We start from the raw sequence: 53,086 nt of genomic DNA on the forward strand, positions 1-53,086 counted from the left end.
ACCGCACCGACGCCCAGAACCTCACCACCGCCGCACCCTGGACCTCACCCTGGCTACCCCAGAGTTACGGGAAACAGTTCCTGCCAGGGGCTTAGGCCTTCGCGGGAGACGGCCCGTTCGCGTTTCACAGGAACGACGGGCGGCGGTGACCGGGCGGGCCGAGTTCCGCGCCCGTACGGACCTTTGGTTCCCGGACACGACGGACGCGTGGCTACGTTCGATCTGACTCGCAGCATGGGCGGAGCAAGGAGGATGATGAGATGGTGAGCACCGAAGTCGCGTTCTTCGACGTGCACGAGGACCGAGCGGACGAATTCATCGAGGTGTTCACCGGTAAGGCGGTCCCCCTGCTGCACAAGAGCGGCGCCACCGATGTTGTGATCTACCAGAACCAGCGGAAGCCTGGCGGCTTCGTGTTCATCTGCGGGTGGCCGACGCCGACGGCGCGTACCGACGAGTTCGAGAAATCCGAGCACTATCCGGAGTTCATCTCCGTGCTGGGCGAGTTCGTCTCCAGCCCTCCGACGATCGGCGACTTCCGTACCGTTCACGTCGACCGTTGAGGGAGTCGGTCAGCCCGCCACGAACGTGTCCGTCGTGTGCGGGTACTACATTCAGAGATCCTTTGGTGGTGGGTCGCCTCGGCGTCGGTAGTGGCTGATTTTGGCTCTGGTCTGGAGGGCGCGGCGCCAGTTGTCGATCGGCGTCGCCTGGTCGGCGTTACCCTGCGTGTCGAACTCCTGCATGCTGACCTTGCAGCCCAGGTTCGCCGCGTTGAACTTCTTCACGGCCATCTTCGACCCGTTCAGCGACGGCAGCACCGCGCCCGCGTTCGCACCCGTGAAGGCACCGAAGATTGCGATCTTGCCGCCGCACGCTGCGGCCGCAGTGTCGCCGCCGCCGCTGCCCGAATCCTGACACCCGGCCGCCGCGAGATTGTTGCGGCAAGCCCCACGGCTGCCAGGGCCCTCACGTAGTTGCGCCTCAAAGCATGTTCCCTTTCCTCTGTGCAGGACGCGGATGGCGTTGCCATGCGCTGGCGTGATCGGTTGACCGTCCTTGCACTGCGCACTGAACGGCAGTACGTACGGCCGAGTTCATGCCGTGCAGGTGCATCGACCTTTGGGGCAATCACCTAGGTCTGGGGTCGCTTCGCAGGCGGCTGTAGACGACCATGTCGTGCCAGGTGCCCTTGCGGAACTGGGCGTGCCGGGCGATGCCCTCGCGCTGGAAACCGGCCTTCTCCAGAGCGCGCTGCTCGGCGATGTTGCCGACGTCGGTCTCCGCCTGCAACCGCTCAAATGTCGTAGTGCCGAACAGGTAGTCCGCGAGTAGTGCCTGTGCGGGGCCGCCCAGGCCACGGCCACGGAAGGCGGGACGGAGCCGGATGCCGATGTTCAACGCGAGCGACGGCGGGTTCGGTCCGTGCGGCACCGGGAGCCACGAGACCTTGCCGGCCACTACGCCGTCGGAGTCTTCGACGACCAGTGTCCCGCGGTCGTAGCCGATGAGCCCGTCGGCGGCGAAGGCCCGTTCCCACGCGTTCGTGGCGACGAAACCGAAGGTGTCGATCGGGTCGGCCGCGGCATCGACGACCAGCAGTGGCAGGTCTTCGCGCAGGGCGGCGCGGAGTTTGACTTTAGACATGAGTTGATCATGCAGGTCTGGAGGCCGCGGACGCCTGGCGTCGAGCGAAAGGTCAAGGAATCGAGCGCCTTCGTCCGCGTGGGTCGCCGGTCACGCAGGAGATCGGTAAAGATCGCTGCTTCAGCCACGCGCCTCATCCCGTTGCTCACTCATTGTCGCGCCCAGCGGTGCCGTCGGCCGTACGTCAGCGACCCGCATTCAGCACATCGTCGTCGCTCGCACCAGGAAGGTCCATATCCGGCCCGGGCGCTTCGCTCGTGTTGGCCGGCAAAGGCTCCCGAAAGGTGAACCCTCGTACGCTCAACGCGTCCTGCAAAGCTCGGAGCGCGTAGAACGTTCTCGATTTGACGGTCCCTTTGGGCACATTGAGAAGTTCCGCCGCCTCGGCAGTCGAGCGCTCCAGGAAGTAGATTACTACCAGTACGGTCCGGAGCCGTTCCGGCAACGACGACAGCGCCGCGCGCACCTCCTCGGCGTCAAGCGCGCGGTCGAGGCTGTCGTCGGTGGCCGGGAACCAGTCGATGTCGTCGATGATGTATTCCGGTGGCCGAGCTACGGCGGCGCGCACGTGATCGATGGTGATTCGGCGGGCGACCCTGAAGAGCCACGACCGGTTCCACCGCCCTTCCGCGTTACGTGCCTTGGGGTTCTTCCATGCCTTGACAATGGTTTCCTGGAGGATGTCCTCGGCCCAGTGCACGTCGCCTTTGGTCAGCCGGGTGACGTAGGCCAGAAGAACCGGCCGATGCACTCTGTGGAGCTGCTCCATCGCCTCGGTCTCGGAGGCTGCGGTCAACGTGCCGGTCGGCTCCCGGCAGAGCTGTGGTGAATTGCTCAGCATGGGCGATCCGTTCCGGATGGTCCTCAAACGGGAAGCCACCGGGGTGGCGGCGGCATCCGAGCCTGATCGGTCATGGAACGCCGCCGTATATGTCCGGTTTCTTCAGCAAACCGGCGGCGGCGCCCCTGAGTGTTGAAGTCGCGGGTGACCAGCTTCGCCGACTTCAGCCGGGAGATGTCGCTCGAAATCTGGCTGACGTCGGCGCGGCATATCGGCGCCAGCATCGGCCGAACCTCCTCGACCGTGTTCGGGGAACCGGCCAGCATCGCGACCAGTTCCCCTCTCGGCCGAAACCCGCGAGCCGCGCTCGACGCGACGCGACGCGACGCGACGCGACGCGTGGAGCGTTCCCAGGGGCAATGGGAGGCGGCTTCTAGCGGGCCGTCGCCTCGATGATCGAGAACGGTGACGGGCGGTCGAGGATCCGGTCGAGCCGGTACCCGCCTGCCGCCAGCAGCTCCGCGAACTCGTCAGCGGTTCGTTCCCAGCCCCGGGTGATTCCCAGCATGGTCAGATCGATCAGCTTCATCGGGTGCGGCGCGTCGTCGGCCGGGACCACGCCCTCCACGATCACCAGCCGGGCGGCATCGGCGGACCTTCGGATGGTGTGCAGTAGTTTCACTGCGGAATCGTCGTCCCAGTCGTGAAGAATCATGCTGAGCAGATAAACGTCTGCCGCTGGCACTTCCTGGAAGAAGTCACCACCGATAACCTTGACCTGATCGGCCATCCGGCGGACCGTCATCGCTTCCGTCGCGACTGGTACGACGGCGGGTTGATCGAATACGATGCCGCGACGCTCCGGCCGGTTTCCGATGAGTTCCGCGAGAACGCTGCCGTCGGAACCGCCGATGTCGGCCACGAGTTCGCCCGCCGGGAGTTCGTAGCCGTCGAACAGGCCTTTGCGCATACTTCCCGTGACATCGGTCATCGCCTGGGCGAACTGCGCGGTACGGCCCTCGTCCTCGCCTATCCAGTCGAACAGCGATTGACCGAAGAAACGCTGTGCCGCCGGCTCGCCGGTCCGCACTGTGTGCAACAGCTCCCCGAAGGGCGCATAGTGAGTCTCCATCCACATCTCGGCCACGTTGCAGAGCGTCTCGGGGTGGTTGCGCGACAATGTCGCACCCAGCGGCGTCGTCTCGACCAGGTCGCCCTCACTCCGGAACAGCCCGAGCATGCTCAGCGTACGGATGATCCGGCTCAGCGGCCGTACCTGCGCGCCGCTCAATTCGGCCAGCTTGGCCGTCGTCTGGGGACCGTCGTCGAGCATCGTGCAGATGTCGAGTTTGGCGACCACATATAAGGCTTGCGACACTTGAAATCCAGCGAGCATCTGCGTCATGACCGCGGTGATCGGCGGCGCTGGCTGTGGCGAATATTCAGACAAGGCGCTTCCTTCTACTGCTGGGACGACCGCCCGATACGGACATCATTAAATGACTTGCGCGTACGGCAATTCGCCCCGCGCCGATCCGGCCAGAATAATTTTTCCGGTCGGCGCCTGAAACCCGTTTGACCGGAAGCGCAGACTCCTCTGCCCGACGCTACGTAGCCGGAAGTCCCGGAGGAAGCCCGTGCAGATCGCCACGCGGCCGGCGGGTCACGGCTCTTGCCCAGCCGACCGCGATGAAGGCCAGCGCCGCCGCGTAGGTCGCCATCACCAGAATGTCGTGTGCGGGCACCCGCAGGCCGGCCTTTCCGAAGCCGATCAGCAGGTCGGAGGCGAGAAACAGGACGCCTCCGGTGGCAACCCGGTAACCGTTGCCGGTGGCCGCGCAGGCCATCGCGATCAGCGCCAAGCTGTAGACCAGCATCGGGATGCGCAGGTCGCCGAGCTGCCCCCACAAGAGAGCGTTGACGGCGAGCCAGAGCAGACCTCCGATCAGGATCGTCGGCCACCTTGGTCGTGACCGACGCCGGAAAGCAACGATCAGGCACAGTTGGTTGCCGAAGAAGAACAACATTCCGATCAGAAACATCACCTGGCCGGAGCCCAGCAACGCCACATCGCCGGCGAAGGCGAACAGCAGCGCGACGGGCACCAGATCACGCACGCCGGCGCGGAGAAGGAACGCGATCAGGAGCGGTGCGAGCACTGGCTTGGCGATCCATTCGAGCACGGTGAGGCCCATCGCCACGGCGATCAGGTCGAGGATCGTGACCACGGCGAAGAGGCCGAGCAGAAGGCTCGGCCGGGTGACGTCGAATCGACGGTCGTTCGGTGACATGGCGGCTCCGGCATGTTGATCGAATCCCGACCTTCGCCGACCTCCATGGTCGCCGACCGGGGTTCCGACCTAAAGGGAACGATTCCGTGCCTGCATTCCGTCGTCCACCGGCAGTTGCCGCCACGAGCACCCGGACCGGTCGATGTACATCGCGTCCCCGATGTGCCGGAAAGGATGCTTCGGGACCCGCCCCGGCTGCCGTGCCGAAGCCGGCTACCCCGTTGCGGGCGATCGGCTGGGGGCTCACCCAGTTCAGGGTATCCATCGCGCCGGACGACAGTTCAGTAACCGCGGAGACTTTTCGCGCGACTGCTGTCCGGACCGAGTTTGCGGGCCGCGGCTTGGCGGATCGGGATGGTGATGAGGATGGTGGCGGCGGTGGTGATCACGACGCCGGCGACGATGTACGGCAGTGCGACGCCCGCGCTGCCCGCCAGGAGGCCGGCCATCGACGACAGCACGGCCGCCCAGACCGCGACGTTGAACAGCGAGGGACGCTCCGTCGCGTCGGGCGGCCGGATCGCGTACACGTCGGGCCGGAGGGCCCACCGCAACCACTCGTCGGGCAGAGGCAGGGTCTCGGACGACAGCGATTCCTGTTCGGGGGCCTCCCGGAAAGGGACGCCACGGCCGAAGCGTACGGTCGCGTCGGCCGCGAGCACGGGGTCGAACCGGCTTCCCGCCAGGTGCCGATACGCGACGATGTGGCCGTGTCGCACGATGCCGACATAGTGCGTCCGGTGCGTGCCCGCGCCACGACGGTTCTGAGCTCGGAAGTACACCATCACGTCGACGGCTGACCACGGCACGAAGAGCTCGGGCCGGTTGGCGTCGTCCCGCCCGAGGTGAATCCCCCGAGAGTCGATGACGAGAAGACGTGCCCGCCGGGCAATCCCGCGGATCCGGTGGAAGAGGGCGAAGCCAATTATGACGAGGCACACCGCGCCGATGTATAGGGCGTTGCGGTACGCCGGCCATTGCCACACGCCGATGGCGATGACGACGACGGGCAGGCCGAAGTACTGCAGGGTCCGTACGGCCGAGAGCGCGTCGAAGTGCGCCTCGTACGAACCAGGCTCGTCCGAACTGGACATGAGTGCTCACCTTGTCTTTTAACCGTTGCAATCGGCCTGGCGGATCGCGAACACCTACCGCGTGCCTAGAACCGACCGTCGGACCGCCCGCCGAATCTCTCACCCGGCAGTAGCGTCCGAGCCGGGGCGGCGTCACCCGGCGGCGCCGCGATCCGCGAAGCTGAACGTGGCGGGGGTGCCGCCGGCCCGGGTCAGGAAAAGGTCGCCGTCGTGGTCGGTGCCGTCAGCGACGATCGGTCCCTCGTAGGTGGCGCTGAGGTCGCGGCCGGCCGGCACCAGGTGAATGGTGACCTTCCGCCGGCCCGCCAGGATCGCAGCCAGCTTCGGGTCGGGACTGGCGGTCGCGAGCGCGCTCGGAGAGGCTGAGGCGGACGGCGCCGGGGCGACCGGTACCTCAGCCGGAGGGTTCGTACCGCATCCCTGCACCACCGAGAGGACCGCGGCCAGGACGACACCCTGCCGGTTGTGCTTCCGGAGCACTGCTCATCTCCACATCTGCGCGGCAACGAAGACGAGCAACTGTCGCGTATTTCTCGAACGGTGACCATGCCGAGTGGCGAAACGGGCACCTCGACGACGTGCGTACGAGCAAGCGGCCGGGCGGTCAATGAAGGCTCAGGCGAGCCGCCCCATCCGGCTTATGACCGGCCGTGCAGGGTTGTGTGCGCCTCCGCACAAAGGCGGTCCGCACCGTTCACCGGGAAGCCAGGATCCGGCACCAGACAGTTCTCGACGCGAGGATGTGTGATGGACGGACTTGAGGTGCTGCCGGTCCGCGGCATCGGCGACATCTCGGCCGGCGACGACCTGGCCGACATCATCGTCGAGGCCGCGCCCTGGCTGGCCGACGGTGATGTGCTGGTGGTGACCAGCAAGATCGTGTCGAAGGCGGAAGGTCGTCTGGTCGAGGTGCCGTCCGACGGACCGGAACGGGACGAGGCCCGGGCCCGGATGCTGGCCGCCGAGACCGCCGAGGTGGTGGCGCGTCGTGGCACGATCACCATCGTGCGCACCCATCACGGTTTCACCATGCTCGGCGCCGGCATCGACGCGTCCAATGTGGATAAGGCCAGACTGGTCCTGCTTCCGCTCAGCCCCGACGCGTCCGCGGCCGCTCTGCGGAAGGCTTTCCGGGCGAAGGGATTGAACGTCGGGGTGATCGTCTCTGACACGTCGGGGCGGCCGTGGCGTATCGGACTGACGGACCTTGCCTTGGGGTCCGCGGGCGTCCGGCCGCTGCGTGATCACCGTGGCGAGGTCGATCCGTACGGGAACGAGCTGCAGTTCGCCCGGATGGCGGTCGTCGACGAGCTCGCCGCCGCCGCCGAACTGGTGAAGGGCAAACGTGATCAGGTGCCGGTGGCGGTCATCCGCGGATTTCCGGCGGGCGACCTCGGCGAGTACGAAGGCGTGAGCGCCCTGTTGCGGGATCCGGCCGACGACATGTTCTCGATGGGCGTCGCGGACACCCTTCGCGGCGCGGCGCGGATGGCCGACGCCGCGCCCGCGATGATCGTGGACGCGGCGGCCGTGCTGCGGGCGCTCGACACGGTCGGCGGGCACCTCGACGCCGGCACCCGCGTTCGGGTCGAACTCCTCGAGAGCAGGCTGATCCTCACCACGGAGACACCGACCCCGGACGCCTTCATCAGGCTGGGAATCGACGCCCACCGGCTGCGGGTCGCGCTGGCCGCCGAGAAGGTCGGTTCCCGCCTGAAGCTGCGCGACCACAGCCTGATTCTGGAACTTTGAGCAGGTGGAAAGGAGCCGTCCCGCCGTACGCCGTCATGGCGACACCGGCTTCACCGGCAGATGGCCAAACCCGCTCGCCGCGTTGTGCGGAACTCCGGCTGTCGTTCCATCGTTGCCGTACCCTGCGGACGTATGCCGGATGATCTGCAAAGAGTGGTGGATGGTGTCGGACCGCGTCTGCGCGCCCTCCGTAATCGGCACAACCGGACCTTGGAGCAGCTCGCCGAGGTGACGGGCATGTCGGTCAGTACCCTCTCCCGGCTGGAGTCGGGGCAGCGCCGGCCCACCCTGGACGTTCTTCTCCAGCTGTCCAGGGCGTACGGAGTGCCGCTCGACGAGCTGGTGGGCGCACCGGCGATCGGCGACCCCCGGATCCGGCCGCGCCCGGTGAATCGGAACGGAGTGGTCTGGGTGCCGCTGTCCGGGCCGGCCGGAGGCCCACGCGCGTTCAAGCAGGTTCTGCCCGTGACGGCCGGCAACAAGGACCAGCTCGACCTTCAGACCCACGAGGGTCATGAGTGGTTGTACGTCCTTTCGGGATTGGTGCGCCTGGCGGTCGGTGACAAGGATTTCGAGCTTTCGACCGGCGAAGCGGCCGAATTCGACACCAGGGTCCCGCATGCGGTCGCCAATGCGGGAACGGTGCCGGCCGAGTTGCTGATCCTCTTCGGCCCGCAGGGCGAACGCGTTCACCTGAAGGCTCGCACCATCTGATCTTCGGGCCCTCGATCGAACGTATGCGAGTTCGCGCATCTCGCAAGTTTTCTCGCCTCCCGTGGTGGGCGTCCGCAGGATGCAGACATGAGCGAGATTTTCAAGCGCGATCCCGTGGATGTCGTTGTCGTGGGCGGCGGCCTGTCCGGCCTCGGGGCCGCCCTCACACTGGTCCGGGCCCGCCGTTCGGTCGTGGTCATCGACGCGGGCAGCCCCCGCAACGCCCCCGCGGCCCACTCCCATGGCTATCTCACCCGCGACGGCGCCCCACCGCTCGAACTGTTACGCCTGGGACGCGAAGAGATTCGTGGGTACGGCGGTGAGATCGTCAGTGGCGCCGTCGAATCCGTGGCACGGGCCGGCGAGCGCCTGTTCCGGGTCACCACGGCCGAGGGCGACCGATACGCCGGACGTCGCCTGCTGATCACCACCGGCCTCGTCGACGTCTTCCCCGACATCCCGGGGTTGCACGAGCGGTGGGGCAACGACGTTGTGCACTGCCCCTTCTGCTTCGGCTGGGAGCTCCGCGATCAGGCGCTCGGCGTGCTGGCCACCGGCCCGCAAGCGACCATGCAAGCGCTGATGTGGCGGCAGTGGAGCTCGGACGTCACCCTGTTCCTGCACACCGCTCCTGAGCCCACGGATGAACAGCGGCAGCAGCTCGCGGCCCGGGGAGTGCGCGTCGTCGGCGGCGAGGTCACCCGGGTCGAGGTCGAGGACAACAAGATCACCGGCGTACGCCTCAGCCACGGCGAGGTCGTCCCCAGGCAGGCGATCATCGTCGGACCGCAGTTCCAGGCGCGGCACCGGTTGCTCGATGGACTCGGTGTCGAGGTGGTCGATCATCCGATGGGCATCGGGCGTCAGGTCAAGGCCGAGCCGAGCGGATTCACCGGCGTACCCGGCGTTTGGGTCGCCGGCAACGTGGCCGATGTGACCGCCGGCGTCATGCAGTCGGCCGCCTCCGGGGTGACGGCGGCGGCCACCCTCAACGCCGACCTGACCCAGGAGGACGTCGCCGTGGCGGTCGAATCCATGCGTACCGCCGTATCCGCCGGACTGTGATCGGAGCCTTTCATGTCCTCGACAGCAGCGGAAACAACAACCCCCGTCCTTGATCCACACCGATGGCTGGCCCTGGCTGTCATCGCCACCTCGACGTTGATGGTCGTGCTGGACTCCTCGATCGTCACTATCGCGCTGCCGGACGCACAATCCGAGCTTGGGATCTCCGACACCGACCGGCAGTGGATCGTGACCGCCTACGGACTCGCCTTCGGCGGGCTCCTTCTGGTCGGCGGGAAGATCGCGGACCACTTCGGCCGCAAGCGGATGTTCCTCGTCGGGCTGGCCGGATTCGCGGCGGCGTCCGCTCTCGGGGGTGCGGCCGACGGCCAGCAGATGCTGATCGTGGCCCGTGCTCTGCAGGGCGCCTTCGCCGCCGTCCTCGCCCCGGCCGCGCTCTCGATGCTGGTGGTCACGTTCACCGACGAACGCGAACGAGCGAAGGCATTCGGCGTGTACGGAGCCGTGCAGGGCGCCGGCGGTGCGTTGGGCCTGGTGGCCGGCGGCTTGCTGACCGAGTACGTCGACTGGCGCTGGTGCCTGTACGTCAACGTACCGATCGGCGTCGTGGTCGGCCTCGTCGCGATTCCCTTGCTCGCGCATAGCCGGCCGGACCGTACGCACGGCCATGACGTCCTCGGCGCTGTGCTCGCGTCCGGGGGCCTGGCCGTACTGGTGTTCGGCTTCACCCGCGCCGCCGACCCGCGGGCCGGATGGCTGGACGGATCGACCATCGCGATCCTGGCCGCCGCACTGATTCTCCTCGGAGCATTTGCCCTCGTCGAGTCCCGCGTTCGGCACCCGATGCTTCCGTTGCGCGTCATCCTCCATCGTGATCGGGGCGGCGCGCTCCTCGGACAGCTGCTGATCTTCAGCGGGATCTTCGGGCTGTTCCTCTTCCTGACCTTCTACTTCCAGGTGAACCTGGGGTACACGCCGGTGCGAGCCGGCCTGGCATTCCTGCCCTTCAGTGCGGGGATCGTCCTGACCGCGGCTCTCGCCTCGACGCTGATGAGCCGTTTCGGTGCCAAGAAGATCCTGGTGACGGGTACGGCGGTCGCCGTGGCCGGCCTGCTGTGGCTGACCCGTCTGGACACCGCCGGCGGCTTCATCGACGTCGTACTGCCCGCTGAGATCGTCATGAGCATCGGCATCGGGCTGGTCCTGGTGCCGGCCACGGCGCTGGCGCTCGCCGGCGTGCGGCCCGGCGACGCCGGCGTGGCCAGCGCTCTGGTCAACACCACTCAGCAGGTTGGCGGAGCCTTGGGTACCGCGCTGCTCAACACGTTGTATGTCGGCGCGGTCGCCCGGTACGTCAGCACGCACGGCGGCCAGACGGCGCTCGAAGCCCAGCTGCACGGCTACCGCGTGGCATTCCTCGCCGGCGCAGCCCTCCTGGCTCTGGCCCTGGGAATCTTCGCGACCCTGATCCGCCGCGACGGCGGCGCACTATCCCCGACCGGAGGATCATTGTGAGAGACACGGAGAATCTGGCCATCATCGGCTCCGGGCCGGCCGGTTACACCGCCGCCCTCTATGCGGCCCGGGCGAACCTCGAACCCCTGGTGATCGAGGGATCGCAGTCCGGCGGCGCGCTGGTCAACACCACGATGGTGGAGAACTATCCGGCCTTCCCGGACGGCGTGCTCGGACCGGACCTCATGACGGCCATGCGCGCGCAGGCCGAGCGGTTCGGTGCCCGATTCGTCAACGACGACGTCACGAGCGTCCAGCTGACCGAGCCGGTGAAGACGATCGACATCGGTGGGACGGTGCACACGGCCCGGGCGGTGATTCTGGCGACCGGCTCGGCGTGGCGTCCGCTCGGCGTACCCGGGGAGATGGAGCTTCTCGGCCGGGGTGTCTCCACCTGCGCCACGTGTGACGGCTTCTTCTTCCGCGGCCGGGAGATCGCGGTGGTCGGTGGCGGCGACTCGGCGATGGAGGAGGCCACCTTCCTCACCCGGTTCGCCGACCGGGTAACGATCGTCCACCGGCGGGATTCCTTCCGGGCCAGCAGGATCATGGCGCACCGGGCGCTCGCCGACCCGAAGATCACCGTCCGGTGGAACAGCACTGTCGAACGGATCCTCGACGACGATGGGGTGGTGACGGGCCTCGAGGTCAGGGACGTGCGTGACGGAACGTCCGATCGGCTGGGCGTCTCCGGCGTCTTCGTGGCGATCGGTCACACCGCGCGCAGCGACTTGTTCAAGGGTCAGGTGGCTCTCGACGACGACGGATACGTGCTGGTCGACCATCCGACAACCCGCACCGGCGTGGACGGAGTATTCGCGGCGGGCGATCTGGTGGACCGAGCGTACCGCCAGGCGATAACCGCGGCCGGAACCGGCGCGGCCGCCGGCCTCGACGCCGAACGCTACCTCACCTCACTTGAGCCCTGACCGCAATTTCTCTGCCGTACGCCCCTCGGTGGGCTGCTACGGCACCGATGGAAGGAATGAACAATGAGCACTGCCCCTGGAAACGACGTCGAGTCGAGGCGCGCGGCAGTCGGTGCTGTCGACGATTTCGTCGCGGGCTGGAAAGAGTGGAAGGCGGGTCGCGACGGGTTCCTCGCCCAGCCGTTCAGCTGGCTGTCGGCCGTCGACACCATCTGGCTCGACCGGGCCCCGCAGCAATACCCCGGCGTGCCGGGAGAATGGTGGCAGGGCGATGGCGTGGCCTATGTCGACACCCTCGGACAGGCGATGACGTACGAGGGTGAGGAATTCACCGGGGTCCGATCGTTCGACATGGCCGGCAACGCCGGCGAGATCCGGGTGACGGCCGGCCGGGTGCAGATCGGCATCTCCTACCGTCAGGACTACATGATCATCCTGTACGACCCGGATTCCGAGGCTCGCGCTGAATTCACCGGTGTCCCCGCCTACCAGCCCGACCCGGCCTGGGTGCTCACCGGACATTTCGAACCGGCCGCGGCGGGCTCCAAGACAAGGCTCGAAACCGTCGGCTGGCAGGACTTCGACTACGACTCGTACGGCCGGGTCCACCTGACGCTGGCAGGCAAGCAGTACTCCTTCGTCGCCATGCCGCATCCGATGGGTGGAATGACGACCGTCTTCACCGACGGCACGAGTGGGGTGACGACGTACCCCGCATGCCGCTCGCTCGATTTCCCGGCTCCTGACGACGACGGCAACGTTGTGCTGGACTTCAACCGCGCAGCGAACCTGCCGTGCGCCTTCTACGACAACCCGGTGTGCCCGATCCCGCCGCCCGAGTCCCGCCTGGAGGTGGCGGTCGAGGCGGGGGAGAAGACCCCCCAACGGCGCGCCGGGTGAGCTGAACCCGGTCACCACGATGGTCGGCCGGCCCGGCGTTCCCGGGCCGGCCTTCCCCGGCGCGGCGTTTCCCGGGCCGGTGCAGTGATTGCCTGCACGGCTCGGTGATGTGAGGCGCGGCCGGGTCGTGGCTCCGTGGGTCCTGGTTGTTGGACGGTGGATCCGTTGTCAGGTAAAGGGTTCGGGTAGCGCGGTGAGGCGTTGGAGCGTGACGACGAGCTGGTCGGTTTAGGGCCGGCGGGCAGCGACGCGCAGGGTCGTGGTCCGGGCGGTGCGGGTGAGTTTCGCGGCGGTGAGTTCGACGATCTCGGCGCCGTCGCGTGGGCTGCCGTCGCCGTCGAGCGCTGCCACCCAACCTTGCGCAATGGTGATCGCGGCCACCGACCGGCGGTCCTCCGGCTGCTGCGCCCACGGGCCACGCGGTCGGGTCCGAGGCCACAGGCCCGAACAGGCCCAAGCACTTGAACGAACCGCTGGTCAAACGATCTTGTCGGCCAAATCGGTGAGCAGGCGGTGCCGGTACGACCGACCACACCCCGAGCGCCACCAGCAACGACAACCTTCGGACGCGTACGAGTATCCTGCGCTCTGCAAGTGCCTTCCGATCTGGGACGAGTGCGACTCTAGTACTCCAGCCCGGGATCGTGATGTAGACCTTGGTCGATGGCTGAGGTGACCTCGGTGGCGGTCGTGGTCGGGCTTGTGTTGGCAGTTTGGGTACCTGGCGTGATCGTGTGTCTAAATTTGGGTTCTTGCCTGCTGGATTTGCCGCACGATGGCATGGGCGCCGTGCGCTTGGGCGATGGCGTTCGCCTCGTCGAGTGTCGCGAGCGCGTCCGCGTGGCGGTCCTGGGCGGCGGCGATGTAGGCCAGCCCGACCATGTTGGCGGCCAAGCCCGGCAGCGCTCCCACCTCTCGGCGCAGCCGTGACGACTCCTCCAGCTGCCCGCGCGCTTCGTCCAGTCGACCGGCCATGTGCGCCGCGATGCCCAGGTGCCGCAGTGCCTCGGCCTGGGTCGACTTGTCGCCGATCTGCGCCGCCATCTGGCGGGACCTTTCCAGGTGTGGAACCGCGGTCACGTTGTCGCGCCGGATAACCTGATGCAGGCAGCCGATCCAGAACAGTGTCTCGGCTTGGCCGCGCGTGTCGCCCAGCGCCTGGTACAGCTGGGTCGCATGCTCAAACAACGGCAGTTCATCCGGGTCCTCGACGGGTGACGGGCCGCTGCTGGCGCGTTCGTTGAGGAACCGTGCATGCAGGATCCGCCCACGGGCCAGCGCGGCGTCGGCCTCCACCGCGTCTAGGTCCCGCTCGGCGTCGGCCAGCACGCTGGCATCGCCGCTGAACACGGCTTGTTCATAGAGCGTCCTGGCCCGTTCGATGCGATCTTCGGCGTTCATCGCCGCCCCCGTCCTGGCATCGCCACTGCATGCTGGGTCAGCAGTTTAGTGGTCCAGCGTCGGGTGATGTGGACGGTCAGCGATGGGTGGGGGGCGAGCTCGGTCCGCGCGCCTACGGGCATGCAGACGGCCACCACGTGATCATCGGTGACTTGTGGAGACAACTTCAGATTTCGTGGCGACCGCTGGGCAGAGCGTAGCGGCCGAGGAGTGGTTGGCCGAGTTCGACTCGGGGTTCGCCCGGATCGCGGGCCGATTCGGTCGGGTCGAGCCGCGCTGGCGGGCTCGGGCGCACCTGTTCGGCTTGGTATCTGATGTGGACACACAGACGTGTTGGCAGTTGGCGGAACAGGCTGGAGAGGCCTCGCCGCACCGGATGCTGGCCCGTGCCGCCACTGCTGGCGTGCCCGCCGCCTGGGCCACCGCGGACGAGTTCTACGGCGGAGACCGTGCACTACGCCGGGACCTGCAGGCCCGGCTCATGGGCTACGTCCTGGCGGTCGCGAAGAGCCACCGCGTGACCGCCAGCCCGGCTCTCGGGCCGCAGCGCGCTGATCAGATCACCGCCGCGCTGAGCCTGCCTGCGTGGAATCGGTACAGCGCCGGTGCCGGGGCCAAGGGGCCGCACGACTACGACTGGGCATGGGTGGCGGTCACCCCGCCGGCCGACGAGCAGGTGGGGCACCACTGGTTGTTGGTACGCCGCCGCATCTGCGACGGCGAGCTGGCGTTTCTACCGCTGCTGGTCACCGACTCCGGTCGCGCTGCCTACCCTGGTCCGGGTGGCCGGCGCCCGTTGGTGCATCGAAACCGTGTTCCAGACCAGCAAGAACGCCACCGGGCTGGACGAACACCAGGCCCGCCGATGGGACTCCTGGTACCGGCACACCACCCTGGTCATGCTCGCCCATGCGATCCTCACCGTGATCGCCGCCCGTGAGCGCAGCCGCATCCAGCCGGACGACCAGAAGCTGATCCCGCTGACCGTAAACGAGATCCGCCGCCTGTTCGCCAGACTCGTCGCCACCACCCACACGATCAGCCACTGGCTGGCCTGGTCCCACTGGCGCCGCCTGCACCAAGCCCGTTCCCGGGCCAGCCACTACCGCCGCCGCGACCAGTAACCCATTCACTCGTAGTGAACAGATCCCGGGTCCGAACCAACCGCGCATCGACCGCCTTCTACATCACGATCCTGGGCTGGAGTACTAGACTAACCGTGACGCGTGGACCGGCCTCGTCTGATCGATTTTCGTTATATGGACACAATGGAACTGGCGCGGGTTCGGTTCGGGTGAGGATCTGCGGTGCGGCGAGGTGGCCGCCCGGGCGTGCCGGAAGGGCACGCCCGGGCTTTGAGGTTCCCGGAGCACGGATTCCCTGCGGGGCGATGTGTTATCGCAGGAGATTCAGGACGGGCTCACCGTAGCCGAGCGAGGGATCCTCTGCCGCGAGCCTCGCGTGGAAGACCACCACGACGTCCTTCGGGTTCACGCCCGGCGATGCGCTGAGCTTCTCGGCGAACGCCTTCATCGTGGCCAGCTTGTCGAACGCCTGACGCGGATCCGACAGCACCTGAATGATCATGAAATCGTCCGTGCGGGGCTCGCGCACGCCGAAGTTCCGGTCGTACTTGAAAGTATCGTCGTCGAGCTCCTCGAAGATGTGGAACTTGTCGCCTTCGGCGAGGTTGTACTTCTCGCGCATGGCCGAGTAGATGCTCTGCGAAACCGCCTCCAGGTATTCCGGAGACCTTCCGTTTTTCAGGGTGATGCGAACAATAGGCACAGTAATTCCTTCGGGTTCGACCGATTCATCGGCCCCTGTTTCGAGTCGAGCGGCAGCTTTCCCCTTGGGTGAGCAGCCCTGAGCTGAGGGTGTTGCGCTCAGGCGACACCAGCATGAAGCGGCGGACGGCGCGCGCACCTCTTGCCCGCGCGAGCCGGAGGCAACAGTCGCCTCGCCGCCCTCCACCTCCTAATGATGTCGTCTAACATCAAACTTATGATGATCGGCAGCATCATTGCTTGTCAAGGGCGGGACCCCATCTTTGATGTCGGCTATCATCACAACAGTCGGGACGTCACCTGCCCCGCCGAGGAGGTTTCCGAGATGCCCCGCATCACCCAGGAGCAGAAGAAGCTCAACCGCGAGAAGATCCTCCGTGCCGCTGGCGAAGGCTTCCGGCGACGCGGCGTTGACGGGGTCGGCATCGAGGAGCTGATGAAAACCGCCGGCATGACCCACGGCGGCTTCTACAACCACTTCGCCTCCAAGGAAGACCTCGCCGTCGAGGTGTTCCGCCAAGGCTTCGCCGACTCCCTCGACGCCCTGGCCGCCATCCGCGAGGCCCGCCCCCGCTCCGCCCGTGCAGCCCTGAACGACCTGATCGACGACTACTTGACGCCCGACCATCGCGACCACCCGGAAACCGGCTGCGCCTCGGCCGCCCTCGCCGCTGACGCCGGCCGCCACGGCACCACTCTCCAAGCCGAATACCGCGGCGGTCTCGGCGGCTACCTCAGCGCCATCACCGACCTGATCCTCGACCGCGCACACCAGTCCGGCGCCGACCTCACCCCGGCCCAGGCCAGGGAACAGGCCATCGCCCTGTTCTGCCAGATGGTCGGCACCCTCGTCGTCTCCCGCGCCGTCACCGACGCCGACCCAGATCTGTCCGACGAAATACTGACCGTCGGACGTGCCCGCCTCCGGCGACGCTGACGCCCATAACGATCTACGGCTGGAGTACTAGGCAAGCCAGGTCATCCCAGGTCAGAAGCGACTTTGCGTTCCAGGACCCCGCCCGCCACCCTTGATGAAGGCCCGAGGCTGGCATTCCAATTGTGCCGACGATTTTCAGGACCAGGCCATGGTGGACAGCATCTATGCGTTCAAGCGGGTCACTGGCGTAGGCTCAGAAACCGAACTTCCAATCCTGGTAATCACCGCCGCAGAGGTGCACGTCCGCCACACTCGGCGTCGTGTCGGGCGCCTGGTTATTAAGGCAGTAACCGGGCTTATTCTTGTTCTCGAAGGTCCATGTTTGGTAGACATTGTCGGGCCTGTTCCATAGTTTGCCGTCCCACCGCGTAGTGCTATTGATGCCGCATTCTTGACTGGTGGTGTAGACGGAGTCGGGCCTGTTCGTAGCAAGACACCAGCCGTTCACCCTATTTCGAATCACAGCATCATTATTCTCGACGGAGATTTCCCACAGCTGGTGGTCGTTGGTGCCCGGCACGCTACAGATATTCATGTACACCACTCCGTTATTGGTGTCCAAGCAGCGTCCAGTTTTCCAGCTCCGGAGGATGTTGGTGCCCAAAGAACCGGCAGCGCTGGCCTGGGCCGGGGCCGGTGTTAGGGTTAGTGCGGATAATGCCACGACGATCGCTGCAAACAGAAATTTCATGCGGCTGATAAACAACAGCTTACCTCTCGTTTCGTTGCGGGATTCAATTCGCGCACCTTGGCGAACTCTTTCCACTGATCACGCTTCCGGTCCACGGCCAGTCGGGCTAGGCGATCCAACTTAAAGGCATCTAATATTGCACTGGAGTACAACCGCTCAATGGGAAGAGTCAAAGCGCTGTGCTGGCTCAATCGGAGCCGGGCGCCTACGTCACTTACGCGTACGCGCGCCCAACCTCCGACTTTCGCGCGTCCAGCAGAGTGGAGGTGGGCTGGCGTAGTCGATCTTGGGCTGGAAGCCCGTCGTCGCTTGCCGGTTGAAGTCCGGTCCCCGAATTCGCCGGTGAAGGCCGTGGAAGCGGTGTAGCGCCGGGATCACAGCCGTGAAGGACTCCCCGGCGTATGAGGCGCGGCACTTTCTTACGCGTCCAGGCAGCGGCGTTGACCGAAGGGGAATCGTCCGGTGCGCGCCCGCGCCGAATCTGCCCCGCTCGATTCCGCTGGCGCCCCGGAGCGGGAATCGTTCACCACACGACACCGAGCCGGAAGGAGTGGTGAGCTGATGGCCCAGTCCCCCGAATATCCGGACCTGACATGGATGCCGCCCAAGTCATGGACCGACGCCAATCGATCGAGCGTGCAGCTGATCGTCATCCACAGCACCGAGGGCAGCAGCCACTCCAAGTCCGCGGAGGACGGCGCCGGCTATGACCAGCGGCGTACCGATGGGACGTCGGCGCACTACTTCGTGGACAGCGACTCGATCGTGCAGTGTGTCCGCACCGGGGACCAGGCTCACACCGCCCGGCCGCAGGGCAACAAGCGTGGCATTCACTACGAGCTGTGCGCCCGGGCCGCGTGGAAGTCCGAGTGGCGGGAGAGTTACGCCCAGGCCATGCTCCGCCGTGCCGCGCGCCAGGCGGCCCGGGACGCGAAGAAGTGGAGCATTCCGGTCCGGCACCTCTCCGTCACCGAAGTCCGGGACGGGGTGAAGGGATTCTGCTCGCATGCGGACATCACCCGTGCGTTCCCGGCCGACAACGGCACGCACACCGACCCGGGACCGAACTTCCCCTGGACGCAATTCCTGAACCTCGTGCGGGAAGAGCTCGCACCCGACAGTGAGGAGACCGGAGTGTCGGTCGCAGATGTGGATGCCTACTTCGCCAGTGCGGCGAAGGCGATCCGGCAGGATGGCGAGTACGGGCCTGCCGACAAGCAACGCCGGGACAACGTCGCCGCAGTGTTGCGGTTCGCGCTGGGGCTCGAGTTCGACGACCAGTCGGTGGAGAACCTGCCGTCCGGGCCGAAGGGTCAGCTCAATCAGATCAAGGCTTTCGTCGAGCAGCCGCCGCGCTGACGGTGCAGGGCTGACCGGGCCGCTCGCCGAGCCGGCCCGGTCAGTCCCTTTCTCAGCGATGACCTCTGAAGGTGCGGCGGAGATCCACGACCCACTCGTCCGGATCACGCGTCGCTTTTGCCATCCGGGCCGGGTTCATCTCAGGTGTCGCCGCGCCCTGGGCGCGTCAGACGGTCACCGACAGCTCGGCGAGTCCGTGCATCAGGATGCTCGGCCGCCACCGCGGCCGGAAGCCGTCGGTCAGTTCGAGGCCGGGGATCCGGTCCAGCAGGCCCTCGAAGACGATGCGCGCCTCCAGACGGGCGAGCGGCGCGCCGAGGCAGTGGTGGATGCCGTGCCCGAACGCGACGTGGGACGAGCCGTCCCGGGTCAGGTCGAACGAGTCGGCGTCGGGGAAGCGCTCGCCGTCGCGGTTGGCCGACAGGATCGAGATGAGCACGGTGGATCCCGCGGGAATCAGGTGCTCGCCGTACGTGACGTCCTCGGCGGCGATCCGGTGGGTGCTCAACTGCACCGGGCTGTCGTACCGGAGCATCTCCTCGATGGCGGCGGGCAGCCGCTCGGGGCACTTCCGCAGCAGCTCCCAGCGCTCGCGGTCCTCGAGCATCCGGTACGCCCCGTTGCCGATCAGCGCGGCCGTGGTGTCGTGCCCGGCGAGCAACAACAGGTAGATGGTGGAGATCACCTCGTTCTCGGTGAGCGAACCGTCATCGCCGCCCGGGGCGATCAGGAGGGAGGCCACATCGGTGGCCGGGAACTCGCGTTTGGCCGCCAGCAGGGTCCGGATGTACGCGATCAGGTTGGCCTGTGCCGCGGGCAGTTCCGCCCGGCGCGCGGCCCCGGCGACCAGGATGTGGGACCACCGCGCGAAGTCGTCACGGTCCTCCGCCGGTACGCCGAGCATCTCCGAGATGACCGCGATCGGCAGCGGGAAGGCCAGCTCGGCCATCAGGTCGTGCCGCCCCGGCCGGGCCAGATCGTCCAGCAGCCGGTCGGTGATGGCCCGGACGGCGGGCGTGAGCGCGGCGATCGCGCCCGGCGTGAACGCGGGCCGGACCGCGCGGCGCAGCCGGGAGTGGTCCGGCGGGTTGACCACCAGCATGTGGTGGCGGGTCGCCTCGTCGATGTCGGGCGGAACCACGGGACGGTAACCGACCGGGGAGAGCAGGCCGTCCTTGGTCAGGCGCGGGTCGGTCAGCGCCCGGCGGACGTCGTCGTGCCGGGTCAGCAGCCAGCCGGTGCGCCCATCCGGCAACGTCAGCGGCGCCACGGGTTGTTGTTCGCGGTAGACCGCCAGGACGTCGTAGATGTCCTCGGTGAGGAAGCCCGCGAAGGGCTCGGCGGCCGCGGCCGGGTTCACCTGGTGGTTCACGAATGCCTCCCGTTTCTCACGGCCGGCTGTCCCGCGGGCTCAGCCACAGCCGGATGACGGCTTCGCGGAACGCGGCGGTCAGCGGCGGATCGATCAGGATCGAGGGTCCGGCCGGGTCTTCGTCGTGCACCTGACCACTGTCCCGCCCCGGTGGTCGGGTCCCCGCGTGGACGACGGACCGGGCCGACATGTCTGCCTGTTCGATCAATGGTCGTTGCGGCGGCTCGCCGCGCGAACGAGTCTGTCTCCGGGCGTGCCTTCGCGGTACACGATGCATGGCGCCAGGGCCGGGGAGCTCAGGTTCCCCGGCCCTGGGCTGTCCGCAGGCCCGCGCCGACCGGTTCAGTGATGTGCGAACAGCTGCCGGTGCCGGGTCGGGGTGATGCTGGTCGCGCGGCGGAAGTGTGAGCGCAGGTTGGGTGGTGTGCCCAGGCCGACCTGGCGGGCGATCTCGTCGACCGTCAGGTCGGTGGCTTCGAGCAATTCCTTGGTACGCCCGATGCGTTGCTGGTGCAGCCAGACGAGTGGGGTCATCGAGGTGCGCTCGACGAAGCGCCGGTGAAACGTACGGGCGGACATGTGCGCCTTGGCGGCCATCTGTGCCACGGTGATCGGTTGACCGAGCGACGCCAGCATCCACTGCTGGGCCGTCGCGACCGCGTCGTCGGCCGGGGGAATCGGTGGTGCTTCGAAGAACTGGGCCTGCTGGCCGTCCCGGTGCGGGGCCATCACGATGCGCCTGGCCACCCGGTTGGCGATCGACGCGCCCAGGTCCTTGCGCAGGATGTGCAGCGACAGATCGACCCCGGCCGTGACCCCGCCGGAGGTCAGCACCGATCCGTTGTCCGCGTAGAGCAGCGCCGGATCGACGGTGGTGTGCGGATACTGCGCGGCGAGCTGGTCGCAGAGTGACCAGTGGGTGGTGACGGTCAGCCCGTCGAGCAGGCCGGCCTGTGCCAGCGCGAACGTGCCGGAACAGATGGAGACCATGCGGGTGCCGCGTTTCGCGGCCGCCCGCAGCATGCCGACCGTCATCGGGTCCAGCCGTTCGGTGGCGGCGCCTCCATAGCCGGGAACGATGACGGTGTCCGCGTCGCGGGCCAGGTGGATGTCACCGTCGGGGATGAGGCTGAGGCCCCCGGCCACGTCCACCGGTTTGCCGTCCGCGGTGGCTGTCCGCACCTCGTAGAACTCCGGCGCCTCGCGGGCGAAGATGTGCATCGGGATCGCGAAGTCGAGCGGCAGCACCTGGTTCAGGAGGATCAAACAGATCCGGTGACGAGCCATGGCAGGATCCTACCTCCAGGTGTCATTCCTGCCACTGTTCGGGCGGGAAGCTTCCGCCGAAGATTGTTGGCATGACTACAAATCAACCTTCGATCGTGCTGGTCCATGGAGCTCTCACCGACGCCTCGGTGTGGCACGGCGTCATCGGACGGCTGCTGTCCCGGGGCTATCCGGTTCTGGCACCGGCCATGCCGATGCGCGGGCTCGCCTCGGATGTCGCCTATCTCCGGAGCTTCCTGGAGACGGTGGACGGACCGGTGGTCATCGCCGGTCATTCGTACGGTGGCTCGGTCATCTCCGATCCGGCCGCCCTGACCCCAGCGGTGCGGGCCCTGGTCTTCGTGGCGGCGTTCCAGCAGGACGAGAACGAGACCGCGGGCGAGCTCAACTACAAGTTCCCGGGCAGCAAGCTGACGCCCGAGACGACGGTGACGCGTCCCTACCCGGGCGGCCAGGACATGTATCTGCGGGCGGAGAACTTCGCCGAGGTGTACGCCGCCGATCTCGACCCCGGCACCGCGGCGGTGCTGGCCGCCGCGCAGCACGCGATCGACCCGGATGCTCTCGGCGAGACCCTGTCCGGCCCGGCGACCTGGCGTTCGCTGCCGTCCTGGGCTCTGGTGAGCGCCGCCGACCACTCCATCCCGACCGAGGCACAGCGGTTCATGGCCGAGCGCGCCGGCTCCACCGTCGTCGAGATCGACACCGCGCACGCCGCGCCGGTCGCCTTCCCGGCCGAGACCGCCGACCTCATCGAGTCGGCCGTTCGCGGTAGCCGATAGTGAGTCGTACGGCATGCCGGCGGGCCGTGCTCACCGGCATGCCGTCGTCGATCGAACGGGAATCGTTCGCTGTCCACCTGTCCGGGAGCTTGCTTCTTCCGTTTCGCCCCGGCGAGCATCGGCGGTGACACGAGGCGAAATGGAGATCGGATCATGCTCGACAATCCGCCGTACACATCGGCGCGCATCCCTGAATTCGGGGCGATCACTTATGTGGACGTCTTCTTCGACGACCTCGACTGGCTCGGGATGCTGCACAACAGCCGGTTCGGCATCCTGGTCGAGCGAGCGTGGTCGATCTACTGGCGGCGGCAGAACGTGGCGGTCTCGTCGGACTGGACCCTGAAGGAAAACGGCTTCATTCTCACCAAACAGTTCTCCATCACGTACGACAACCCGGTCCCGCACCCCGGCCGCTACGCCGTCCACCTCTGGGTCGAACGACTGGGAACCAGCTCGATGACCTACGGCTTCAAGCTGCAGAGTCTGGACGGCGGGACCGTGTTCGCGCATGGGAACCGGACCCTCGTCAATCTGGATCCGGAAGCCGGGGTGCCGACGCCATGGAGCGAAGAAGGCCGATCGGTGGCGTCGAAGCTGAAGCAGTGACCCCCTGAGGACGCCCACCGACGAGCAGCTCACGACGGCGGTGGCGCGAAGGTTGTGAGCAGCGCGAGAGTCTCGGCGATTGGGGCGGATCGGGGACCGGCCGGGCCATCGTTCCGCTCGAGAGGAAGACGGCGGCCGGTCCTCATCCACCACGCGACCTTCGCAGCGACGGAAGGACCGGGCCCGGTCGCTGCCTTTGACCGAAGGGGAACGATTCGGTGCCTACAATCCGTTGCGCTTGCCGTGGCTGACGGCCGCATACGACCATCCTGGTCATGTCGAAGACGTGGTTCATCACGGGAGCCTCACGGGGCTTGGGGCGCCAATGGACTGAGGCGGCGCTGGAACGGGGAGACTCGGTCGCGGCGGCTGTGCGGGATCTCGCGTCGGTGGAGATGCTGCGGTCGCGCTACCCGGAGACCCTGCTGCCGGTCCGGCTGGACGTCACCGACCGCGACGAGGCCTACGCGGCGGTCACCACGGCCGCAGAACGGTTCGGCAAGCTCGACGTCGTGATCAACGCGGCCGGGTACGGGCACTTCGGCGTGATCGAGGAACTGACCGAGGCCGAGGTCCGCGCGCAGATGGAGGCCAACTTCTACGGCATGCTGTGGGTGACTCAGGCCGTACTGCCGCTGATGCGGGCGGCGGGATCGGGTCACATCATCCAGGTCTCCTCGTACGGCGGGGTGACGACCTTTCCGGTGGTCGGCGCGTACGCGGCGTCGAAGTGGGCGGTGGAGGGACTCAACCAGACGCTGGCGCAGGAGGTCGGCGACTTCGGCATCCGGGTGACGCTGGTCGAGCCTGGCCCGTACGCCACCGACTGGGCCGGCTCGTCGGCCCGGGCCAGTGTGGCCGACCCGGCGTACGCGGACGTCAAGAAGCGCAACGCCGAGTACTGGGCGGCCGCGTCCTTCGGGGACCCGGCCGCCACCCGCGGCGCGATCCTGAGGCTCGCCGATGCGCCACACCCGCCGTTGCGCATGTTCCTCGGGCGTGCGCCGCTGGACATCGTGTCCCGTGACTACGAGGACCGCCTGGCGACGTGGCGGAAGTGGCAGCCGGTCGCTGAGGAGGCCCACTGACCGCGGGCTCCAAGGGATAGCACCAAGGTGCCCGGGCGCCCGCCGGTCGGCGATCGGCCTTTCGCAATGACGACCTCGCCGACCCGGCGCAACCCCGATATACCGTGAGCCAGCTTCGCGACCTGCAACGCCTGGTGAGGAAAGCGGCACGCACGCTATCACCGTCGATGGAGACGCACGTCGCATTCCATTCGTGCAGGGGATTCTGGCCGAGGCGGTCAGGCAACTCGGCCGCGGCTGACAGCGCGCCAGTGCGGTGCCGGACGGGCACCGCACTGGCGCACCACCCTCAGCCGCCGATGACGTTGATGCCGAAGTCGCGGCTGGCCGTCTCGAAGTCCTGGAAGAGCACTCGGGCGCGGTTCTCGCCGAGGTGGCCGCTGAAGGTGCCCTTGGCGATCGCGCGGGTGTTGGAGTCGAGCACATAGAGCGGCCCGCCGCTGTCGCCTGCCAGCGCGGGGGTGCCGTTCAGCTGGTCGGCGATGACCAGGTCGTCGACGCACAGGCTGCCGTCGGCGTTGCAGCCCGACCACTGGAAGGTGTCGCTGACCCGGTAGTTGCAGACGGTGCCGGAATAGACGCCCTCGCGACAGAGGAATTCGCCGGGGAAAGTGCCGGCCCAGCCGCCGACACCCAGGGTTCCGACCGCATCAGCCCGTGCGCCGCCGAACCAGATCTTGCCCTCCACCGGTGCGGAGATGAGCATCAGGTCGTGCGACCTGTGCTTGGCCGTGGCGGTCCCGATCGGCTGGTTGAGGCCGCCCCGGAACTGCGAACCGACGTCGCCGCAGTGGCCGGCCGTCAGCAGGTACGTTCCTGAGCTGTTGGCGACGGAGAACCCGGACGTGCAGCCCAAATTGCCGGTGTGGATATCGCTGCCGCCCTGGAACGGCGCGGGGTCGTCGACCCGGTTCTGTAGGACGAGGGGGCCGTCGGTGCGAACCTTGACGTCGATGCCGGCCGGAATGCCCAGTCTGGACCGGCTTTCGGCCGCCGTACGCCGGGACGCCGAGGCGGTGCCGTTGAGGACAAGACCCCGGCCGTTGTACGCGATCTCGACGCTGCTGAACGCCGACCCACCGGCGCGGATGTGGGCCATGGCAGTCGCCGCGGCTGCGGTCAGCTCGGCCCGGGAGTGGGCGGCGACGGCCATCTCGACCGGCGCAACGTCGCGGGCGGCGGTGACTGCTGCTGCGACCCGCGAGGGCACCGCACCCTTCCACCACACCGTCACGTGGTCGTCGTCAAGGGTGATCCCGGCATAACCGGCGGGCGCCGTCCCGCTGCCGTCGACCGCGACCCGCCGGATCTTCTCGGCCGCCGCGCTCAGTGGCGCCTGAGCCGCCATGACGGCGCGATCCGAAGGTGAGATCCGGGCCGTCGCGCTGACCGGAGCCGGCTCGACGGACACCTGTTCGGCCTGGCCACTCGCGGCCGGGATGAGCGCGGTCACCGTAGTCACCGCTACAGCGAGGGCTAGAAATCGATGCTTGTAAATCATGCTAGGAGAATAGGAGCGTTCGATGGGGCGAAGGGCCTCCTTGTCCAAAGGGGAGCGAGTGTCGACCCGGGTGTTCACCACGCCTGGTTCGTTCTCGCGGGCAGAAGTCGGGGTGGGAACAGGCATCGGTCCGCCCGCCTGATCCATCCCGTTGACCGGGCGATGCGTGCTAGGTGATGCATCGGTGTCTGCCTGGTTAGACCAGCCTCGTCGTTTCGGGAAAGTGTCGTGGCGTTTTAGATCGCTGCCCTTGCTCGTCGGCCCGGACAAAGCTTGGCTGTGTCGCATGGCGGGTGAGACGCGAGGCACAAGAAGCGATCAATCTTCCGGTTATGCCGGTGACTTGTTCCTCCAGCTGGCCGAGGATGGCCGGCTGAGGATGAATCCGGATCTGGCCGACCGTATGATCGCCGATCTCGAGCGAACCCTGGCGGTGCTTAACGCCCGCATGCGAATGATCCGCGTCTGGCGGTCGGCCTCTGTCGATGCCGAGTTCACCGACGCTGTGATGGACGCCGTGTTCCAGGAGCAGACGTGTCCGGGACAGCTGGAGCGAGCGGTCATCGAGCTACCCAAGTATCTCCAGGCGTTGCGCCTGGCCAGGCAAGTCTCTCCGTGAATACAGCCGGCGCTCGTTCCCCGGACGGGAACGAGCGCCGGTGTGGTCCACACGGGGGAGTGGACCAGATTGTGGTCTGCGTCAGTCGGAGGTAACCCGGATCACCTTGGGTCGCAGGGTCATGTAGGTGGCGGCACCGCCTCCGACGAGCACGGTGGCGACGAGGATCAGCCACCACACGTTGGGGCCGGTCAGCGGAAGGCCTCCGGCCGAGCCCCCGGCGCCGGGCGCCGCCGATGAGGACGGCCCGGTGGAGGGTTCCGCCGATGGCCGGGGAGTATCGCGCAGCAACATCCACTCCAGGACCTTGTCGGGAGCGCCGACGGTCGTCACGAGGGCCGTCAGGTATCCCTTTGTCTGCCCCTCGAGCGTGGGGTGCAGCACGGTCCGGTTCGGTACGCCTTCCGCACCGACCAGCCACGACGCATTCCCGCAGACCTCGTGGCCCTGGAAAGGCTTGGCGACGTCCACATACACGGCGCCCTTGATGGCCGCCAGCTCGAGGTAGAGCTGATTGAGGCCGGCGATCGCGGCGTTGCCGCCGGCGAGGGCCTTCGCCGGCAGCGGGAGTTTCGGGCACTCCGGCGTGAACGGCAAGGGATAGCCGACCAGAGCTACCTTTGCCTTCGGCGCCTTGTCCTTGATCGTGTCGACCAGGCGGCTCAGTTCGGCGGGCAACGCGGCGCTGAGTGCGGGAAGCGCCTCCAGCCGGGCCTCGCAATCCTTCGTCTGGCCCGGGTCGGCGCAGGACTCCAGCGTGGTGATGAGTTCGAGGTCGTTGACGCCGACCTGCAGCGTCACCAGGTCGGTGTCCTGGCCGAGTTCGCCGAGCTGGTTCTTCCTGACGTCGAGCGTCGTCGCGCCGCTGCAGGCGTTGACTTCGAGCTTCACCGCGTCCGGGTCGAGCTGCGACCACTGGGCGGCGTAGGCGCCAGGGGTACGCCGGCACTCACCGTCGGTCTCGGTCCCAGCCCCCACACCTGAGGCGTACGAGTCCCCGAGTGCCACGGCGTCCACCGTGACGTCCACGGCCTTCGCCGAGGCCGGTGAGCCGGGCAGGAGGGTCGCCAGGGCGACGCAGGCCACGGCGACGGCCGATGGCCACCTCGTCACGGACGTCCTTACTAATTGCATTCGCTGCCTTTCCAAGGAATAGCCGGAATAGCGTCAGCTGTCATCGGCGGAGTGTCGGCCGTGTAAACGCAGGCCACAGAATATAGCCGCACAAAGCGTCGGCGAAACGTTGGAGCTGATTCGATCAAAGGCGCACGAAACGCTGCGCGGATGGGCACCCGCCAGGTCGGTGCCAATCAGATGAGCCCGGCGCGGATGGCGAAAGCCACCGCGTGTACCCGGTTGCGTAGCGACAAGCGGCTCATGATGCACCAGAGAATGTACTTGAGCGTCCGTTCGGACACGTTCATCGCCTTCATGATCTCGTTGGTCTCGAGCCCGGCGGCCAGGTGGCGGAGGACGGTGATCTCGCGTTCCGAGAGGACGGGCCGGGCCGGGTCTCCGCCGGTGATCGTCGCCAGGCGCCGGATCTGGTCGATCAGGTCGTCGCGGGTCACCACAACCCCCAGGCTGTCCATCGCGGCCGCGTTCCGGATGGCCGACTGGAGGTGGTCCTGGGTCGCCTCGGTGACGTGCAGGACGGTGACAACGCCCGCCTCGAACATCGCGTCGGGGTCGGCCGCCCCGCCGTCGGTGACGATGACCGCGACGGATCCGTGCCTCTGCGAAGCCTTCCGCAGGGGCCCGAGAGTCTGCACGACGAGGCTGCTCAGGTCGGCCACGACGACGTCGCTGGGCACATCCGTGGAGAACGGCCGGACGGACAGCTCGGGCAGCCACTCCAGCATCGCGGTGATGCCCACCTCGCGTAGCGGCTCGGCGGCCAGCACGGACACCGCGATCTTGTTGCCCATCGTTTCCTTACCCCGTTTCGCATGCCCGGCCGCCGACATCGGTAATGCCGAGAAACGTCCATTGAAAACGGGCCGTTCGTTGTCTGGGAACCAGAGAATAAAGTTCTTCCGGGTACGAACGAACGTGCTCGACCCGAAGTGCAGGATTGACTGCCTGTCCGTTCGAAGATGTCATACCGGGAACGTTCTCGCGTATCCACGGAAAGGAGATTCGCTTTGGTAAACGTTGTAGTCGCTGCCACGCCGCTGTCCGGCCATGTCATTCCAGTGCTGTCGGCGGACGGTCATCTCCGGTCGCTGGGCCATGACGTCGAATTCGTCGTCGAGGACCGTTTCGCGGAGCGCGTGCGCCAGGCCGGCGTCACCTTCATTCCGCTCGAAGGTTACGGTCGCGTCGGCGTCCGGTCGGTGCTCAGCGACGAGCGATACCGGCGAGCGGCTCGCACGATCAGCGACGAGTTCGCGCGTTACCGGCCGCTCGCGACGATCGCTTCGTACATCGTGTGGGACGGGGAGCACCCGGCCGGCTCGCGGGCATACATCTCTGCGCCAAAGGACAACGCACGTGCGTGCACCCGCGCTCGGCACCATCCTCAAGCGGCTCGGGTGTTGTGGCGGTCGAATGAGGGGTGGCATGGCGAAGGCGCGTAGGGGGCTCACCGGCCGGATGCGGGCGCGGGCCGAGATCGCGGGCCTGACGGCGCTGTTGCTCGCGTGCGGCACGGTAGCGGCATTGGAAGTGGCGCCGGCGATCGCGGATCCGCACCGGCTGATCGGCGGTCCGGTGCCGGACGGCGATGTGCAGACCATCGTGTCGGCCGCACTGTCCTGCCCGTCGCTGACCCCGCCGAAACTGGCCGCCCAGCTGATGGAGAACTCCGGGTTCGCCAACCGGACGGCCGGCGGGGTCAAGGGTGTCGCCGGGCTGACCGACGAGCAGTGGCAGCGGTGGAAGCCCTGGTCGTACGCGCGGCGCGGTGACCGGCAGGCCAACATCGTGGCCCTGGCCCACGGCATGTGCGAGACGGTGGGACAGCTCCGTGCCGCGAACCTGACCGGTGACCTGTGGAAGCTTGCGATCGCCGCCGCCCGGACCGGGCCGCAGGCGGTTCTCGACGCCCATGGCGTGCCGGCCCAGGCGGCCCGCTACACCGACCGGGTGGCCTCCTATGCCGTCCACTACGCGCGCGAGAAGCCCTTCCGGATCGAAGCGCCCACCACACCTCGGGCCGACCCGGGCACCAGCTTGCCCGTACCGGACGTCTATCTAGCCGACATCAACGCCGCGGGCCGCATCTGCCCGGCCGTCACTCCCGCGCGCGTCGCCGCGCAACTGCGGGCCGCGTCCGGGTTCAATCCCAACCTGCGCTCGTCGAGCGGCGCCGAGGGCATCGCCCAGTTCCCGGCGCGCCTGTGGAACAGCTACCGGACGGGCGCCGACACCTCGGTCTGGCGGCCTGCCGACGCCATCAGCGCGCTCGGCGCCGCCCTGTGCGATCTCACCAACCAGTTCAGCGGGCTCGGGGGCGCCGACCCGTACAGCCTGGCCGTCGGCGCGTTCCAGTGGGGCCCCGATGTCATCCGCCAGGCCGGTGGGCTGCCGCGCGCCAATCTCACCCAGCTGCCCGTGGTGGTGCAGCAGCACGTTCCCGAGTACGAGAGGGACCCGCGCCTGACCGTGTCCGCGGCCAAGCCCAGGCCCACCGTGAGCGTCAAGCCCGGGTCGTCCCCGGCTCCGACGCCCAGCTCCGCCGCCACACCGCGATCATCGTCACCGGGCGCCACCACCAGGCCCAGCAAGCGGGCGACCGCGAAACCGAACGTCACGTACCAGATCGAGAGCTACTGGGCCCACGCCATCGTGGAGGCGCGCGGTGTCGACGACAACCACAAGGACGGCGACCGGATCGACATCGCCGACAACAAGCATCAGAAGGACCAGTACTGGCGCATGCCGGCGGCGCCGGTACCCGGTTACGTGCTCATCACCAACGCGTACAACAACATGTCGTTGAGCACCGAGAACTCCTCCACCGACAACCTCGCCAAGATCGTGCACAGCGTCACCAACCGCGACGACCCGCACCAGCATTGGCGGATCGAGGACGCCGGCAACGGGACCGTGCGCATCTTCAACCGGGCCAGCGGCAAGGCGATGGATCTGCTGGGCGAGGACCGCGACCCGCCGTTCGCCGACGGCACCAGCTGGAACACCTACTTCGTCCAGCAGTACGACGTCGATCCGACCGCCCAGGACATGCTCTGGATCCTCCACCACTGACCGACGGGTCCGACTACGGTGCGCCTTCGGTCGGGACCCGGGTCGGCGCCGGCCCGGCGCACTAGCCTCGGTTCCTGGCCCGGCGGGTACGACGATGGCTTGGGACGGTGGGGGAGAGGTTGGTCCGGTGGCTTCGCCGACGGGAACAGCCGTCCGGCACTCTCGTCGTCGACTGGAACGGCTCGTCCGCGGTGATCTCACATCCGGACGACTCGCCTCTGGTGCTCTGGCAACTGTTGCGTGATGCGGCCGCGCCCGGTGACGACGTACTGATCATGATGTCCGGCCGGGCTGTGCGCGACACGTACGGCGGTTCGGCGATCCGTGGCACCGTCGAGCGCGCGGCCCGATCCTGGCGTACGCGGCGGGTCTGGATAGCCGCGGACGGTGTCGGACGTCCCCGCGGCGCGCATGCGGCCTGGTTGCACCGGCTGGCCGAGCGGACGGCAGTGGAACTACTCGTCCCCGACGGATCGGTGCGGGCGACGACGGACGGCACCCTCTACGTCGCGCCGGATGCGGGCGCGGCGGGCTGGCGGTCGTTCCGGACCGGCGGCACCGCGACCGTGGCCGCCCTTCGCCACCCGGTGCCCTTCTGGGAGCGGATGGTTCCCCGCGCCCCGGTATCGCTGGCCGGTCTCCTCGGTGATCCCGTGCCGGCCGGGTTGCTGCTGCGTCTGCCCCATCGGGCGCCGGCCGGCGACGACGACGCGTACCGGCTGCCGGTGGACCCCCGCGGTCCCGCCGTGGTGATCCAGGACATCGGTGTGCCGCCCGTCCACCCGTCGCAGGTGGCGGATCTGTTCGGCGGACTCCCACCGGGCACGGTGGTGCACCTGGAGACGAGACTGCTCGATCGGAGGTTCGCCGGGCCGGAAGCCGCCTGGGTGGAAGCCCTCGACGTGGCGCTGGTGGCGCGGCAAGCGCGAAGCATTCCGGTGGATCCGTACGCGCGGCTGTCCGTCGAACGCCGCCTCCGCGGTGACGGGCCCAGTCTCGTCGACCAGGGATGGGTACGTGTCGGCAAGCGGCGCTACCAGCACGTGAGCGAAACGGCGTTGGTGGCCGACGTGAAACCCGCCGGGATCATGCTGCGTCTCAGGGATGCGGGTAAGCCGGAAGACCGGGCGTTCGTGCACCCGGACAAGGGCGTCCTGATGCTCGAGTCCGCGGCCTCGGCCGGGCTGGCCGAGTCGCTGCGCCGGGTCCTGGCCGGCCTGGCCGGCCTGGCCGGCCGGGCCGGCGTCGTGGTCGCGGGCGGCCATGACGGAGCCAGGCGGCTGGTGGAGGTCCTGGCCGGTGGTTACTCGCCGCCGTCGTCCACGACGAGCGACGCGACGGTCGTGTTGTCCGCCCCGCCGAGCGATCCGGCACCGGCTCGGCCGAGCGACGAGGACAGCTCGACGGCCGTCGTCAGGTCGCCCGAGCCGGGCGCACCCGAGGCCGGCGCCGGGTGGCAGATCAAGTGGGCCGCGGACGGCACTCCGTGGGCGTCGCCCACCGGAGGCGCTGGTGAGCGTGGGTGAACTTGTCCGATCAATCGTTCGGCACTGGAGGGTTCATGAAAGGCACACTGCTACGGCGGGCCGCGGCGATGCTCGTATCCGCCGCACTGGGCGCGGGGCTGTGCGGTGCGCCGGCGCACGCGGCCTCCGACGACTACGTGCACTACTACACGGTGGCGTCCGCGTCGGAGAACCTCATGGAGATCGCGCAGCGGTTCCTGGGCTCGCCCGCGCGTTCGACCGAGATCTTCAACCTGAACACCGGCCGGCGGCAGCCGGACGGCGGGCGGCTCGCCGATCAGAACAGGCTTCAGGCGGGCTGGTATCTGGTGCTGCCGTGGGACGCGGTCGGATCCGGCGTGGCGTACGGCATCCTGCCGACCGGGAAGCCTGCTTCGACGCCGGCTGAGACACCGCCTGCGAAGCCTCGGGTTGACCTTCAAAGCGTTGCGCAGACGAAGATCAAACCCAAAGGATCGGCGACCCCGGGTACGTGCACCGCGGCGCCCGCCACGGGTAAGCCCTCCCGCTGGGGGATGCTCAAGCTGGCGGCCGAGCAGGCGTGGAAGCACAGCCGTGGCTCCGGACAGCTGGTCGCCATCGTCGATTCCGGCGTGGACGGCCGGGCTCCGCAGCTGTACGGCCGGGTCACGACCGGCGCCGACCTGGTGACCGTCGGCCCCGGTGACATCGACTGCCTGGGCACCGGCACGGCGATGGCGGGACTGGTGGCGGCCAAGCCGCTGAGTGGGCTGCCGTTCGGCGGCATGGCGCCCGACTCGAGCGTCATGCCGGTGCGGGTGGTCACCGACGGCAAGACCGTGAGCAGGACCAATCATGCGGCGGCGATCGAGACCGCCGTGGGGGCAGGCGCTTCCGTGATCGCTCTCGGACCCTATGTGGATCTCGACGACGGAGCCGTGGTGCGGGCCGTACGAAACGCGATCGAACGCAATGTCGTCGTGGTCGCCCCGGCCCCGGTGGCGGGTCAGGCGCCCGGCTTCGCGGGGCTGCCGGACGCAGTGATCGTGGTGGGCGGTGTGGCCGAGAACGGTATGCCTGCCGCGGTGTACGCTCCGCGAACGGTCGACGTGGTCGCGCCCGGCGTGAACATCACCAGCATCGGCAACAACGGCGCGGGGCAGCGGGCGGACAGCGGGACGCGGTATGCCGTGGCACTGACCGCGGGCACGGCCGCGCTGGTCCGCTCGGCTCACCCGGAACTGACCGCACCACAGGTCGCCCACCGGGTCACGGTCACCTCGGACCGGATGAAGGGCGCGCAGCCCGGCGACAGCTACGGCAACGGCATGGTCGACCCGGTTGCCGCCATCACCCGCGAGCTCCCCGAGGAGGCCACGTCCGCGAGCGGCCTGGGCGGCCGGCCGGAGCCTGGCAACCGGCTGGCGTGGTTGAGCCTGGTGCTGATCGTCCTGGTGGGAGGGCTGCTCATAACGCTGCTTGTGTTCCGGATCCGGCATGCGTTCCGGGCCGGTCCGGCGAGCCCCGATCAGCTGGACCTCGACTGGCCGGCAGACCCGGCGCCGAAACTCTGAACTCCAACCTGGTCAGCGGAACTAACCACCGGCCAGTTGCTCGGTCCGGTCAGCCCGATCCCGTCACCACATCACGTTCGGCGGGGGTTCGAGCGGGCCACAGTGCACCCTCGATGAAGAGGTGTTGTCGGGCTCCAGGTGCTGCGCGTGGACCAGTCTGCGTCCGGCGTACGTGTGCTGGTAGTTACCCGAGACGGCTCGCGCCTGATTCTGGCCCGCAAGCTGCTGCCGTCATCGCCCGGGAGGCGTCAGACCCCGTTCCGTCGGCGCATCCGTCACGGCCGCAATGAGCGGCCGGGGCGCCACGTCCCTCACGATTGAGGATGAGACGTGACGCCCCTGGGCGCATCAGGTGGTCGACGGGACGAGTTCGTCGGGGGTGGTGCGCTTCTCCTCCAGTTTCGGGTCGCCTTCGTCGGCGAAGTAGTCGTCCGGCTGGGTGCTGTCGATGCCGTCGGTGGTCTTGGCGGCCCGCAGGATCAGCGTCACCACGACCGCGACCAGCAGGTTGACCAGGACGGTCACGAAGCCGACGTAGATCGTCTTCTTGGTGTCGAACCCGAAGTCGGACAGCGGGAAGGCCGAGCCGCCGAAGTGCGCCCGCTTCGTCGCCGGGTTCGGGATCTGCCACAGCATCCAGAAGCCCAGGCCCATACCGGCCACCCAGCCGGCGATCAGCCCGCCGCGGTGGAACCACCGGGTGAACAGGCCGAGCGCCACCGCGGGGGCGGTCTGCAGGATGATGACGCCGCCGATCAGCTGCAGGTCGATGGAGAACTGCGGATCGAGGAAGATGATGAAGCCGACCGCGCCGACCTTGACCAGCAGCGAGACGACCTTCGCGACGCTTGTTTCCTGCGCGTGGGTGGCGTCCTTGCGGAAGTACTCCTTGTAGATGTTGCGGGTGAACAGGTTGGCCGCGGCGATCGACATGATCGCGGCGGGGACCAGCGCGCCGATGCCGATGGCGGCGAAGGCGATGCCCGCGAACCAGGCCGGGAACTGGGTGTCGAACAGCAGCGGCACCACCGTGTTGGTGTCGAGTGTCCCGGCTTTCGCACCCGGCAGCGGTTTGACCCCGGCCGAGATGGCCGCGTATCCGAGCAGCGCCAGCAGCCCGAGCAGGAGGCTGTAGGCGGGCAGCGCCGACATGTTGCGCTTGATCACGTTGCGGTTCTTGCTGGCCAGCACGCCGGTGATGGAGTGCGGGTAGAGGAACAGCGCGAGCGCCGAGCCCAGGGCGAGCGTGATGTATTGAAGCTGGTTGTTGGCGTTGAGCGTGATGCCGTCATTGGGCGCCGCCGAGGCCGCGAACTTGTCCTGCGCGTTGTCGAAGATGCTGCCCCAGCCGCCCAGCTTGTAGGGCAGATAGACGATCGCGACCAGGATCACGATGTAGATCAGGGTGTCCTTGACGAAGGCGATCAGCGCGGGGGCGCGCAGACCCGACTGATAGGTGTACGCGGCCAGGATCGCGAACGCGATGATGATCGGCGCGTGCCGGGCGATCACGCTGTCCCCGGTCATGCCCATCGTCTTGAGGACCGCTTCGATGCCGATCAACTGCAGCGCGATGTACGGCATGGTGGCCACGATGCCGGTGATCGCGATCAGCAGCGCCAGGGTCCGGGACCCGAACCGGTTCCGCACGAAGTCGGCCGGGGTGACGTAGCCGTGCCGGTGTGACACCGACCAGAGCCGGATCAGGATCAGGAAGAAGATCGGGTACATCACGATGGTGTACGGCACCGCGAAGAATCCGGCCGCGCCGGCGCCGAAGACCAGGGCGGGTACGGCGACGAACGTGTAGGCGGTGTAGAGGTCACCGCCGACCAGGAACCAGGTGATCCAGCCGCCGAAGCTGCGCCCGCCCAGCCCCCACTCGTCGAGGTGGGCCATGTCCTTCGGCGCCCGCCACCGCGCGGCGACGAAGCCCATCGCGCTGACCAGCAGGAACAACAGCGCGAAGACGATGATCTGGGTGATGTGCTCACTCATCGGGTCACCGCCTCTTCGTGGTCATGCGGTAGACCACGGTCGTGGTGGTCACGCCGAGGAGGATGAACAGCAACTGAATCCAGTAGAACATCGGGAAGCCGCCCAACCGGGGCGACTCGACGTTGAACAGGGGAGTGAGCAGGGGAACCACGGCCGGGACGATCAGCAGCCAGTTCCAGGGGCTGCGATCCGAACGCGGGTTTGGGGTTGTCATAGTGGGTTCGGCCACCGGCCGTACCTCCGCCTTGAGCAGCAACAGAGTCGTCGAGATGCTAACGACGACTCATCCCGAAGCCTACTAATGTGGCCGTAAAGGCACGAAAGGTGAGCTGGCGGCACACGCCGCCGCCGGCATCATCCAGCTGAAACGTGAGAGCCGAGGCGGGACGGTGCGGAACTTCGGCGGCCGGTCCGAACGCTTCTCGGGTGGTGTACACCGCGCCACCGGGCCGATCTCTTCGAGGCGCCTCCTCGTGCGGTGACACCCGGCTCTGTGTGGTCGATGAAGCGCCGGAGGCGCCGCACGAGACCGAACTCGCCGCGATCGACCTGGCGACGTCACGGGAGCTTTGGCATGTGCCTTCACCGCATCGCGGTTCGCCTGCTGGAGACCCACGGGTTGGAGGTCCGCCGCCTCGAGCCGTGACGGATCGCCTCGGCCTCACCCCACGCCCCCGGCCCGCCGCCGACAAAGGTCTCTCGCGACTGTAACCGACCCGGCGGTTCGCGAGTGTCCAGTGCGAGGGCGGGCGCGGATGCCGGCCGAGGCCATGAATGAGGCGAATTGGATGACCTGGAGGTCGCGTCACCGATCAGCGTGTCGGTCCTGGCGACAGAACCATTGCGAGAGGCCGGGATCAGGGAGGTGTTGCGTCGATCGGCCGGCGTGACCCTCCGGTCGTTCGTCCCGGGTGAGCCGCACGAGGTGATCGTCGCCGATCTGGGCCGGCTGGTGGATGACTCGCTGCGGCCGCTGAGGCGATCCCACGAACGGTACGGATCGGTGACGGTGGCAATCGTCGACAAGACGACGGAGGTGGATCTGCGAGCGGCGGCAGGCGGCGGCGTGGTGGGGGTGATGCACTCGCTCGACACCGGCCGGAACGGTTTGCTGTCCGCCGTGCTCCGTGCCTCCGGCAAGATCGGCCGGCCGGGTGCAGCACGACTCGATCAGCTCGCCGAGCAGATGCGCCGGCTGCGTGACAGCCACGCCGACGTCCGAGCCGTACCGGAGCTGTCCGACCGTGAGGCCGAGGTGCTGCGCCGGATCGCGGGTGGCCTCGACACCAACCTGGTCGCGCAATCCATGCGGCTCTCGGAACGGACGGTGAAATACACCCTCTGGTGCATCATGCGGCGCTTCTCCTTGCACAACCGGGTCCACGCGGTCGCCTTCGCCATCCGAGCCGGCGTCATCTAGATCCAGCACAATCCCGCAGGGTCGTCAGCCGCTGTCCATCCTGCTCAATCTCCGGGAATCGTCAGCCCGACGCGGTACGCGCGAAGGACGGCCACCCGCAGCAGGCCGTGGACGGCATCGCTCCAGGACTGCCCGTCGGAGAGCACGGTGAGGTACCGGCGCAGCACGTACCCGGAATTGACACTGAGCTGGCGTACACCCTTGATCTGAACCACTCGGTCTGCGAATTGCTCGTTGATGGTCATGAGATCGATGCCAGGAATCGGCGAGCCCGCTGAAGTCCCTCGCGAGAGGGAGAGTGCGTCACCCGTCTGATCTAACGGGCAGGGAGTCTGTCCATCGGGTCCACCGCCCGCGTCTCGATTGTGGACCGCCGCAGGAGGCCGATACCGTTTCGTCGTGTCCGAGAATCGTACCGAGGTCCTCGCTGATCGTTACCGGTTGGTATCACTCGTCGGTGAGGGCGGCATGGGCCGTGTCTGGGCGGCGAGGGACGAGCTTCTCGGCCGTGAGGTGGCGATCAAGGAGCTGGTGCCCCCGAGCGGCCTGACGGCGCGGGAGCGCGAGGATGTGCGCGAGCGGGTGATCCGGGAGGCGCGCGCGATCGCGTTGATCAACCATCCGAACGTGGTCCGCGTCTTCGACGTCCTGTACGAGCGGGGCGAACCGTGGATCGTGATGGAGCTGATCCGGTCCCGGTCTCTGTTCGATGCGGTACGCGAGGACGGACCGCTCGCCCCGGAACGGGTGGCCGAGGTCGGGCTGGGCGTGCTGGCCGGCCTGTGTGCCGCCCACGAGGCGGGATTGCTGCACCGCGATGTCAAGCCCGCGAACGTGCTGCTGGCGTACGACGGACGGGTGGTGCTGACCGACTTCGGCGTGGCCCTGGTCGCCGGGGACAGCGCGATGACCTCGGCCGGGGTGCTGCTCGGCTCACCGTCGTACCTCGCTCCGGAGCGGGCGCTGGACGAGCCGATCGGGCCGGCGGCCGACCTCTGGTCGCTCGGCGCGACGCTGTACGCCGCGGTCGAGGGCCGGCCTCCGTACACGAAGTCCTCGGCGGTCGCGACCCTCACCGCGATCGCCGGTAGCGAACCGCTACCCGCACCGGCCCGGGCCGGTGCGCTGCGACCGGCGCTCTACGCGTTGCTGCGCAAGGATCCGGCGGTACGCGCCGACGCCACGACCGCCGAGCGACTGCTGCGGGCCGCCGCGGAGGGCAGGACGCCGGCCGCGGTGGCGAGTCCGGCGGAAGCGCCGGTGGCCGGGCGCAGGCGATGGCCCCGGATCGCCGTCGGTGCGCTGGCCGCCGCGCTGCTGGTGCTTTCGGTGACCCTGGTCCTGAACGGGCGGGAGGATCGGCCGCTGATGGTGACGCCGGTCGCGCAGCCCTCCGTACCCTCGGGTCCGCTGGAATTCAGTGCCGTACCACCCGCGCCGCCGCTAGCGTCTTCACCCGCCGGACCCGCTGCCGCGCCCGTCGCGCCGGCGAGCCCGGCCGTCCGCAAGGCTGGGGAGCGTCCGCGGCCGGTGCGATCGTCGGCGGCGGCGAAGCCCGCCACGAGCAAGAAGGCGGCGGTCGGCGGGATCGATCCGGCCCGGTGGTACACGATCTCCAACCGGATCAGTGGCATGTGCGTGGACGTCCGCGAGTCGAACACCGCGGTGCGAACCCCGGTTCAGCAGTTCGCCTGCACGACCTCGGAGGCGCAGAAGTTCCGCTTCGTGCCCACCGATGGGGGGTACATGCGCATCGCCACCCGCCTCGACACCACCAAGAATCTGGACGTGAAGGACGAGTCGAAGGCCGATCACGCCCTGATCCAGCTCTGGACCTACAACGGCGCGCAGCAGTGGCGCGCGGTCTCCGAAGGCGGCGGCTACTACCACTTCATCGGGCGGGCCAGCGGCAAGTGCCTGGACCTCCCCAAGGCCACCACCGCCGAATGGGTCCAGCTCGAGCTGTACACCTGTCTCGGCAAGGGCGCTCAGAGTTTCCGGCTCAACGGACTCTGAAGCGCATCGCCGTTTCCGCGGGGGGATATGCCGGCGATGAAGCCGTCGCGTACGACGCCGACGAAGCGGGTCAGCCCGAATCCCGACTCGTTGCGTCGCCGGCCGCCGAAGTGCACCACCACGTCGATCGAGGACCAGGATTCCCATTCGTCGGTACGGCCGTACATGTAGACGCCGAGGAACACTCCGCGCGAGTCGCGGTGTCGTAGCCGACATCGCGAGACTCGCCATGCCCCGGCAGGTCGAGGGTCAGAACCCGACGTCCCGGCACAGTCCAAAAAGGATCCGGCGTTCGAATACCCAGGATGACCGGCCGCGCACGCTTGCATGTCCCTCCGGACAAACGCCGTCCCCACCATTCGGAAGGGCGTCAGGATCCAGAATCGCACGGAACTCTGAGCAGAGAGGTGGAACGGCAATGCGGATCGTCAGAGCCATCGTGGCCGGGCTGTGTGCCGTGGTACTCCTCGCCGCTCCGGCACCGGCGGCATCAACGACTCCCGATCCTGGGGCGTCGGGTCCCTACTCGACGGTCTCGGGCGAATACGACCTGCCGCCGGTCGCGATCCCGGACGTGCAGGAACCGTCGGAGATGCGTGCGCTCGTGGTCGCCCCGCGCAACGTCAGCGGGTCTGCGCCGCTCGTCGTGTTCCTGCACGGCTTTCACGAAGTGTGCTGGAACGGGGACGAGACCGGCCTCCTGTGGCCGTGTCCCGCGGGCTTTTCCGCGGTGCCGAGTTACCGCGGCTACCACGCGATCCAGCAGCACCTGGCCTCCTGGGGCTATGTCACCGTCTCGCTGTCCGCCAACGCGATCAACGCTTTCGCGTATCAGGACAACGCCGAACAGGCCCGCTCGTCCCTGATCCGGCTGCACCTGTCCCGGTGGGCCGACTGGTCGGGCGCGGGCCGCGGCCAGGCGCCCGAGGCGGTCCGGGCGGCACCGCCGGTCGACCTCTCCCGCGTCCTGCTGATCGGGCATTCCCGGGGCGGGGACGGCGTCAACCGGGCCGCGATGGACAGTGTGGTGCCCCCGTCGGCCGAGGTCGATGGCGCCCCCGGCCCGGCCCGGTGGCGTATCCGTGGCACGGTGCTGCTCGGAGCGAGCTCCGTGAGCCGGAATCCGGTGTCCGACGTGCCCTCGATGAGTTTCCTCCCGGGATGTGACCGGGACGCCGCTGAGCTCCAGACGCAGGTGTACGTGGACGGGACCCGCGGCGTGGGCCAAGGCGTCGCCCTGCACAGCGCGGTGTTCCTGCCCGGCGCGAACCACAACTTCTTCAACTCCGAGTGGACGCCCGGCGAGGCCGCCGCCCCGGCCCGCGACGACGTCACCAGTACGACGGATCCGCTGTGCTCGCCCGGCGCGCCGAGCCGGCTGACCGCCGCCCAGCAACGAGCGGCCGCGGCCGCCTACTTCGTGGCGGGGGCTCGGCTGTTCCTCAACGGTGACGACCAGATGCGCCCGTTCCTGGACGGGTCGGTCGCCCGGGCTCCGGCGCTCAGCCACGCGCTGGGCGGGTTCCGGTCTCCGCTGCTGGTCCCGGCGGCGGGAGTCGGCGTCAGCGGTGACGGTACGTTGTGCCGGCTGACGTCGTGCGACCTGGAGGCTTCCCCGCACGTGCTGACCGGTGACCCCGGCGTGCGGTATGCCGTGTCGGTCTCGTGGTCCACTGCGGGACGGCCGGTGCTCCTGCGCCCGGCCCAGCCGACCAAGATCACCGGGGCCACCACGCTGGCCATGCGCGTCGTGGTGCCGCCGAACACCTCGAGCACGACGTTCGACGTCGCGGTGAGTGATCGTACCGGGCGGCGCTCGGTGCTCGGCACAGTCCGGCTCGACGGACTGCCCGGCTCCCCGCTCACCCGGTCGGCCTGGGCGCAGGAGGTACGCGTACCGCTGCCCTCGGCGGTCGACCGCGCCGGTATCACCGCGCTCGAGCTGACTCCGCGCAGTGCTTCCGGCCGCTTGTGGCTGCTCGACGCGTGGGGCTGGCGGCCGGGCACCCCCGATCCCGGTACGCCGGTCCCGGTCCGGGTCGATCTGTTGGACGGTGACGACTCGGTCGGGGCCGCTCAGCTGACAGTCCCGCTGCGGGTAGCCGGCGCGGGCACCGGCGAGGTGCTCTTGTCCGTTCGGAAAAGCTCAGTGACCGTCGCCACCCAGGTGGTGACCGTGCGGCCGGGTGACTCGGCGGTCGAGGTGCCGGTCGGGGCGCTCAGCAGTGGCAAGTACGTGGTCACGGCCACGGCCACACGGAACACCGTGGCCGGCGACGTCAACGGTGACATCAACGTGAGATGACGTTCGTTTCCATTCCCGGCGAACACGGAGGTTACGGTGACCGAATCGGTCTGGGGGACAGCGGATGAGCGCATGCGTGCGCTGCTGGGGCGGCTGCCGGCGGACGTGCCGGCGGTGGTGGACCAGCTGACGAAGCTGCAGGATGCTCTGGAGCGGGTGCCGCCGCTGCTGGCGGGAAACCCGCTGGCCGACTTCAACAAGCTCTACCTGAACATCACGCTCGACGTGCTGGCCCGGCTCTCCGAGAAGCGCTTCGAGGACCCGGCGTTCATCTCCCGGCTGGACGTCGAGTTCTCCGGGCGCTACTTCGACGCGCTGCGCGGCTTCACTGACGGCGGCGCGGGCTGCCCGCGGACGTGGCAGGTGTTGTTCGCCCGGGTCGCCGGCCCTGACGCCCGGCCCCTGCCCTCGGCCGCGGCCGGCGCGAACGCGCACATCAACTTCGACCTGGCGTTCGCGCTGGTCAGCACCTTCGACCAGGCCGGGCCGGGCCCGGCCGACGACAGCGCCCAGCACCGTGACTACCTGCAGATCAACAAGATCTTCGCGGACGCGATCCCTCAGCTGCGCCGCGGCTACCTGGACAAGTGGCAGCTGCTGGTGGACACCATGAACGGCGAGCTGGACGACTGGTGGCAGGGCGAGGCGATCGCGTACACCCGTAATGTCGCCTGGCGCAACGCCCAGAAGCTGTGGACGCTGCGCTCTGATGTCCAGGCGACGGCTCGTTTCCGCGACACGCTCGACGAGACCACGGCGGCGCTGGGACGCCTGCTGCTCTCACCGATGGGCGAACTCCTGCAGTAGAGGCCGACCGGCGGCCCGGCTTCGTGGGGAGGCCAGGGCCGCCGGTCGGCTGCGTCGATTCGCGCCGGCTCAGGCGGACTCGATCGGCGGAGGAGTCATCAGCTTGGCGACCGCCCGATGTACGTCGACGTCGTCGACGGGCGGCACCCGGTAGTCGCTCGCCCTGACGTGGTCCATCAGCCGCGGGTCGGGAGCGATGCCGTAGTTCTCGGCGTAGTAGGGGATCGCACCGGTCCAGACGAACGTGCCGTCGGTGGTGAAGGTCTGCGGCACGACGAGTCCGAGCGACTGGTCGAACAGGTCCGCGTCGCGCTGCGTGGTGGTCAGCATGACCGGGCACGAGCGAAGGTAGTCCAGCAGACGCGCCGGCTGGTCCGAGTCGGCGAGCAGCGGATGGTCGACGTCGAAGGCCGGACCGGTGCGCGGATCGAACCGGTCGAAGACCCGGGCCACCGTGACCGGCCGCAGCGGTTTCGCGGCCCACAACAGCGCCGACCGGCCGAGGGCTTCACGGTGGTACGCCTGAGGCTGCGAGCCCGGACCCAGCGCCTCCACCTCGGCATCGCCGACACCCTCGTCGGACAACGCGGACTGGAGGACCTCGCCGCCGGCGATGGCGCTCAGATCGTCGACGCACTTCAGAACGAAGACCGGGACCGGTTCTCCGTACGGCTCCGCCGGATCCCGAAGACGCCAGGACCGCCACAGGCCGTACGCGCCGCCGACGTCCTTGACCGCGGCCACGGCGACCTCATCGGCCGGCTCCAGCGTCGCGGGGTCCGCGGTCAGGTCGAGCAGCACGGGCACGGCGGCGCCATCCGTCACCAGCTCGGGATCCAGCGCCAGGAACTCACGGGCCGCCGATCCGGCGTTCCGCACGACCAGCGGCGTGGCCGGGCCGACCTCGTCCACGGAGACGAGCGACCCGAGCAACGCCACCTCCGACGGCGAGATCGACACACCCTCATCGGCCGCACCCGCGAGAAACACTTCCGCCGCCTCGGCCAGCCGGCCGTCGGCGACCAGCCACCGGACCTCGGACAGAACCGCACCGGACAGCCGCCCGGCGGCCGCCAGAGCGAGATTGTGGAGGCCAAGGACGGTCGCGTCGATGTCCTCGGATACCAACATGAATTACTCCTTCACAGTCGGGGTGCGGCACGGAGTGCCTGGCGTACGGCGTCCATTGGTTCGGGAAGCGGGCCCGGCACGGCACCGGTCGGGGGGATGGCGTCTCACACCGTTCCGCCCTCGGGCCCGCCCGGTTCCGAATCCCGATCGGTGCGCGGCAACATCTCCGCCAGCGTCTCGGCGTTCATGCCACTGCCGGCGGCGGCGGCGATCTCCTCATCTCCGACCCCTCGGGAACGGTGGCTGATGACCAGGGCAGCGAAGCCGTCGAAGCTGCCCGCCGCGAGCTCAGTGCGCAATGCACGGCTCTGTCGGGCGTTGAGCGTGGCAGCCGGCCGGGCCGCTCGAGCGGCGCCGCTCGAACCCTCACCGGCCGCCTGAGCGTGCCGAGCCCGCGCTATGCGTTGCGGATCCTCGAAGTCCTGCGGGTCATATGCGCGCGAACCGCTGCCACCCCCTGCGCCAGCGGGCTCGAACTCGGAATCTTCATCCGAACCCGCGTCGGACGACTCGCCATCCAGGTGCATGCCCGACATCGTGACCGACAGCTCCGAGGACGCGGAATCCTCCTCGGAGCTGTCGTCCGACATTGCCGTGAGGTTCCTGGCGTAAGCCGAGAACCCCCGGTCATACACATGTAGATCATCCGACAGATAGGTGACGGGATAGTTGTACGAAAGCATTTCCAGGATGAGCCGGTCGGCCCGACGACCGAAGCCGTCCCTCGGCACGGCGATGTTCGGTCTTCCTGGTCTCCATTGCCGCCACTGTCGGGCGAAGTCGGACGGGAGAGCGGCGTGCAACTCGTCATAGAGGAGACCGCGCCGGGCGGCGTCACCGGACATCTGTACGTCGCCACGCCGCGCGAGATAACTGCGGAACGTGGGTTCCGACCAATGGAGGACAGCGATCAGCCGGCTGATCGGATGGGGGTTCGGCTCGGCACGCAGCTCATCGAGATGGGCGAGGAATTCAGCACGCCGACGCGGATTGTCCAACGCCGCATCGGCCAGCGCCCGCAGGCGGACGGCATCGAAGCCTTCCGTATTCGCGGCGGAATTCGGTCGAAGACCTTGACGGTCGGCGTACGCACCCATGTCTCTGTAGTGGGTGTGCAGTTCCTTGGCGATCCGGGTAACGCTGACCTTGCCGGCGAGCAGCTTACGAATAGCGTCGTCCGCCCGTGGTCCGAGGCTCGATCCCGTACTGTCCCGGTTCCCTCCACCCCGGCGGACCCCGTGATCCGGGTGCGGTAGCTGTATCAGGTTCTGGCCTTCCCGCCACGACCGCCAGCGCTCGGTGAAGCCGGATGGCCATCCTTCGAGCAACTGCTTCCAGAGCGCTGGGCCGGCCTCTTGCTCGCGCTTGTTGAGCAGGTCGACACGGTTGTTGATGTCAATCAGGTGGACCCCGGTGATACGCGTCAGCTCACGCATGCGCTCGCCGCGCTCGTGATCGTTTTGTGCGGCCGCTAGATGTTGACGCAGCCGTACCGTGAAGTTCCGCTGCGGTGAGCGCTTCCGTGTGCCTCTGGTGGCTGCGGCCAGACTCTTGAGTTCTGCGACCTCGGCCGGCGTGAAGTAGGAGTCCTCCGCACGCCTCTGCCGTTCCGCCTCTCGTTTGGCCAATTTCTCCAGCCGCTCCTCCAATTGGTTCACCGGCCGTTCGGTGAGCCGTGCGAGGTCCCCGATGCCGACCCCGCGGCGGCGGAAATCCCTCAGCCGCCGGGTGAAACGATCGGCGACTGGTTGGGCGTGATCCTCGCGAGCCGCGGCGGCGGCCCGCAGCAACTCATCGATCTCGGCGTCGGACATGCCCAGGGCGCGGATGCGCGCGATCCGATGCTCCGGCACGCTCTCTCGCGCGGCCAGAGTCGCCAGGCTTCTTCGCAAACCTTGCGTGTCCCGGCCGGTTACCCAGCCGAGGTCTTTGATGTCGGCACCACGATCGATGAGGGCCCTCACCCGGCGGCTCAGATCCTGGTAGAAACTTCCCTGCTTGGACGCCCTCGCAGCGTCTCGCACCGCGTTGATCTCAGCGTCTGTCACACCCCTGAGCCGCAGTCTCAAATACGGTGCGTGCCGGTCGGCCACGTGCGCGATCTCGTCGATGTCGATGCCTTCATCGAGATGGCGCTCGACGAGGCGGTTGAAGACATCGCCGGCAGCACCGGCCGGGTCGGTACGGTCACGGCTCGACGCGTCTCGCAACGCCGCCTTGTCGGCCGGGGCAAGGTTGTCACCCAGGCGGCGCCGCCCGAGTGAGTCGAACACCTTGATCTGGCGATCGACCATTTTGCGGGGACGTGAGACGAACCCTTGTTCGGTCTCGCTGACCTCACTGTTCGACGGCGTGTTGTCAGGCTTGGCCGGCGCCTCGTGAGGGTGGACGACCTTTTCCGGACCGTGCGGCGTGCCCTCGTAATGACCTGGTCGGGGAGGCTGACGACGGTACGCCGACGAGCTGACCAACTCATTGGCCTTCTGCCTGAGGTAGTCGAGCATGTAGTTGCCGGGCCGACCGCCAGGGTGATGCATCGTCCAAGGAAGGTGCGTCGCCACGTTCTGCATGGCGGTGTGACGCAAACCCCCGTGGTTGGGGTTGTAACGCACGTCGTATCCGGCGTCGGCAGCGTGACGCAACACGCCCGAGCACACCATGCACGGCCGGAATTTGCCGTACGTGCGGACCCGGCCCGCCTCGCTCGGATCCAGCGAACGCAGCGCGATCATGTTCTTGAGTTCAGCGTGCATCACGCCGTCGGCCGGCGAGTGCCTGACGAAGACGATGTGATCGGCGAATTCGTCGCCGATCAGCACGTTGCGCAGATGTTCCTGCTCGGCCTCGGTCCGCGGTTCGGCCTCGACCACCGTCCAGCCCTTGAGGTTCCGCAGAACATCTGTGGTGTCGTTGTGCCGGTCCCCGTCGTAGCCCTCCCGCAATTTCACGTGCGCATCTTCCAAACCGTCCCTGTAGTTCGTCGCCGCATTTCCATCCTCGCCGAGGCCACGGCCGGCGTCAGGGTGCCCAAGTGCCAGGAACGACCGGAATTGCTCGGCCGGTGTCTCGCCCGGCTGCTCGCCCAGCAGCCGGACCGCCTCGTCAACCGTCGAGTTCTGGTTGGAGGCAATCAGGATCCGGCGCCACAACCACGTGGTCTGGATCTCGTACTCATGGTCCTCCGCCTTGGTGGCCTTGCCGGCCCGGCGAGACTTTCGGCGCCGCTGAGGCTTGGCGGCCCGCTCGGATGCCGAACTCTCCGGTTCCGACTCGCCGTACGCGTCATCGGTGCTGTTTTCGCTCTCACCGCCGCTTTCGTACGCGCTCGAGTCGTCCTCACTGGGCTCATCACCGCTCTCGTACGTGCTCGAGTCGTCCTCACTGGGCTCATCACGGCTCATCCGGTCGTCGTCGACGCTGACACGTTCACCGGCGTCGGGGAGTTCGATATCGCTGGACTCCAGATCGCTGAGCTCACTGTCACTCGACCCGGGGTCGCTGAGCTCACTGTCACTCGACCCGGGGTCGCTGAGCTCACCGTCGCTCATTCGGTCATCGGCTCCGGCCAGCTCGTCGTCGCCGCCGTCGGTCGGCAACTGCTGGCCCTGCCGGTGAAGCACATCGAAGAAGGCGAGAGCGAGATGCCTCTGCGACTGCTCGGCCCGCTCCTCCGGGGTCCGGTCGTACGGGCGCGGGTACCGCTCCCGGATCGTCCCGGTGACACGCGGCGCGAACGGGTTGCGGAGCCGCTCGAACCGGCCGGCCACAATGCGGTACTGAGTACGGAATTCCGGCGTCCAGCCGTTCTCGGCGGGCAACTCGCCCCTGGCGCGTTTGTTCGGTCCCTCGCCAGGATCGGATCCGGACTCGGCTCGCCGCTTGCCCTGACTCGACGGCAGGATCCGACGCGACCCGGACTGACCATCCTGCTGGTTCATCGCGCCGCGAGGGCCTCGGCTGGAGTGCCGCTCAACGTCTGAGTCCGACTCGTCGGCCACAGCCATGATCGCGTCACTTCCGGATGCCGCGTCATCGTCGATCGACGGGCGAACCCTCGATGTCTCACCGGTCCGACTAGTCGCCGGAGGCGCGGGAGGGGAGGTCTGTGATCGCTGCTGGCGGTCGGGTTTGGTCCAGTTGGTGGTGGTGTGGGGTGGGGGTAGGGGGTTGGGGATGGGGGTGGGTTGGGTGGTGTGGGTGAGGGTGTTGGTTCCGGGTTGGCGGGTGAGGATGTTGAAGTGTGCGGGTTCGAGGTGGGGGGTGCCGTTGTGGTCGTAGGTGAGGGTGCCGACGAAGCCGGGGGGTTGGTCGGGGGTGGGGTTGATGGGGGTGTGGTAGGTGGTGTTTGGTGCGGCGATGCTGGGGTGGTGGGGGAGGGCTTTGAGGGTGTTGTTGAGGTAGGTGGTGGTGGGGCCGCAGGCGATGAGGATGATTTTTTTGCCGGCTGAGTCGGGGTGTCTGGTGATTGTTTCGGCTAGTTGTTGTTCGGTGATGTGGTGGTTGTTGAGGTGGGGGCCGTGTTGGTCGGCGTGGACGAAGGCGCCGTATTCGTCGGGTTCGAGGTGGTAGTTCTTGGCGGCTGTCTGGTTGTCGGTGTCGCTGGGGTGCAGGAGTAGGACGCGGTTGGGATGGCTGTGATCGGCGAGGTGGTGGGGTGTGGCGGGGAAGGGCGGCCTCACAGTGGGACTGGAGGGGGCATTGTTATGGGGCCGCAGGGTAAGCACGTCCTCTGAGTGTGCTTCGGTCGCCGGCGTCGACTGACCGCCTGCGACACTCCCGGGGGTCGATGCTTCGGCGATGGTGGACCACAGGAGTGATCCGTGTCGGCCGTCGCTGACAGCGGAATCGATGGTCTGGCGAGTCTCCATGAGCCGGTCGGTGGTGATTCCGTCGAGGCCGTATTGTCGTGCAGCTGCATAAGCCGCATCGAATAGACCTTTCACGGATGCCGCGCCGACGTGCGCTGCCAACGCAGAGACGTCGGTCAGAGCGGATGACACCCGTTCGTCGGCGCTGCCCAATCCGTCAGCCACAGTTATCAACCTCGAAGCAAGATCACCGAGTACGAATCCGGCGTCTGCATTGCCCGCATAATAGTAGAGGTCTCGGCTGTCCTGACCCAAGGCTGTAACTGCCCAACCGTCGGCCTCGGACGATCGTATGGAGACACCCGCAGCCTCGTAGAGCTCCTTCGTGACCTGAAAAGCGTTTGTTCCCGGGTTGGCGTGGATCTGCAGAATGGCGGGATCGTTGAGTGCGTCCGCTCCCCAGTCGCGGACCAAGGATCGCACGGCAAGTGCGACCACTGTCGACGTCGCAACACCGGCAGCGCCGACCATGATCAGGGGGGTTGCACTACCGAACGACGGAGGCGAACCCTGGAAATCGGCGGGACGTACCCACCAGGTTTCGGTTGGCAAAACTTCGACGACCCAGGAGGCGTAAAACTCGAATACCCGCGGCTTGGATGTGGCGGCGAAGATTCCCTGCCGGGCCATGTCCATCGGACTAACGAAGTCGATCCACTCCTCGAACCGGGGCTGCTGTCCGCGAACAAGCTTGAAATGCGCCAGCGCTGAATCGGAGAAGATTGGGTCGAAACCAAGCATGTCGGCCGGAACACGGAGCCGTCCGCCTGGGCCGAGCAGAGCGAGTTGCACAGTTACGTCGTCGCGACTCATAGCTGTCGTTATTGTGTCGGGCAGGAACTGTGTGCCGTTCGGAGCGCCCTGCTGCGGCTTTTCCTGCCCGCCCCGATTCCAGCGTGCTTGGAGCTCTTCCAGGCCGAACGAGGCGGCTTCGGCCGCGTTCTCGCGGTAGGCAAAGTCAGCTGCGATGGCCAACCGTGCGATAGCTCCCAAAATCTTGAGCTGGTCGGCAACGTCGGGCGACAGATGACTGGCACCGTCACTCAGAGCCCGCTCAATGTTATCGATGGCCCGATCTAAACGTTGATCGAGCAGATTACGCAACACCCTCAGGTCTGCGCCTGCAGACGATGGAAAGTTTTCAGACGCGATCGCTACGGCGAGCCCATATTGGGGATCGTCGCTGATCATCGGGTTTGCCCATGCCGCGTCCAGAACGCGCTGAGGAGTCCTAGGGAACCACATCCTCAGAACGTCCGGACTGCCCCAGCCTGCGACCATCCGTGCTACTGAGAACCATTGCTCGACGTGACCAGTCTCATGGAGCACAACGGTGCTTAGTTCTTCAACACGCGTTGCCGCGTCGATCCATATTTCCCACTCATCGCGGGAGAAACTTCCAGCCCTGCTGCCTAGCTGATCAATTTCAACGTCTGGTGTGGAGAACTGTCCTTGATCGGCCAAGAAGTTGACCAGCTGACTTGCTGCGGCCTTCGTGTCGCCGGCCAGCGACAGCCCCGTCGCTTGCGACTGGATCAGCTCGTCGTAGCCGTGAAAGACCTCATCCGACGCCAGGCGTGAAACAATCGGCCGATCCGACTCGGGAGCATTAAGGCGATTCGACGGGGCCGAGACGTGGACGGTGAGATTCAACTCGGCGAACCATCGTCGGACGTGGTCGAACGACAAGTCTCGGTCAAAGGCCGACCGGGCCGCCGACGCGAACTGGCTGTTCGCTTGCCACTCCTCAAGCACAACGTTGTTGCCGTCGATCGAGCTGATCGGCCATGCGCCGGCAAGGACGTCGCTCGGCACCAACCCCGTGGTCTCCACGTCGAACCCGATACTGCTCGTGCGCCCGCCTCGGAAAACGCCGATATACAGGTGACTTCCCGCTTCGGGCCGGCCACGGAGACTGTCCGTCTGCCAGCCCGTCACGGCATCTGCCCCGGAACCGCCGCCGGGCGGATACAGCCCCATAGCGAAGACCACCGCGGGAGGCGCCTTGGACACCGTAACCGCAGTCGACGCAATCTTGATGGAACGTTCCCGTCCGATGGCCTCATCAAGTGTCCGAGCCTCCGCAGCGAAGGGCGGTGACGGGACAGCCTCACGGAGCGCTTCAGAGCCGGGGCGTCCTTGGATCGCGGAACGTGGCTGCGGAAGAGACTCCTTGACCTGTTCTGCGGTGAAGGGACTCGAGGCATACACCTGCGACCATAGGGGGAGGTGGTCGTCGCCGTCTTCGAGGCTGTGGAAGGTCACCGCGTATTCGCCCGGCTGGCCGTTCGGGTGCGGCGTCGCAGTCCAGCGCACATGAGTCAGATCTTCAAGCTGGGTGCCTACCGGCAATCCCTTCCCCGACACGGATATATGACGCTCGGAAATCGTGAAGAAGCCATCAGCGGTGTCTCCCCTGGGCTCGCGGGTGATTTCGACTGTTTGTGGGCGGCCGATGATTGGTAGGCGTTGGACGGCCCAGGTCGTGGTGTGGTTTGCGGGGAGGGGGTCGGGGATGGGGGTGGTGTGGGTGGTGTGGGTGAGGGTGTTGGTTCCTGGTTGTCGGGTGACGATGTTGAAGTGTCCGGGGGTGAAGTGGGGGGTGCCGTTGTGGTCGTAGGTGAGGGTGGCGGCCCAGCCGCTGGGTTGGTCGGGGGTGGGGTTGATGGGGGTGTAGTAGGTGGTGTTTGGTGCGGCGATGCTGGGGTGGTGGGGGAGGGCTTTGAGGGTGTTGTTGAGGTAGGTGGTTGTGGGGCCGCAGGCGATGAGGACGAGTTTTTTGCCGGCTGAGTCGGGGTGGGTGGCGATTATTTCGGCTAGTTGTTGTTCGGTGATGCGGTGGCTGTTGAGGTGGGGGCCGTGTTTGTCGGCGTGGACGAAGGCGCCGTATTCGTCGGGTTCGAGGTGGTAGTTCTTGGCGGCTGTTTGGTTGTCGGTGTCGCCGGGGGGCAGGAGCAGGACGCGGTTGGGGTGGCTGTGGTCGGCGAGGTGGTGAGGGGTGACGGGGAAGGGCGGCCTCGCAGTGGTGCCGGACGTGCTGTCTTCCGCGCTCCAGCGGGCGGTGGAAGAGGACTGCGTGGCGTTGTTGCCGGCGGTCGGCGTCGACGGAATGGCTGACGCAGCCTCCGGAACGCCCCACACCGCAACCTTGCGGCGGTCGCTGGGGCTTGACACGTCCGGACGGATGCCTTCGGGGGCAATGGATGGACCGTCTCCACGCGAGGTGAAGATCGGCACGACGGCCGCGAGTTCCTCCTCGGTCAGGAGTTCAGCCAGTTCTGCGCTGAGCTCGCTCCAAACGGCGCGCGCACGATTATCACCCTTGTCCCGGGCGTGCTTAGCGCCCCTCCACGCTCGACTGCCGCCGCCTTCAAGCATGATGTTGTAATCGCGGAGAGCCTTCAAGGGTTTTGTTTTAGGATTGATTTTCACGTGCGAGGCGATCAGTCTGGCCAAGACGCGTACTTGCCCATCCTGGCCACTTCGCATCGCGTCGTCGTCCATATCGAAAGTGGCCCGGATCTGGCCGAAACTGGGATCGAGCGGGTCGACACGACGCATCACGTCCTGACGCAGCTCGCGACGATTCTGTTGGAGGGCCGCCCGCGTGGAACCCAATCGCACATTGCGGCCATACGTCCGCAGCTCCTGTACCACGAGGCCTTCTGGGAACCGGGGCGCGCCGTCGGAATCGCGGTTGTAGTCCAACTCTGGGAAATAAAAGCGGATCCCCAGAGCTTGGTATTGATTCACCGGTTGGGCGTCGGGAACGACCGCGCTCCGCAGGTAGTCGGCCGCAGTCAGATGACTGTTCCTTAGTAGGGCACCTCCCGGATTGCGGAATTCCTGCTCGAAACTGCGGGTGATGCTATCCATGATTTCTTTGCCATGCTCCACGACGTAATCCCGAACGTCTTTCGGAAGGCCTTCGCGATAGCCGTCGAAGTTCGTACGTTCGACAACGACCAGGTTTGACTTCCAAGCGTCATTCTTCGAGGACTTGACTACTGCACCGAAATGGGTGTAAAGATGCGTTATGAAGCCCTGAAGAGATTCTGCTTCCCTACCGTTGAGACCGGCCGAAGCGCCGTACGGTGCGGCAAAGGAGCGGGCCTGGTCGAGCAGATCTTCGGCATCGTGATTGTAGTTCGTGCTTTGTGCGTAAGTCAGGAAGTCTGGAACGACGTACGGTGGCGTCCCCACCGAGAATTGCACTCCGAGGATGATCGGAGACCCCGGGTCTGGTCGCCTGACGCGGACCATGCTTGCGAGGTGTTTGACTGCGAAACCGTAATGCCTCAGTTGATCCAGAGTGGTTTCCTGATCGATGCTCTCAAACCAGTCGAATATCTCGTCCAGGGCCTGCTCGACGTCTCTGGTCGCCAGATGCCCCACGTCGCCGGCGAACATCTTGACCGGCTTGGTCACCACTTCCGGTATCCATTTTCCGCCGTGCTCCTCGACCACGATCTTGAGGTACTTGTTCTCGGCGAGGACTTTCGATCGGGAATCAGTCTCCAGCATCAGATCATTGATCGTCTGCTGGTTCATGATCAGCTCAACGTTCGTTGCTTCGCCCTCGGTGCCTTCGGCCAGGCGGACGCCGCCGGTGGCGCCCGTCGGCTCTTCGGCGGTCACGCCGTCGAAGGGCCGGCCGCCGTCTACTTCGTTCACGACATCCCAGACGTCGCGCCCGAGGGTGCGGTTGGAGGGAACGAACAGTAGCCAGCTCTGGCCGCCCTTGGTGACCAGGACCGCGCCGTCGCGGCCGGGTGCTGTGGCGCCGGCGGTGACGTCATCGACCGCTGCCACCACGTCGCTCTCGCGGGCCTCGGCGAACCGCTGCGCGATGCCGTTCGGCAAACCGCCGGCGCAGGACAACAGCCACACCGTCTCACCCGGGGGCAGATGTGGTGCCGTCAGCTCGTGCAGTTCCTCGGGTGTGACCAGTCTTTCGCCCGTGCCCTCTGTGACCCGCAGCCGGCCGTCCGCGGCCACGCCATGCACCAGGATCATCGGAAACTTATTCTTGCCGACGGGCAGATTGCCGTGCTCGAAGATTCGCTGCAACTCGTCCGGCGAAACCAGTGCTACGACACGGCGTCCGCCTCGATCAAGCACCTGCGCCGGGCCCAGGCTCGGGGCATGCACAGGAGACGGCTCGCGATCGGTGTGGTAGTCGGATGTTA

At 67.3% G+C, this 53,086-nt stretch carries 46 protein-coding genes and 1 pseudogene; 24 read left to right on the forward strand and 23 right to left on the reverse strand.

Going from position 1 to position 53,086, the window contains the following annotated elements:
* Positions 1 to 260: 260 nt before the first annotated feature.
* Positions 261 to 563 carry an antibiotic biosynthesis monooxygenase gene (locus AB0O15_RS27540; protein ID WP_364323830.1) on the forward strand — a complete coding sequence of 101 codons (303 nt, stop codon included), beginning with the start codon at positions 261 to 263 and terminating at the stop codon, positions 561 to 563.
* A 51-nt stretch (positions 564 to 614) separates the two neighbouring features.
* On the opposite strand, the gene AB0O15_RS27545 is transcribed toward AB0O15_RS27540, so the two are convergent.
* Complete coding sequence (locus tag AB0O15_RS27545) at positions 615 to 788, reverse strand: hypothetical protein (RefSeq protein ID WP_364323832.1); 174 nt, start codon at positions 786 to 788, stop codon at positions 615 to 617.
* Here AB0O15_RS27545 and AB0O15_RS27550 point away from each other — a divergent pair.
* On the forward strand, positions 775 to 918 hold the full coding sequence (locus AB0O15_RS27550) for a hypothetical protein (RefSeq protein WP_364323834.1): 144 nt from the start codon (positions 775 to 777) through the stop codon (positions 916 to 918). The two genes, AB0O15_RS27545 and AB0O15_RS27550, sit on opposite strands and share 14 nt — an antisense overlap.
* A 213-nt stretch (positions 919 to 1,131) precedes the next feature.
* On the opposite strand, the gene AB0O15_RS27555 is transcribed toward AB0O15_RS27550, so the two are convergent.
* The 7 genes from AB0O15_RS27555 to AB0O15_RS27585 all read right to left on the reverse strand — a co-directional run bounded on the left by AB0O15_RS27555 (position 1,132) and on the right by AB0O15_RS27585 (position 6,293).
* On the reverse strand, positions 1,132 to 1,647 hold the full coding sequence (locus AB0O15_RS27555) for a GNAT family protein (RefSeq protein ID WP_364323836.1): 516 nt from the start codon (positions 1,645 to 1,647) through the stop codon (positions 1,132 to 1,134).
* A 184-nt stretch (positions 1,648 to 1,831) separates the two neighbouring features.
* Positions 1,832 to 2,488: a sigma-70 family RNA polymerase sigma factor gene (locus AB0O15_RS27560; protein WP_364323838.1), complete on the reverse strand. Its 657-nt coding sequence runs from the start codon at positions 2,486 to 2,488 to the stop codon at positions 1,832 to 1,834.
* Between the two features lie 23 nt (positions 2,489 to 2,511).
* Positions 2,512 to 2,754, reverse strand: coding sequence for a hypothetical protein (locus AB0O15_RS27565; RefSeq protein ID WP_364323840.1), 243 nt, complete (start codon positions 2,752 to 2,754; stop codon positions 2,512 to 2,514).
* Positions 2,755 to 2,861: 107 nt separating this feature from the next.
* Positions 2,862 to 3,878, reverse strand: a complete 1,017-nt coding sequence (locus AB0O15_RS27570) for a methyltransferase (protein ID WP_364323842.1) — start codon at positions 3,876 to 3,878, stop codon at positions 2,862 to 2,864.
* Between the two features lie 157 nt (positions 3,879 to 4,035).
* Positions 4,036 to 4,656 (reverse strand): lysoplasmalogenase, encoded by a 621-nt coding sequence (locus AB0O15_RS27575; RefSeq protein WP_364323844.1) that lies wholly within the window; start codon positions 4,654 to 4,656, stop codon positions 4,036 to 4,038.
* A 344-nt stretch (positions 4,657 to 5,000) separates the two neighbouring features.
* Entirely contained in the window at positions 5,001 to 5,813 is an 813-nt protein-coding gene (locus AB0O15_RS27580) for a hypothetical protein (RefSeq protein WP_364323846.1), read from the reverse strand.
* Between the two features lie 132 nt (positions 5,814 to 5,945).
* A complete protein-coding gene (locus AB0O15_RS27585; protein WP_364323848.1) occupies positions 5,946 to 6,293 on the reverse strand; it encodes a hypothetical protein in 348 nt (115 codons plus the stop codon).
* A gap of 267 nt (positions 6,294 to 6,560) precedes the next feature.
* Here AB0O15_RS27585 and AB0O15_RS27590 point away from each other — a divergent pair, with 267 nt between their 5' ends.
* From AB0O15_RS27590 to AB0O15_RS27615, 6 genes are all read left to right on the forward strand, one after another.
* Positions 6,561 to 7,565 carry a coenzyme F420-0:L-glutamate ligase gene (locus AB0O15_RS27590; RefSeq protein ID WP_364323850.1) on the forward strand — a complete coding sequence of 335 codons (1,005 nt, stop codon included), beginning with the start codon at positions 6,561 to 6,563 and terminating at the stop codon, positions 7,563 to 7,565.
* A 132-nt stretch (positions 7,566 to 7,697) separates the two neighbouring features.
* On the forward strand, positions 7,698 to 8,279 hold the full coding sequence (locus AB0O15_RS27595; protein ID WP_364323852.1) for an XRE family transcriptional regulator: 582 nt from the start codon (positions 7,698 to 7,700) through the stop codon (positions 8,277 to 8,279).
* An 87-nt stretch (positions 8,280 to 8,366) separates the two neighbouring features.
* Positions 8,367 to 9,344 (forward strand): NAD(P)/FAD-dependent oxidoreductase, encoded by a 978-nt coding sequence (locus tag AB0O15_RS27600; RefSeq protein WP_364323854.1) that lies wholly within the window; start codon positions 8,367 to 8,369, stop codon positions 9,342 to 9,344.
* 12 nt (positions 9,345 to 9,356) lie between these two features.
* Positions 9,357 to 10,820, forward strand: a complete 1,464-nt coding sequence (locus tag AB0O15_RS27605) for an MFS transporter (protein ID WP_364323856.1) — start codon at positions 9,357 to 9,359, stop codon at positions 10,818 to 10,820.
* Positions 10,817 to 11,749 (forward strand): thioredoxin-disulfide reductase, encoded by a 933-nt coding sequence (gene trxB, locus AB0O15_RS27610; RefSeq protein ID WP_364323858.1) that lies wholly within the window; start codon positions 10,817 to 10,819, stop codon positions 11,747 to 11,749. Before AB0O15_RS27605 ends, trxB begins: the two co-directional genes overlap by 4 nt.
* Before the next feature lie 63 nt (positions 11,750 to 11,812).
* Positions 11,813 to 12,649 carry a DUF1684 domain-containing protein gene (locus AB0O15_RS27615; protein WP_364323860.1) on the forward strand — a complete coding sequence of 279 codons (837 nt, stop codon included), beginning with the start codon at positions 11,813 to 11,815 and terminating at the stop codon, positions 12,647 to 12,649.
* A 228-nt stretch (positions 12,650 to 12,877) separates the two neighbouring features.
* Here AB0O15_RS27615 and AB0O15_RS27620 read toward each other — a convergent pair whose 3' ends face one another.
* Positions 12,878 to 13,000 carry a hypothetical protein gene (locus tag AB0O15_RS27620; protein WP_364323862.1) on the reverse strand — a complete coding sequence of 41 codons (123 nt, stop codon included), beginning with the start codon at positions 12,998 to 13,000 and terminating at the stop codon, positions 12,878 to 12,880.
* Between the two features lie 387 nt (positions 13,001 to 13,387).
* A complete protein-coding gene (locus AB0O15_RS27625) occupies positions 13,388 to 14,050 on the reverse strand; it encodes a tetratricopeptide repeat protein (RefSeq protein WP_364323864.1) in 663 nt (220 codons plus the stop codon).
* A 214-nt stretch (positions 14,051 to 14,264) separates the two neighbouring features.
* Between AB0O15_RS27625 and AB0O15_RS27630 the strand changes: the two are divergent.
* Positions 14,265 to 15,174, forward strand: a pseudogene (locus tag AB0O15_RS27630) (hypothetical protein).
* Positions 15,175 to 15,445: 271 nt separating this feature from the next.
* Here AB0O15_RS27630 and AB0O15_RS27635 read toward each other — a convergent pair.
* On the reverse strand, positions 15,446 to 16,024 hold the full coding sequence (locus AB0O15_RS27635; protein ID WP_364323865.1) for a tautomerase family protein: 579 nt from the start codon (positions 16,022 to 16,024) through the stop codon (positions 15,446 to 15,448).
* 30 nt (positions 16,025 to 16,054) lie between these two features.
* Here AB0O15_RS27635 and AB0O15_RS27640 point away from each other — a divergent pair, with 30 nt between their 5' ends.
* Entirely contained in the window at positions 16,055 to 16,774 is a 720-nt protein-coding gene (locus AB0O15_RS27640; protein WP_364323867.1) for a TetR/AcrR family transcriptional regulator, read from the forward strand.
* 193 nt (positions 16,775 to 16,967) lie between these two features.
* On the opposite strand, the gene AB0O15_RS27645 is transcribed toward AB0O15_RS27640, so the two are convergent.
* Positions 16,968 to 17,465 (reverse strand): RICIN domain-containing protein, encoded by a 498-nt coding sequence (locus AB0O15_RS27645; protein WP_364323869.1) that lies wholly within the window; start codon positions 17,463 to 17,465, stop codon positions 16,968 to 16,970.
* 462 nt (positions 17,466 to 17,927) lie between these two features.
* Between AB0O15_RS27645 and AB0O15_RS27650 the strand changes: the two genes are divergently transcribed.
* Positions 17,928 to 18,824: an N-acetylmuramoyl-L-alanine amidase gene (locus AB0O15_RS27650; protein WP_364323871.1), complete on the forward strand. Its 897-nt coding sequence runs from the start codon at positions 17,928 to 17,930 to the stop codon at positions 18,822 to 18,824.
* A 166-nt stretch (positions 18,825 to 18,990) separates the two neighbouring features.
* Here AB0O15_RS27650 and AB0O15_RS27655 read toward each other — a convergent pair whose 3' ends face one another.
* Positions 18,991 to 20,196, reverse strand: a complete 1,206-nt coding sequence (locus AB0O15_RS27655; protein ID WP_364323873.1) for a cytochrome P450 — start codon at positions 20,194 to 20,196, stop codon at positions 18,991 to 18,993.
* A gap of 342 nt (positions 20,197 to 20,538) precedes the next feature.
* Positions 20,539 to 21,483, reverse strand: coding sequence for a DJ-1/PfpI family protein (locus tag AB0O15_RS27660; protein WP_364323875.1), 945 nt, complete (start codon positions 21,481 to 21,483; stop codon positions 20,539 to 20,541).
* Positions 21,484 to 21,578: 95 nt separating this feature from the next.
* Here AB0O15_RS27660 and AB0O15_RS27665 point away from each other — a divergent pair, with 95 nt between their 5' ends.
* From AB0O15_RS27665 to AB0O15_RS27675, 3 genes are all read left to right on the forward strand, one after another.
* Positions 21,579 to 22,265 carry an alpha/beta hydrolase gene (locus tag AB0O15_RS27665; protein ID WP_364323877.1) on the forward strand — a complete coding sequence of 229 codons (687 nt, stop codon included), beginning with the start codon at positions 21,579 to 21,581 and terminating at the stop codon, positions 22,263 to 22,265.
* Positions 22,266 to 22,418: 153 nt separating this feature from the next.
* A complete protein-coding gene (locus AB0O15_RS27670; RefSeq protein WP_364323878.1) occupies positions 22,419 to 22,874 on the forward strand; it encodes a thioesterase family protein in 456 nt (151 codons plus the stop codon).
* 275 nt (positions 22,875 to 23,149) lie between these two features.
* A complete protein-coding gene (locus AB0O15_RS27675; protein WP_364323880.1) occupies positions 23,150 to 23,962 on the forward strand; it encodes an SDR family NAD(P)-dependent oxidoreductase in 813 nt (270 codons plus the stop codon).
* Positions 23,963 to 24,251: 289 nt separating this feature from the next.
* On the opposite strand, the gene AB0O15_RS27680 is transcribed toward AB0O15_RS27675, so the two are convergent.
* On the reverse strand, positions 24,252 to 25,463 hold the full coding sequence (locus AB0O15_RS27680) for a hypothetical protein (protein WP_364323882.1): 1,212 nt from the start codon (positions 25,461 to 25,463) through the stop codon (positions 24,252 to 24,254).
* A gap of 286 nt (positions 25,464 to 25,749) precedes the next feature.
* Here AB0O15_RS27680 and AB0O15_RS27685 point away from each other — a divergent pair, with 286 nt between their 5' ends.
* The gene (locus tag AB0O15_RS27685; RefSeq protein ID WP_364323884.1) at positions 25,750 to 26,082 is read left to right on the forward strand and encodes a hypothetical protein; all 333 of its coding nucleotides are present in this window, start codon (positions 25,750 to 25,752) and stop codon (positions 26,080 to 26,082) included.
* 81 nt (positions 26,083 to 26,163) lie between these two features.
* Here AB0O15_RS27685 and AB0O15_RS27690 read toward each other — a convergent pair whose 3' ends face one another.
* Positions 26,164 to 27,195, reverse strand: a complete 1,032-nt coding sequence (locus AB0O15_RS27690) for an SGNH/GDSL hydrolase family protein (RefSeq protein WP_364323886.1) — start codon at positions 27,193 to 27,195, stop codon at positions 26,164 to 26,166.
* A gap of 197 nt (positions 27,196 to 27,392) precedes the next feature.
* Positions 27,393 to 28,010 (reverse strand): LuxR C-terminal-related transcriptional regulator, encoded by a 618-nt coding sequence (locus AB0O15_RS27695; protein ID WP_364323887.1) that lies wholly within the window; start codon positions 28,008 to 28,010, stop codon positions 27,393 to 27,395.
* A 216-nt stretch (positions 28,011 to 28,226) separates the two neighbouring features.
* Here AB0O15_RS27695 and AB0O15_RS27700 point away from each other — a divergent pair, with 216 nt between their 5' ends.
* From AB0O15_RS27700 to AB0O15_RS27715, 4 genes are all read left to right on the forward strand, one after another.
* On the forward strand, positions 28,227 to 28,661 hold the full coding sequence (locus AB0O15_RS27700) for a glycosyltransferase (RefSeq protein ID WP_364323889.1): 435 nt from the start codon (positions 28,227 to 28,229) through the stop codon (positions 28,659 to 28,661).
* Complete coding sequence (locus tag AB0O15_RS27705) at positions 28,645 to 30,291, forward strand: RICIN domain-containing protein (protein WP_364323891.1); 1,647 nt, start codon at positions 28,645 to 28,647, stop codon at positions 30,289 to 30,291. Before AB0O15_RS27700 ends, AB0O15_RS27705 begins: the two co-directional genes overlap by 17 nt.
* A gap of 107 nt (positions 30,292 to 30,398) precedes the next feature.
* Positions 30,399 to 31,817, forward strand: coding sequence for a hypothetical protein (locus AB0O15_RS27710; protein WP_364323893.1), 1,419 nt, complete (start codon positions 30,399 to 30,401; stop codon positions 31,815 to 31,817).
* Between the two features lie 35 nt (positions 31,818 to 31,852).
* Positions 31,853 to 33,352 carry a S8 family serine peptidase gene (locus AB0O15_RS27715; RefSeq protein WP_364323895.1) on the forward strand — a complete coding sequence of 500 codons (1,500 nt, stop codon included), beginning with the start codon at positions 31,853 to 31,855 and terminating at the stop codon, positions 33,350 to 33,352.
* A gap of 348 nt (positions 33,353 to 33,700) precedes the next feature.
* Here the strand turns inward: AB0O15_RS27715 and mctP are convergent, their stop codons facing one another.
* Both mctP and AB0O15_RS27725 read right to left on the reverse strand, forming a co-directional pair.
* Positions 33,701 to 35,350: a monocarboxylate uptake permease MctP gene (gene mctP / locus AB0O15_RS27720; protein ID WP_364323897.1), complete on the reverse strand. Its 1,650-nt coding sequence runs from the start codon at positions 35,348 to 35,350 to the stop codon at positions 33,701 to 33,703.
* A 4-nt stretch (positions 35,351 to 35,354) separates the two neighbouring features.
* Entirely contained in the window at positions 35,355 to 35,564 is a 210-nt protein-coding gene (locus AB0O15_RS27725; protein ID WP_364324231.1) for a DUF3311 domain-containing protein, read from the reverse strand.
* Between the two features lie 570 nt (positions 35,565 to 36,134).
* Here AB0O15_RS27725 and AB0O15_RS27730 point away from each other — a divergent pair.
* Positions 36,135 to 36,770, forward strand: coding sequence for a LuxR C-terminal-related transcriptional regulator (locus AB0O15_RS27730; protein WP_364323899.1), 636 nt, complete (start codon positions 36,135 to 36,137; stop codon positions 36,768 to 36,770).
* Positions 36,771 to 36,814: 44 nt separating this feature from the next.
* Here the strand turns inward: AB0O15_RS27730 and AB0O15_RS27735 are convergent, their stop codons facing one another.
* Positions 36,815 to 37,015: a hypothetical protein gene (locus AB0O15_RS27735; protein WP_364323901.1), complete on the reverse strand. Its 201-nt coding sequence runs from the start codon at positions 37,013 to 37,015 to the stop codon at positions 36,815 to 36,817.
* Between the two features lie 154 nt (positions 37,016 to 37,169).
* Between AB0O15_RS27735 and AB0O15_RS27740 the strand changes: the two genes are divergently transcribed.
* Entirely contained in the window at positions 37,170 to 38,786 is a 1,617-nt protein-coding gene (locus tag AB0O15_RS27740; protein WP_364323903.1) for an RICIN domain-containing protein, read from the forward strand.
* On the opposite strand, the gene AB0O15_RS27745 is transcribed toward AB0O15_RS27740, so the two are convergent.
* Positions 38,759 to 38,971: a hypothetical protein gene (locus AB0O15_RS27745; RefSeq protein ID WP_364323905.1), complete on the reverse strand. Its 213-nt coding sequence runs from the start codon at positions 38,969 to 38,971 to the stop codon at positions 38,759 to 38,761. The two genes, AB0O15_RS27740 and AB0O15_RS27745, sit on opposite strands and share 28 nt — an antisense overlap.
* A 233-nt stretch (positions 38,972 to 39,204) precedes the next feature.
* Between AB0O15_RS27745 and AB0O15_RS27750 the strand changes: the two genes are divergently transcribed.
* Both AB0O15_RS27750 and AB0O15_RS27755 read left to right on the forward strand, forming a co-directional pair.
* Complete coding sequence (locus AB0O15_RS27750; protein WP_364323906.1) at positions 39,205 to 41,091, forward strand: hypothetical protein; 1,887 nt, start codon at positions 39,205 to 39,207, stop codon at positions 41,089 to 41,091.
* Between the two features lie 36 nt (positions 41,092 to 41,127).
* Positions 41,128 to 41,898, forward strand: a complete 771-nt coding sequence (locus tag AB0O15_RS27755; RefSeq protein WP_364323908.1) for a DUF5995 family protein — start codon at positions 41,128 to 41,130, stop codon at positions 41,896 to 41,898.
* Between the two features lie 69 nt (positions 41,899 to 41,967).
* Here the strand turns inward: AB0O15_RS27755 and AB0O15_RS27760 are convergent, their stop codons facing one another.
* Together AB0O15_RS27760 and AB0O15_RS27765 are read right to left on the reverse strand one after the other, a co-directional pair.
* Positions 41,968 to 43,029, reverse strand: a complete 1,062-nt coding sequence (locus AB0O15_RS27760) for a hypothetical protein (RefSeq protein ID WP_364323910.1) — start codon at positions 43,027 to 43,029, stop codon at positions 41,968 to 41,970.
* A 104-nt stretch (positions 43,030 to 43,133) separates the two neighbouring features.
* On the reverse strand, positions 43,134 to 52,913 hold the full coding sequence (locus AB0O15_RS27765) for a hypothetical protein (RefSeq protein ID WP_364323912.1): 9,780 nt from the start codon (positions 52,911 to 52,913) through the stop codon (positions 43,134 to 43,136).
* On the opposite strand from AB0O15_RS27765, the gene AB0O15_RS27770 reads away from it, so the two are divergent.
* The coding region (locus tag AB0O15_RS27770; protein ID WP_364323914.1) for a hypothetical protein at positions 52,899 to 53,086 on the forward strand (188 nt) is incomplete at its 3' end. The genes AB0O15_RS27765 and AB0O15_RS27770 overlap by 15 nt on opposite strands.

Origin of the sequence: Actinoplanes sp. NPDC089786, assembly GCF_040684855.1 — a bacterium.
GTDB lineage: Bacteria > Actinomycetota > Actinomycetes > Mycobacteriales > Micromonosporaceae > Actinoplanes.

Excerpts from the sequence above, each read along its gene's own strand:
- AB0O15_RS27735 (WP_364323901.1), bottom strand. The coding sequence starts at position 37,015 with ATGACCATCAACGAGCAATTCGCAGACCGAGTGGTTCAGATCAAGGGT.
- AB0O15_RS27760 (WP_364323910.1), bottom strand. The coding sequence starts at position 43,029 with ATGTTGGTATCCGAGGACATCGACGCGACCGTCCTTGGCCTCCACAAT.
- AB0O15_RS27660 (WP_364323875.1), bottom strand. The coding sequence starts at position 21,483 with ATGGCTCGTCACCGGATCTGTTTGATCCTCCTGAACCAGGTGCTGCCG.
- AB0O15_RS27705 (WP_364323891.1), top strand. The coding sequence starts at position 28,645 with ATGGCGAAGGCGCGTAGGGGGCTCACCGGCCGGATGCGGGCGCGGGCC.
- AB0O15_RS27540 (WP_364323830.1), top strand. The coding sequence starts at position 261 with ATGGTGAGCACCGAAGTCGCGTTCTTCGACGTGCACGAGGACCGAGCG.
- AB0O15_RS27750 (WP_364323906.1), top strand. The coding sequence starts at position 39,205 with ATGCGGATCGTCAGAGCCATCGTGGCCGGGCTGTGTGCCGTGGTACTC.
- AB0O15_RS27625 (WP_364323864.1), bottom strand. The coding sequence starts at position 14,050 with ATGAACGCCGAAGATCGCATCGAACGGGCCAGGACGCTCTATGAACAA.
- AB0O15_RS27675 (WP_364323880.1), top strand. The coding sequence starts at position 23,150 with ATGTCGAAGACGTGGTTCATCACGGGAGCCTCACGGGGCTTGGGGCGC.
- AB0O15_RS27600 (WP_364323854.1), top strand. The coding sequence starts at position 8,367 with ATGAGCGAGATTTTCAAGCGCGATCCCGTGGATGTCGTTGTCGTGGGC.
- AB0O15_RS27640 (WP_364323867.1), top strand. The coding sequence starts at position 16,055 with ATGATGATCGGCAGCATCATTGCTTGTCAAGGGCGGGACCCCATCTTT.
- AB0O15_RS27615 (WP_364323860.1), top strand. The coding sequence starts at position 11,813 with ATGAGCACTGCCCCTGGAAACGACGTCGAGTCGAGGCGCGCGGCAGTC.
- AB0O15_RS27680 (WP_364323882.1), bottom strand. The coding sequence starts at position 25,463 with ATGATTTACAAGCATCGATTTCTAGCCCTCGCTGTAGCGGTGACTACG.
- AB0O15_RS27560 (WP_364323838.1), bottom strand. The coding sequence starts at position 2,488 with ATGCTGAGCAATTCACCACAGCTCTGCCGGGAGCCGACCGGCACGTTG.
- AB0O15_RS27645 (WP_364323869.1), bottom strand. The coding sequence starts at position 17,465 with ATGAAATTTCTGTTTGCAGCGATCGTCGTGGCATTATCCGCACTAACC.
- AB0O15_RS27605 (WP_364323856.1), top strand. The coding sequence starts at position 9,357 with ATGTCCTCGACAGCAGCGGAAACAACAACCCCCGTCCTTGATCCACAC.
- AB0O15_RS27595 (WP_364323852.1), top strand. The coding sequence starts at position 7,698 with ATGCCGGATGATCTGCAAAGAGTGGTGGATGGTGTCGGACCGCGTCTG.
- AB0O15_RS27685 (WP_364323884.1), top strand. The coding sequence starts at position 25,750 with ATGGCGGGTGAGACGCGAGGCACAAGAAGCGATCAATCTTCCGGTTAT.
- mctP (WP_364323897.1), bottom strand. The coding sequence starts at position 35,350 with ATGAGTGAGCACATCACCCAGATCATCGTCTTCGCGCTGTTGTTCCTG.
- AB0O15_RS27565 (WP_364323840.1), bottom strand. The coding sequence starts at position 2,754 with ATGCTGGCCGGTTCCCCGAACACGGTCGAGGAGGTTCGGCCGATGCTG.
- AB0O15_RS27695 (WP_364323887.1), bottom strand. The coding sequence starts at position 28,010 with ATGGGCAACAAGATCGCGGTGTCCGTGCTGGCCGCCGAGCCGCTACGC.
- AB0O15_RS27590 (WP_364323850.1), top strand. The coding sequence starts at position 6,561 with ATGGACGGACTTGAGGTGCTGCCGGTCCGCGGCATCGGCGACATCTCG.
- AB0O15_RS27715 (WP_364323895.1), top strand. The coding sequence starts at position 31,853 with ATGAAAGGCACACTGCTACGGCGGGCCGCGGCGATGCTCGTATCCGCC.
- AB0O15_RS27765 (WP_364323912.1), bottom strand. The coding sequence starts at position 52,913 with ATGATCCTGGTGCATGGCGTGGCCGCGGACGGCCGGCTGCGGGTCACA.
- AB0O15_RS27555 (WP_364323836.1), bottom strand. The coding sequence starts at position 1,647 with ATGTCTAAAGTCAAACTCCGCGCCGCCCTGCGCGAAGACCTGCCACTG.
- AB0O15_RS27580 (WP_364323846.1), bottom strand. The coding sequence starts at position 5,813 with ATGTCCAGTTCGGACGAGCCTGGTTCGTACGAGGCGCACTTCGACGCG.
- AB0O15_RS27725 (WP_364324231.1), bottom strand. The coding sequence starts at position 35,564 with ATGACAACCCCAAACCCGCGTTCGGATCGCAGCCCCTGGAACTGGCTG.
- AB0O15_RS27670 (WP_364323878.1), top strand. The coding sequence starts at position 22,419 with ATGCTCGACAATCCGCCGTACACATCGGCGCGCATCCCTGAATTCGGG.